Raw genomic sequence first — 57,671 nt, 5'->3', positions numbered from 1 at the left:
CGCTTTCAATATCGTTTTGTTGCCGTTGAAGGAGTCGATACGGCCTTTTGTGCCCAGAAACTGCTCATCTACCTTACTATAGGTTCCTTCGTAGTGGCGGCATTGGCTGTTGATGGTCGTGCCGTCTGCGTAGACAAAATCGACGGTGTGGTGGTCGAAAATTTCGCCGTAGTCTTTGCCCGTACGTACCTGCCGCCCGCCGGTGCCCTGTGCTGAAACGGGATAGCCGCGCTTCACCCAGTTGGCCACGTCAATATTATGAACGTGCTGCTCAGTGATGTGATCGCCGCACAACCAGTTGAAGTAGTACCAGTTACGCATCTGGTATTCCAGCTCGGTTTGGTTAGGCTGGCGGGGGTTCATCCAGACGCCGCCACTAATCCAGTATACACTACCGCCTACGATGTCGCCAATCGCGCCATCATGAATCCGCTTTATAGCTTCGCGGTAATTACTTTGGTAATGCCGCTGTAGGCCCACTACCACGTTTAGCTTCTTTTTCTTCGCCTCTTCGGCCGCCGCCAACACCCGCCGAATACCCGGCGCATCGGTAGCTACCGGTTTTTCCATGAAAATATGCTTGTTCTGCTGAACGGCTTCTTCAAAATGGCCCGGACGGAAGCCCGGTGGCGTAGCCAGAATGACTACGTCGGCCAGAGCGATAGCCTTCTTGTAAGCATCCAGACCAACAAATTGACGCTCTTTGGGCAAATCTACTTTTTGGGCGGCATCCGGCCTGCTTGTTAACGTCTTGTAGGCTATATCGGCCCGGTCCTGAAACGCATCAGCAATGGCTACAATCTTGATATTCTGCTTGGTATTGAGGGCCTGCATGGCAGCACCCCTCCCCCGGCCCCCGCAGCCAATGAGGGCTACTTTAATTGTATCATCTACGGATGAGTGCGCGCCAAAACGGGGGGCGGCTGAGAGGCTCAGCGGGAGCTGGGCAAGCAACGCACTGCCGGTGAGTAATCCCGATGTCTTCAGAAACTGACGACGATCGGCTGCTAACTGATTGGTTTCCTTGGTAGTCATACACTTGCTTATCTACGTTGTGATACAGGCAAAGAAAGAGACACTGGTATATGATTTACCCATCAGCCGTTGATAGCTGGTTTCACTTTGACACAAGCAATACGCTGGCTATAAACTGAGTCTGAATAGAAATACTCAAACTAATTTTTAATGATTTTTTACTAAGTATAAGAAACTTATTGAGAGGCCTGTTGTCTAATTTGCAGCGTGTGTAGTTAACCCATAAAAAAACATGAAAAAGTCGTACTTAGTGCTGATAAGCAGCATGTTATCAGGAAGTATTGCCCTTGCTCAGGCTCCTTCCGAACTGCCTCCCAACGCATTGCCGGGCAAGTGTTATGCAAAGTGTTTAAAACCTATACGCTTCATTACCAACAAAGAGCAGGTATTGCTGAAGGAAGCCGGTAAACGTCTCGAAGCAACTCAGGCTCAATACGAGACGGAAACGGCTCAGGTAACCGTAAAAGATGCGGGCAAGCGGCTGGAAGTGGTACCCGGCCAGTACAAGACGGTGCAGGAGCAACTGGTAAGTCGTGCGAGTGGTACGCGGGTGGAGGTTATTCCGGCTCAATACAAAACTGTGCAGGAGCAGGTGTTGCTTCGCGATGCGTCGAAACGGCAGGTAATCATTCCGGGAGAATACAAAACTGTTACTGAGCAGGTATTGGTAAAAGAAGGCAGCAAGCGGCTGGAGGTTATTCCGGCTCAGTACAAAACCGAAACCGAGCGATATGTGGCCAAAGAGGCTAGCAAGCGGTATGAAGTAGTTGACCCTACCTACAAAACGATAGCCGAGCAATACGTGGCTAAAGATGCCGGTAAGCGAATAGAAATTATTCCGGGCAGTTACAAGGCAGCCACTGAGCGCGTAATAGCCAAAGATGCCAGCAAGCGGTATGAGGTGATCCCGGCTGAATACAAGACCGTAACAGAGCGTTTTCTGGTGAAAGAAGCCATCACGCAGTACACGCCACTAGAGGGAAAATATAAAACCCTGACTGAACAGGTACTGGTGAAAGAGCCAACCAAGCGCATCGAAATCATCCCCGCCGAATACAAAACCATGACCACGCAGGTGTTGGTGAAAGAAGCCAGCAAACGCCTGATCACAGTGCCGCCCGTCTACGAAACTGTAACCGAGCGCGTGAAGGTGCGCGATGCTTACACCAAATATGAGAAAGGGAAAGCGGATCCTAACTGCCTCTCTGCTAACCCTGACGATTGCCGGATTCTTTGCCTGGTAGAGGTGCCCGCCCAATATGAAACTGTGAAGAAAGAAGTACTGAAAGTGCCTGCATCGGTACGTGAAGAGACTATTCCAGCGCAGTACACAACCATGACCAAACAGACGCTGGTGCGGCCTGCCACAGTGCGTGAATATGAGGTACCTGCTCAATACACTACCGTGACCAGGCAGGTGTTTGTTGGTGATGCCTCTGTTGATCCCACTACGGGAGTAAGCCGCATGACGCGCCCCAGCCTATCGCCGGCAGAATATGCTACGATCTCGAAGCAGGTGTTGGTTCACCCCAGCGAAGTAAAGGAAATTGCTATCCCCGCCGTTTATGAGACAATCAAGAAAGAAGTGGTAGCTCGTCAGGCAGAGGTGAAGGAGTTTGACATCCCCGCCGAATATGCCAGCGTGAAACGGCAGGTTATTGCCACACCAGGCTCCGTACGTGAGATTGAGATTCCGGCTGTTTACGCTACGCGTTCGCGCACTATGCTGGTATCGCCTGCTGAAGTGAAGGAAATTGACATTCCCGCCGTTTACGCTACCCACACACGTCAGGAGTTGGTTCGTGCGCCGTCTATCCAGGAAGAAGACATTCCGGCTGTGTATGCCACCCGCACCCGTCAGGTGGTAGCCAGCCCGGCCAGCACCCGCACGGTTGAAATTCCTGCCCAGTATGCTTCGATCAACCGGCAAATTGTGGCCGAAGCCCCTGCCACCCGCGAGATTGAGATTCCGGCTGAGTACAAAGCCGTTACGCGCACGGTGGTGAAAACGCCGGCGTCGACCAGCGAGATTGAGATCCCGGCGCAGTACGGCTCAGTAACGACCACCACGGTTGAGGCGCAGGTGGTTGGCGAGTGGGTTGAGGTAGTCTGCGACAGCAAAATGACTAAGTCGACCATCATTGCTATCCAGAACGCGCTGAAAGCCAAAGGGTACAATCCCGGCCCACTCGATGATGTCATCGGACCCAAAACGCGCGCTGCCCTGCTGAAATACCAGCATGACAACAAGCTGCCCGAAGGCAACATGAACGTGGAGACCATGCGTTCATTAGGTGTTCAATATTAAAAACCCGCGCCAGCGTAACGCACTACACACGTAGCTGGTAAAAAACGGTTGCCCAGGCAGCCGGGGTAACCAAAAAACGGGGCCGACCATGTTGGCTCCGTTTTTTGGTATATTACCAAGGCAAAACCCACTCTATTAACAAGTTAGCTATGCTTCGTTTGCTTCTTTTCGTCCTTCTGCTGGTTGCCTCATCGCCCCTGACTGCCCAGGCACAGACCAGTCCGTCAGAAGCTGATACCGTTGAAACAACCCTTATCGACAGCGTTTCGGTCAACGAATCCGTAACCTTGCCGCCAGCCGTGGTATTTCAGACCGGCACGTTTGACGAGGTTTTGAAGCAGGCCAAAAAAGAAAACAAACTGGTGCTGCTCGATTTTTGGGCTACATGGTGCGCCCCCTGCCACCGCCTCGACCGTCTGACTTTTACCGACGGCGCTCTGGGCGATTACGTAAACAACAAGTTTGTGCCCTACCGCGTCAATATCGACGATTTTTCGGGGATGGACCTGGTTGAAAAATACAAGGTTGGTGCTTACCCAACCATGCTGGTACTCAACGCCAGCGGTGCTGAAATTCGCCGGTTAACGGGCTTTTACCTTCCCGCGTATCTTCAGCGTGAGCTTGTTGCCAGCGAAAACGCCCAACCCGCCAGGAACCGCAAGAAGCGGTAGTCACCCCGTTAGGGCTTTAAAAATCGCCACCCAGCGCGCGGATAAGTGCCACCACAAACTGCACTTCCTGACTTCTGATTTGCACTACCTGCTGCTCAGCTGCCAGCACCGTTCGTTGGGCATCCAACACCTCCAGGTACGTTGCTAATCCCTTGACATACAGCTCCCGGTTGTATAATTCGGTGCGGCGGGCCAGCGCTAAAGCCCCATTTTGGGCGTCGAGCTGAAGGCGTAGATAGGTGAGGTTGTCGAGGGCCGTTTCGGCCTCGCGCTGCGCTACCTGTACCACCTGCTGATAGACTTGCTGGCTCGTGACGGTCTGCTGCCGCGAGAGGGATACCGTCTCGCGGTTCCGGCGACCTTCGTAGAGTGGCACCGATGCATTCACCCCCAGCAAATACGTGGCGCTCGTGGGCGTGAACCAGGGGCCGATCTGCCCCGACAGCAAGCCTCCCGACCCCACCACCGTGACGCGCGGCTGAATACTGGCCTGTTGTACAAGTAGTTGTGCATCCGTGATTTGAACGGCCCGTTCGGCCTGAACCAGATCGGGTCGTCGGCGAACCAGTTCGGGTGGGATCTGGGTGTAAGGCACAGCGGGCAGCGTAGTGGGCAAGGCACTGCTGTTGAGCGTAAACGTAGCTGGCTCCTGAGCTACCAGTTGTGCCAGCGCATTCACCAGTTCGGTACGGGCGCGCTGTAGACCAACCAGTTGTACGCGCAACTGCGCCAGATCCGTTTCGGCCCGGAGCACGTCGATCTGGCTCACCAAACCCACCCGGAAGCGTTCGCGGACAATACTCAGCGTAGAATCCCGCGCCGACAGGTTTCGCGCAAAGACCGCCTGTTCTGAGTCATTACCCCGAATGAGGTAGTACGTCCGGGCAATATCGGCGGCCAGCGCGAGGCGAAAGGCCTGAAGGTCAGCTTCGGAGGCCTGCGCCTGAATCTGCGCCAGCGCAATACCACCCCGGATGCGCTTGAATAGATCAAGCTCCCAGCTGGCATCGACGGGCAAAAACTGGAACGTATTAAGTTGAAAACGAGGCAGTTTATCCGTCGTAACGGGTATGGCTACGGGCCGATGTTCAGACAGGCTCTGCGTGCTGAGCAGCGCACTGCTCCGAACAGAGGGCTGCAGAAACGATTGTGCAATCCGCACCCGACCCCGCGACTCCTGGATTCGGCTAATGGCCGCTTTCAGGTTAGGGCTATTCGCTAAACCCAGCTGAATCAGTTCGTTGAGTTGCGGGTCGGCAAAACGAGCCAGCCCGTCAATAATCAAATCCGTGTTGTTGGCAAGCTGCGCCGTTGACCCGGAAGGAGAGAGGTTCACGCCCGCCTGCACCTGCCCCGTAGCCGATGGCTGCACCGTACCCGCGCCCGGTTGCAGCGTAACGGCTCCACCCGGCGGCGACACCTGTGCCAGGGCTGTGGAGGAAAGCAGCAGGAAGAAGAATTGTTTCATTTTAACGGGGTGTTACGCCAAAGCCCACTGAAGACCGACGACTGTACACAGACGACTTAAACATTATACCTGCGTAGGCTGGGTGGGTTTACGGCTGCGGAGGCGCACTTTCATGCCCTCTTTCAGTTTATCGTTAGGGTTCGTAATCACGCGCTCACTGCCCGTAAGGCCGGTGGTAACTTCAATGACGTTACCGTAGTCGCGGCCCAGCGTAATGGGTTGGAAATGCACCTTCATATCAGACGACAGTACTGCGGCTAATGGGCCTTTGGCCGTGACTTTCAGGGCGTTGGCAGGTAATAAAACGGGACCATTGCTTTTTCCGCGTGGCGAAAATGAGACTTGGGCAAACAAGCCCGATGGTATGGCCCGCCCCGGATTGGGGATAAGCACCTCTGTGAGCAACGTCCGCGACTCATTACTCAGCGACCCCGCCGTGCGGACTACGGTACCCCTGAGGGTCCGGTTTTTTAGTTCAGTAATGCGCACAACGGCAGGCATACCGATCTGGATTTGCTGGTAATACGTCTGAGGCACGTCGACGAGTACACGGAGGCGGTCAAGCTGCGCGAGGGTGTACATAGGCTGGGTGCTTGTGGGTGAAATAAGGTCGCCAACTTCCACACCCCGGCTGGTAATGATACCGCTGAAGGGAGCCCGGATTTCCTGTAAACCACGCACCGACTGCACACGTCGCAGGTTGGCTTCGGCCACCGTGACCGCCGCCTGTCGGTTGTCGATATCCTGGCGGGAGACTGCCCCCGGCAACGTTACGCTCGTGACCCGGCTGAGGTTGGTTTTGGCTAGCTGCAAATCGGCGCGGGCGCGGGCGATGTCCTGTTCAATTTCGGGTACGTCGAGGGCTACCAATAACTGCCCTTTCTGTACCGTTTGGCCAATATCACCATAGCGTTTCCGCACAAATCCCTGCGACCGGGCGCGGATGGGTGTCTCCAGAAAAGGTCGAATCTGCCCCGGCAAGGTCAAGCCCGTTGAATCGACACCCTGACTGAGGGGTATGGCGTTAACAATCAGCTCGCGGGTGCGCTCGGCGTTGGCATTGGCACGAAGCTCCTGCTGATTACGAATGCGCGGCAGCACGCCCACAAACACAAACAGGGCCACCAGGCCAAGCGGAATCAGAAAGAGTAAGAATCGTTTCATAGGCTTATCTAATGTCTTCCACCTTCACCACTGCGTCTTTATTCAGCGTGCCATAGAGGTGGGGAAAGTGTTCATTATTCGTGGCCCTTTCGTAGCGCAGGTCGTGCGTTAGCTTGTTGGGATCGATGTGCAGCAGCAACAAATCAGGTATACCCTGGTAATATCGTTCCAGTACGCCGGCTACCTGCGCTTCGGTAGAGAGGTGGATGAACCCCTCGGTTGCCAGGCTATCGGCCTCATAGTCAGCTTCGTTAGCCTGCTTTTGCCAATCGGCGCGGGTGGTGATGTGGAAGATCATAAATTAGTGCGTGATTGGGTGAATGAGTGATTGAGTGAATAAATAAATGACGGTCCAGACATTCACTCAATCACTCATTCAATCGCTCATTAGGTTTTACCAGATAACTAAACACCGTGGGCACAAACAGCAGCGTAGTGAACGTGGCGAGTAGCAGTCCGCCAATGACGGCGCGACCCAGCGGGGCGTTTTGCTCGCCACCTTCACCCAGCCCCAGCGACATGGGCAGCATGCCAATGATCATGGCAATGGCGGTCATCAAAATGGGCCGCAATCGCGTCCGTCCGGCCTCCAGGGCGGCTTCGTAGGCGTTGCCGTGTACGTCGGGCAAATGATCTTTGGCGAAACTCACGAGCAAAATGCTGTTGGCCGTGGCCACCCCCACGCTCATGATAGCCCCCATCAGCGACGGAATACTGAACGTGGTATGCGTCAGAAACAACATCCAGACCATGCCGCAAAGTGCACCGGGCAGGGCCGTGATGATGATAAACGGATACCGAAACGACTGGAAATTGACCACCATCAGCAGGTACACCAGCACCGCCGCGAAGATGATACCAATGCCCAGCCGCGTGAAGGCGCTCTCCATGCTCTCAACCTGACCCCGTATGGCAATCTTGTTGCCGGGTTTCAGTTGCGGTTCGTACTCTTTCGCCAGCTTATTCAGCTCGGCGGCCACCGATCCCAGATCGGTATGCTCTACAGCGGCATAAACGTCGTAGGTGGGCTGGGTGTTTACCCGGTTGATGATCTGTGGCGTAGTGGTGCGTTTCACCGTAGCCACGTTACTCAACAGCTGGGGCGTAGCCTGCTGATTGGCAATCAGGGGCGTGCGGAGCAGCTTATCATACGTATCCAGTTTGTAGGGCGGCGTTTGAACGGCAATCAGGTAGGGGAAGCCCGTAACCGGATCGGGCCAGAAGTTGGGCCGCACCTGCGCCGTGCCGCTCAGCGAAATGTTGAGGTTGGTAGCCACGCGCTGCTCGGTAAGGCCAAACTGCCCGGCCCGCTCCCGGTCAACATCCAGGAAGATTTCGGGGGCATCGAGTACCTGATGCAGGTGTACGTCGACTGCGCCGGGAATCTGTGCCACACGCTGCTGCATGTCGCGGGCGATTTTAAGGTTATTTCCCCGGTCGAAGCCGCTCACCTGCACGTCGATGGGTGAGGTAAGCCCAAAATTCAGAATCTGACTAACAATGTCGGCGGCCAGGAAGAAGTATGTCTCATCGGGCATCTCTTCACGCAGGCGGTTGCGCAGTTCACGCACGTATTCGTCGGTGGGGCGTTCTTTATCTTCTTTGAGCGAAATCAGTAGTTCGGCGTCTCCAGACCCCGCCGCGGCATTGTCGGTAAAAATAAAATTATATCGCTCGGCTGTTAAGCCTACGTTGGAGATGATGGACTGAATATCGCTTTCGGGAATGGTTTGGCGGATAACCGCCTCTGTTTCAGCCGCCAATCGTTCGGTTTCTTCCAGCCGCGTTCCCGCCGGACCGCGCATGTGAAGCTTAATCTGCCCCGCGTCGACGTGAGGGAAAAAGTCGCGGCCTACAAAGGGAATCAGCCCCAGCGTAAAGCCCACCACGCCCACAAACAGGGCCAGCACCGTTTTCCGGTGCCCTAACACCCAAACCAGTGCTCCCATGTAACCCGCCTGAAACCGGTCGAACCCACGGTTGAACAGCCCCCCAATCCCCAAGGCAGAAGATTCAGTATAGGCCCCCCCTTCGGGGGCGGGGGGGCTGTGCTTTTCTCCCCGTAGCATCAAATCGGCCATCATGGGTACCAGCGTCCGCGAGAGGATGTAGGAGGCGATCATGGCGAATACTACGGCCATGGCCAGCGGGCCAAACAGAAACCGCGCCGGACCCTCCAGAAACAACACCGACACGAATACAATGCAGATCGTAAGTGTGGCTACCAGCGTGGGCGTGGCAATTTGGGCGGCACCTTCCAGAATGGCCTCGCGCAGAGGCAGGCCCAGTTCTTCATTTCGATGGATGTTTTCAATCGTCACTGTGGCGTCATCCACCAGTATACCAATAGCCAGCGCTAACCCACCCAAAGTCATGATATTGAGCGTTTCGCCCAGCAGATACAACGTAGTGAGCGACGCCAGAATAGACAGCGGAATAGACGTGGCTACAATGAGCGTAGAGCGCCAGCTTCCTAAAAAAAGCAGGATCATGGCCGCCGTGAGCAGAGCCGCAATAATGCCTTCCAGCACTACGCCTTTGATAGATGCCCGCACAAAAACCGACTGGTCGAATAGGTCAACAATGCGCAAACCGGCCGGGGCAGAAGCCCGAATGGTGGGTAAAACGCGGTTTTTGATGTCGTCGACCACTCTTGTTGTCGACGCGTTGCCCGTTTTCACAATGCTCATCAGCACCCCACGGCTGCCATCCTGCTTCACCACGTTCGACTGCACGGCCGACCCGTCGTGGATGTTGGCAACGTCGCGCATGTGGACTACGCTGCCACCTACCACCTTCACGGGCAGGTCGTTGAGGGTGTTGATTAAATCGGGTTTACTATTGAGCCGGACGGGGTATTCGCGCTCATCGAGGCGCAGTACGCCGCTGGGCAGGGTGAGGTTTTGGGCCGAAACGGCGTTGGTTACGTCTTCGGGTGTGAGGCCGTGGGCAATCAACTGCTCAGGCTCCAGGTCAACCATGATTTGCCGGGTTCGTCCGCCAAACGGTTGTGAGAGGCGGCTGCCGGGCACAGTAGCAATTTGAGGCCTGATACGGGTGGCGGCGTAGTCGGTAATCTGGGGTTCGGTAAGGCTATCAGACGACAGGCCAAGCTGCAATACGGGCACGTCGGTGGCGTTGTAACGCACAATCAGCGGCGGCTGGGTACCGGGCGGCATTCGTACCAGAATGGTCTGCGATATAGCCGATACCTGCGCCAGGGCTTCTTCTATCCGCACGGTGGGCTGGAAGTACAATTTGATAACTGCCGTGCCGTTATATGTTTGTGATTCAACGCGTTGAATATCAGACACGTTGTTAATCAGCGACGTCTCCGAGAAGTTGGTAATCATCTTCTCCATCTCGTTGGTCGACAGGCCGGTATAGCCCCAGAGTACAGACACCACCGGAATGTTGATGCGCGGAAAGATGTCGGTAGGCATCTGCAAACTAGCCACTACACCCATAAGCAGGATCAACAGGGCCATCACCGCGATGGTGTATTTCTTTTCGAGCGCAAGTCTAACGATCCACATAGATGTAAAAGAAAAATTGACTGGCTACTACCGACTTTTCGGTATTTGTTATGTGGCAGGTCCCAGCCCGGTAGTCCCATTGACTACTATGGTAAAGTTGTACCATTCTAAGAAGAGCTAAGTCAAGCAAGTTGACTATTTAACCGTTAAATGCCAAAAAATAGAAGCATATGGCCTATTGTGTTGCCGTGTCCTAGCCAAACTCACTTTAAAAATTGTATTATGTGGAGAAATAATAGCGTAGATTTCGTACTGGCCATTTGGCCGTTGTCCCTATCCGAATAACATTGGCAGAGTCCGCTCATCCCATTCCTGCAACCTCTCGTTAGCACCTGACGTTTAGCCTTGTAAACCTACGCCACTGGCACTATGACTTCCATTCGTAAGCACTCGCTCATTCGGCGGGTTCAGGATATTACCCTCGGCACCACCCTCACGCTGGCGTTGATGGGTGGCACTGCCGCGCTCCAAAGTTGCGGAAGCCGCAACGACAGTGACTATGACGGTGGCCCCGCCGAAGAAGTGGTGACGTATAAAAAAGGGGTTCGGTCGGTGATTACCGAAACGGCGCCTGGTCAGTTTAAGATCACCGATGAGGTAGAAGCCGACCCCAGCCAGTCAGGGGCTATCATTCATTACAAAGATGGTCACACCGACACGCTGGGAGTAGAGGCAGCCCGCAAACTGGTGCAAAGTGACCCCTCTACCCGCGAATATTTCAACAACTGCAATCAATACGGTCAGCACCATTCCAATGGACTCGCCAACGCGCTGCTGTGGGGTGGTTTGGGCTATATGATTGGTCGTAACCGTGCGCCCAGCTACAACGAACAGCGCTATAGCTCAGGGGCTTACGCCAACACGGGTTTGTACAACCGCGCTCAGGGCGTGGGCGAATCTGTCCGGTCGTCGCGCGTGGTTACGAGCCGCCCCAGCGGTGGCCGGAGCGGCTTTTTCGGCCGTAGCCGAAGTGGTGGCGGTTTTGGCCGGGGCTTTGGCGGTTAATTCCTAGGCGAGAATGTGACGGCAATAGTCTACGCACTTTTTTACCTCGGCCACGGATGTAGACCCTTCCGGCACTTTGTATTCCAGTTCAACGGTGGCGGGGAAAGTATATTTCTGGTCGCGCATGAGCTTTAGCGCCTCTGTCAGGGGGGTATCGCCCTGACCCCAGGGCAGATTGCCCTTGCCATTGGCTGGTCCCTGCCGGTCTTTAATGTGCATACTGGCAATGCGGTCGTGCTTTTGCCGGATCAGCCCCAGCGGATCGGGTTGCCCGGCAGCAATGTAATGACCCAGATCGAGGTTCATGGCGTTGCCCGACGACTGAGCCAGGGCTGTGTCCCAGAAGGTGGGCGTTTGCTGCTCGTGACCATGATAGCCTACCCGGATGCCATGTTTTTGAGCCATTTGTCCGAGCTTGAGCGTGTGGGCATCGTTGCCAGGATGTTCAACCGTTACCTGGTTGGCTCCCAGCATCTTCGCTGCTGCCATGCCGTAATTGATCTCGGCGTCGCTGTTTTGCACACCAAAGGCATCGGGTTTGAAGCCGTAAATGGTTACGCCGGCGCTGTTGTACTGCTTCCGCAGCTGTTCAAATTTATTCATCGGGGCCGACAGCCGCCATTTAACCAGGTCGCTCCGGTAAGCTTTCGTCTGGGCGTCGGCGTCGGCCAGTTGCTTTTGTTCGTCGTCGGTCAGAGGCTGGTTTTCGCGGCGTTTGCGCATCAGCGGAAACACAACCCGCATATCGACGGGGTTTTTGGGAGCACCTGCAAAACTCTCGGCTGGCCCGCCCATCAACTCAATTGCGCTGATGCCGCTGTCGAGCACATACTGGAGCGTGGCGTCTGCGCTCTGATCGGGCATGTCGCGAAACGAGTACGTGATGGTGCCAATCTGCACGCCGTTGATGCGCGAGTTGGGCTTATCGAGGCTTCTGATAATGGCCGGGGCACCAAATAGCTTATTGGTGCTCAGCACCGCACCGCCGACGAGGGCAGTGGCAGTGCCAATAAACTGGCGGCGGTTCGAGAGGCTCATATTGGTTTGAAAAAAGGTTGTTCACTGTGTTAAGTCTAAAAATGCCTATGCTTACTCTTCGTTCCCTCCCCCAATTGCCTGACCCACAACTCCGTCATCTTGGCTGGGACTGGATGCTGGGCACCGACACCCTGCCTTACCTGACCAATGAAGTTGTGGTAGTCACCCCTACCGAAGCCGATGCCTACGCGGAGGCGGCCAACACCCTGTTTGAGATGCTGGTGGAGGCCGGACAGCACGTAATCGACAACAATCGCTTTGCCGAACTGGGCATTCCTGAAAACCTGATCGACCTGGTGCGCCATTCGTGGGACGATGACCGGAATATCCTGCTCTATGGCCGTTTTGATCTGGCCGGTGGCGTTGATAATCAGGCTATTAGATTGATCGAATTTAACGCCGACACGGCTACGTGTTTGCCCGAAACTGCGGTAGTGCAGTACGCTCACCTGAAGGCTAACGGACTGAATGACAGTCAGCAATTCAATGCCTTGTTTGAAACACTGGTGAGTCAGTTTGCCGAAATTAAACGCCAGAACGACGACCTCACGCCGGCGATCTTATTCTCGGCTATGCGCGACACCCCCGAAGATGACACCAACGTGGCCCTGCTGGGCGAAGCCGCCCGCGAGGCCGGTTTCGAAGTAGCGTTCGCTTATGTGGATGAAGTGGAGTTTTCGGCAGAGGAGGGTATCTACTGCTTTGCTGATGGTGAGTTTACCCGCTACGATTTCTGGTTCAAGCTCATACCCTGGGAATACATTGCCCACGACGAACCTGAACTAGCCACAATTCTGACAAGCCTGGTGAAGCAGCGCAAAACTGTGGTGCTCAACCCGGCCTACGCGCTGCTGTTTCAGTCGAAAGCGATCCTGCACATCCTGTGGGAACTGTACCCGCACCATCCCCTGCTACTGCGCACCGAGACAAAATCAATATTGGGTGAGCCGTCCGTCGAAAAAGTGTTGTTTGGGCGTGAGGGAGCCAACATTCGTCTGCTCGACGCTGCCGGCCAACCCACCAAAACCGTAGACGGAGACTATGGCAACTACCCGAAAATATACCAGCAGTACGTTGACTTTCCGCAGGACGCTGCCGGGAACCGTTATCAGGCAGGGGTATTCTTCGCCGGTGAGGCCTGCGCGCTGGGTTTCCGCCGCGGCGGGGTCGTACTAGACAACACAGCCCAGTTTGTGGGGCACATAGTAGCCTAAAGTAGTCCAGGGTTTAGCCCCTGGACTACTTTAGGCTACTTCTTCTGCGTTTCCAGCGTGTCATCATCCGTCACGGTAGTGTCTGACACAATCAGGCCGTCGGCTACACTATCGGCGGCGGGGTCAGGTGGGGTGTTTTGCGTGGTCTGCGGGGGAGAAGAGCAGGACAGGACCAACAAATAACTGAGCAAAAACAGGCCAGTGCGGACGTACTTTATGGGCATATAGGTGGATTGGGTCTCGGTTATTTACGCAAAATATAGCGCCTTGCCGATGGTCCCAACACTCTGGTACCATCCATGTCTAATTGCGAAATAGTATTATTACCAACAAGGTACTTATTAGGCTGATCTGTTACGCCCTGTAGCGTAATCAATGAGTCGGCCTTGTTCCAGGAAAATGTACCCCTTTTTATGATCGGCTTTTCATCACCTTTACCCAGATAGGTGGTCGTCAACTGATACGTCGAATCGCTGCGTAAATCAACCTCTAGTCTGATACCCGTGCAGCCAGCGCAAGGCAATGTTCCTCTGTAAACCCCTTGATAATCAAGCTTTTTTCTGCTCGTAATTTTTGGGGCAGTGCGCGCGCTATCAAGGTTATTGAATGACGTATCAACAGTTGATGTAGCCGTCTCTTTAGGCTTTGAATCGCAGCCTGTTAAAAGAGTAAGAATGAGTAGCAGCAACGAATAAACCTTCATATTAATTACCGTTAAAAGAGATAAACTTAATACGTCAATTTGCCAAAAGTCAATGGTGTTTCGGGGGTCTCTTTCGGGCGGCGATTTTGCAGATCGGCGAGGCGCACGTTGGGTAAATGAGGCAACACCAACCGACCAAAATAATCGGACTCCTCAATGAGTGGGTAGCCCGACAACACAAACGACCGGATGCCCATGTCCATGTAACGGTTCAGTTGCGCCAATAGTTGATCGGGCGTACCTACCAGCGCGGCCCCGCACCCCGACCGGGCGCGGCCAATGCCCGTCCAGAGAATGGGTTCTACAAAGCCTTCATCATCAGCCGTTTGGCGCAGCTCATCCTGCCGCACTACCCCCAGCGATTTACTATCCTGAGCGCGGTGCTTGAGGGCTTCGGCCTGCTGCTGATCAAACCTCGACATCATGCGTCTGGTCCAGGAGCGGGCTTGTGCTTCAGTCTCGCGAACCACCACATGTACCCGCAAGCCAAAGTCCAGCGTCCGTCCGTGGCGTTCTGCCCGCGCCGATACGTCCTGCATGGTGGCCATAAGGCTTTCTTCGGTTTCGGGCCACATCAAAAACACGTCGCAGTGTTGGGCACATACTTCTTTGGCCCCGTCGGCAATGCCCCCGAAGTAGAGCAGCGGACCGCCATTTTGCTGGTAGGGAGCCACCGGCGCGGCGGGCAGATCGAACTTGCCATACACCGGACCGTCGTGCACGACGCGGTCGCCCCCGGCCCAACTTTGTTTCAGAATTTGGATCGTCTCGGTGCAACGCCCATACCGCAGACCCGCATCTTCTTTGTAGCCGGGCAGGTCGGAGTTGATGATGTTGATCGTCAGCCGACCTTTCAGCAGGTGGTCGAGGGTGCTGAGGGCGCGGGCCAGCATGGGCGGGTGCACCTCGCCAGTACGAATCGCCACCAGCAAACTAATGTCGGAGGTAAGGCTGGCAACGGCGGCGGCGAAGGCCACCGGATCCTGCCCCACAATGAAGGACGTAGGCAACAATATATTTTTAAAGCCCTGACGTTCAGCATTTAGCAGGATGTTACGGCAGTGCTGAAAATTACTGCGGCGGGCGGGGTCAAGTTGACCAAGAAACTCGGTGTCGCCGCCGCAGAGGTCGCAAAACCAGGCAATTTCGGCCACGCGGTCTTCGGTGCGAATACGAACGGGAGTGATGGTATTGAGCATGTAAAAGAGAAATTACGGGCGGTATGAAGTGCGCTTTATGCTGCGTGAGAATGACGAGCGGCTTGGTGGATTGACAAAGCAACTCGTAATTCGTGAACAACAAGGTTAACGAATGAAACAACTATTCACTGGTCTGCTGATTTTCACAATACTACAGGTTTCGGCCCATGTAACGCAGGGACAGACACGTTTGGGTGTGGTGCGGTGCAATTATGTGGCCCTTTCTGTAAAAGATCTCACTGCTAGCTTACCCTTCTATAGTAACGTTTTGGGCCTGAACGTAGTGGCTGTACCGGCTGCTTTGGCCGCCAGTCAGGCGTGGTTCGATGTGGGCGGCGGGCAACAAATCCGGCTGGTTGAGGGTCGTTCCGAAACCAATAGCGCCAAGTCTGAAAATACCTCTATTTCGTTAATGGTTAGTTCGTTACGGCTAGCCGAACAGCAACTCCGGCAGCGCAATGTTTCTGTCTCCCGGCAAAATGGCCCGTCGGGGAAGCCCATCCTGCTGGTCAATGACCCCGACGGTTATCAGATCGAGCTTAGCGAAGGCAAGATCAAAACGGAAAGTCCCGGTTTTCTTCAATCGGCCGCCAAAACGCTCTGGAAATCCATTACGACCGTGGAGTGAGTGATGGAACGCGGATTTTTATGATTCGTATGATTTAAAATGAAGATCATGAAAATTCATGTTCTGTTTTGATCACCCTTGCCTCCCACGCCTGCAATGGTCCACTGGCAGAGTCCCCGTAGTTACCCAGCACCGTTGTGCCTGAAATCGCTTCGGGGAAAGCGATGACTTCGGCAGATAAATTAGCCACCGTAACGTATACGGCTCCATTCCACGCGCGCGAAAAAACCCAAAGATCAGGGTGGTTAGGAAGCAGGTCGCGGTAGGTGCCGTGGTGCAGGGCGGGCGTTTGCTTTCGGAGGTGAATCAGCCGTTTGTAATAGGCCAAAACGGATTGATTGCCGGCTTGTTGATCCGCTACGTTAACATAAGACGCGTTGGGGTTGATCTTCAGCCAGGGCTTGCCGGTGGTGAAACCCGCGCCGGGTGCATTGCTCCACTGCATGGGCGTGCGGGCATGGTCGCGGGCAATGCGGTTGGCCGTAGTCAGGAACGTGTTGGCCAGATCGGGGTTGGGCACCACGAGCACCTGCCAGGCATTGCGCACCTGAATATCGTCAAACTCATCGATGCTCGTAAACGGGCAGTTGGTCATCCCGATTTCGTCGCCCTGATAGATGCCCGGCGTACCGCGCAGCGTGAGCAGGACCGTAGCCAATGCCGTAGCCGATTGGTAGTGAAAGTGGTCGGGATCACCGAACCGGCTTAGCACACGGGGATTGTCGTGGTTGCCAAAATACACGTTCTGCCAACCCGTACCTGTTTGGTTATCTCCTTCAGCTTCAGGCGTTTCCAGTGCTGCGTTCCAGTTGCTGAAAATAGCTTTCAATTGTGGCAGCGTGAACTCTGGTGCAGGGTGGATGAGGCGGTGTTCTTCGCGCGGCACGGCATGATCAAAGTGGTAAATCATGCCCAGTTCGTGCCGGTTTTCGCCCACATACAAATTTGCCTGAGAGGCCGACACGCCAAACCCTTCCCCAATGGTAATCAGGGCGGTCCGGCGATCCGGCGGTCCGGCGATCCGGTTGCCGTCATGTGTGGTGTAATGAGTCAGCACTTCCCGGTGCATTTCCTGCAAGAATTCGTGGATGCGCGGCCCATTGGCGTGGATGGTCAGATCGCCGAAACGGCCTTCGGGGTAATCTGGAAAATCGGGATCTTTCGACAAAAACGGGATCACGTCCATCCGAAACCCATCAACGCCTTTGTCGAGCCAGAAACGCATCATCTGGTAGATTTCCTGGCGGAGCCGAGGGTTTTCCCAATTCAGATCGGGCTGTTTTTCGGCAAACAGATGCAGGTAGTATTCGCCCGTTTGCTCGTCCAGTTTCCAGGCCGGACCAGAGAAAAAAGACTGCCAGTTGTTGATCTCTTTCCGCCAGATATAATAATCCCGGTATGGATTGTCTTTGCTTTTCCGGCTTTCCACAAACCAGCGGTGCTCGTCGGAACTGTGATTGACAACCAGATCCAGAATCAGATTCAGGCCCCGTTCATGAGCACCCGCCAGCAGTTCGTCAAAGTCAGCCATCGTACCGAACTGGGGCATAATGGCTTCATAATCAGAAATATCGTAGCCATTATCGGCGTTAGGCGATTCAAAAATGGGGCTTAGCCAAAGCACGTCAACCCCCAGATCGGCGAGGTAATCGAGCTTGCTGATGATACCTCGCAGATCACCCACACCGTCGCCGTCTGAGTCAGCAAACGAGCGGGGGTAAATCTGGTAAATAACAGATTCTTTGTAGTTAGGCATAGGCTACCAGATCACATTGACCAGACCGGGATACCAGGAAAATTTATGATCTGACGACATTACTGGCCAACCCTCATGAAGTGCTGTAGCCAGAATAAGGCGGTCGAACGGATCGCGGTGATCGGCAATAAGCGGTAGCTGGTCGTAAGCCGAAATGTGGTTATTATTTAGCGGAAGTATCCGAAAACCATCTGCTTCCGTCTGAGCTATAATGGAGCTAACGTTGACGGAAAAACCTGGAAGTTTTCCTATTTTCAACTTAATGGCTACTTCGATTAGCGAAATCTGGCTGACCCAGACTGTATTGGCCATATCTTCAAGCAACGCCTTGTTCTCCGGTGCTAATTTCGAGCTGTCTTCCTGAAACCATAACAGAATTTCAGTATCTATAAGTAATGTCATCAGCAATTACATGTAGTCTCTCAAATCGTTTAATGGCTCATTAAAATCATCGGGCACATGAATTTGGCCTTTTAGTGAACCTGCCTGTCGTTTGACTTTTTCTTCTTTTTCTTCTTCGAAAAACGTCACGAAAACTTTCGTTTTCTTATGCAAGGGCGGCTGTTCTGCCAGCGTTATGTGCCCATTTTCGTATGTCCCCTCAATAGCGATCAGCATGGCTACGTTCGTTAATACTCAAAGATAACCAAAAGGGGATGGGTTCAGGCCCTTCCCCTTTTGCCTATTTACCGAAACAACTCATCGAACGTCAGGCTCAGGTAATACAGACCGCCAATGCGGGCAAGGCCGTAGCCCTGGGCATAATATTGGTTCAGCAGATTGGTGGCACCGAGCTTAGCCTGTGTTTTCAGCGCGGGCAGTTTATAGCTGATCTGCGCATCGACGGTGCTCCAGCTGGGCAGCAGGATATCGCCCGCCGTGGTGCCCTGCTCTACCCACATCTGATCTGTCCAGCGGTAGGTAATGTTGGCACCGAGGCGGTTGGTGAGGCGCGGGTTGGCGAGGCTAACATTATACCGATTTTCGGGCGAAATAAAGAAGTTACGCCCACGGAACGCCACATCAAGGTCACTCATCCTCCGCTCAACGATGGGATTGCCGAAAGCGTCGTTCTGGATCACGCCGAAGTTGTCGCGGCGGGTGATCAGGCCCACCTGCCGGGCGTAGTTACCGCTGACGGTAAAGCCCCGACCCAGGCCATATTCGAGACCAAGCCCCCAGCCATTCACGAAAATCTCGTTGGTGTTGTTAAAGTTGACCTGATAGCTCGTGGTCGTGCTGGCGTTTTTCAAGTCAGCCACATTTCCCGACGTGGGTTGCAGGTAGTTTTGGGCGGCAATGAAATCGGTGTAGATGCTGCGGTACAAAAACGCGTCTACATACAACCGGTTCTTAATCAACGTTTTATAGCCAACCTCCCACGTCTTGATCTTTTCGGTCGTGAACGCTGCTGGGTCGGGTGTGTACTTCACGAGGTCAGTGGCGTTGCCCGATTTCTGGTACGCTGCCACAGAAGCAGGCGTGTAGGCGGGGTTGGCAATCAGGTTGGCAGCTTCCAGTGCTGCCTGTGAGCCGCCCACTTCGCCGGTTTTGCCATCCGACAGGAGCTGGTTGGGCGATGGGTTCCGAAACGCTGACTGCCATGATGCCCGGAAGTTGTGCGGCCCCACACTCAGTACGCCTGATACGCGCGGCGTGAAGCCACCTTTAAAGAACTCGTTTTTGTCGTAACGTACTGCCGCCGTAGGTTTCAACGTGGCGTTGAGGCCGAGTTTTAGGTTCAATGATCCCTGCAGATACCAGCCGTATTCATTGAAGGCAAACTCACTACCGTCTTTTTTCGTCGGGAAAATGGTACCCTGTGTGAGCATGCTATAGTGTCGGAAACTGGCCCCGGTTATTAGCTCAACAGCTTTTGGCAGCAGTTTCCGGAAATTGTACATCCCCTCGGCATGGTACATCGACGAATTGTCGAGCAGCCGCACCCCGTTTAGGCCCTTGGCGTTGGCCACCGTGGCCGCGCTGGGAATAGCCACATTGTTGGGCGTGTTGATTAATTCATCGCGGTAGCGGGTATAGTCGGCGCTGCCGGGCAGGAAAATGCCCGCGTCTGCAGCCTGTTTGGCGGCGAGGATATCGCCGGTATAGGCCTTGGCAAAATCACTCGCCCAGGTGGCGGTGGGCTTACCGATCTGCAATAGGCGGCGGGCCAGATTACCCAAGTTGTAGCCCTCGGCGGTTTGGCTGGTGGAATACGCCCGCACAAAAAAGTCCTCTCCCTTGACCTCAGCCCGGAACTGATTACGCTGATAATCAGGAAAATATTCGCGGAAACCAGCCGTGCGGATGAAGTTGCCCCCGCCGTAATACCAGCCTACCGATGCTTCGATTTTGTCCGTCAGTTTATAATGCAGCGACACGTTGGCGCGGTTGCTGAATATCTTACCCTGGTTAGCCAGCAAATCCAGTTCGGTATAGCCGGTGCGGGTCACGCGTTTCCCCACGAGGGCGGCGTTGGTGGTGTTGGTAGCGGTGTAGTCAAACGCGCCGCCGTTGTTGAAGTCGTCGCCGTAAATGTTCACTCCGTCATATTGCAGGTTGGTCGCCGGATTGTTGTTCGGTACGTAGCCGAGGCTCACCGTGCGGTTGGGCTGATCGACCAGGAAGGCCGCACGGTCACGATGCGACCGGTCGTCGTAATTGTCGGCAATGAAATCGGTGCCACTCAGCCGCTGGAAATTGACTTTAAACGCAAACCTGCCGAACGTTTTGGCGTAACGAATAGCCAGGTCGCTGTAGCCTTTCGGGCCGAAATTGGTCTTGCCCACGTTGTTCATGCCCACTTTTACCTGTGCGCTAAGTCCTTGATACACAAACGGGTTTTTGCTGGTGGTGAGCATCAGGCCCTGCAACGCATCCGGTCCGTACAGAGCCGAGGCCGCGCCGGGAATAAGCTCGATGCTTTCGATGTCGAGGTCAGAAACGCCCGCCACGCTACCAAAACCAAAGCCCAGGCCCGGTGACCGGTTGTCCATGCCGTCGGTAAGCTGCACGAAGCGGTTGTTATTGTTGGCGCCAAATCCGCGCACGTTCACCGATTTAAAGGTCAGGCTCTGCGTGAGCAAATCCACGCCTTTCAGGTTTTGGAGGGCGTCGAACGGGTTGGCGGCGGGCGAGTTGGCAAACTGCCGGGCACCCAGTTTTTCCACCGTCACCGCTGCCTTCCTGATGTCTTCCGGCACCCGACTGGCCGATACGACCACGTCTTCCGTCAGCGTCACGGCATCTTCCGCCAACGCAATGGTCAGTGGCTGAGTTGGGTCCGTAACGGTGATTTCCTGCCGGGCAAACCCCACAAATGAAGCCACAAGCACAAGGGGTGGTTGTCGATCTGTTTTCAACGAGAACGTGCCATCAGCACCTGTAGAAGCACCCAAATTGGTGCCACGGAGCAAAATAGTTACGCCCGCAAGGGGTTCGTTCGTTTTCTGGTCCGTTGCCCGACCTGTAATTGTCACGGTCTGGGCTTGCGCTGCTGTGGTTACGAGAAACAGTAGCAGAGTGAGGTAGCGTAATAATTTCATAAATAAGCGATGGGTGCTAAAATTTCCCGTAAAGATGCAACAAAGGTTAAAGAGTGAAAACAGGTGAATAGTGAAGGAGTAGCTTCGCGCTACGTGCCCCTCGACAAGCTCAGGGTGACAACAACTTTGAATCAACTCAAGATGATTGTTCTAGTATCCTGTCACCCTGAGCTTGTCGAGGGGCACGTAGCGCGAAGCTACTCCTTCACTATTCACGCCTTCAAAACCGCGTTACGTCCCACGTCAGCGCCAGGTAATATAGCCCACCGATGGTTGGGCCGGCGGCGTACTGGATGTAGCGGTTGTTGAAGACGTTGGCCGCGCCGGTCTTGATGGTCAGCGCGGGGCGGGGAACACGAATGGTAATTTGCGCATCTACGGTCTGGTAGGCGGGCACAACGCCGTCGGCGAGGGGGCTTTGCCAGAGGAAACTGTCCTGCCAGCGCCATACTACGTTAAACCCTGCCGTAGCGCCATTGGCTTTTTTCAGCAATTCACGGTTGCCGAAGCTAAGGTTAGTCACAAATTTGGGTGTGTTAAAGCCTGTCACGAATACATCTGGCGACGGGTTTCGGCTGATATTGTTGTAATTGGCATTGCCCGACGCCACGAATTTTCCGACGATGTTGTAGGTCAGGCCCAAGGCAGCGCCGTAGCTGGTATAGACGTTTTTGGCGTTGGTATACACCCGGTACCGCGTTTGCTTAGCCCGCGTGAGCATATCGAGTACGGCGGCATCGGTACCAACCGCACCGCTGGTAGGCACGGCCACGTCTACCTGCCCCAAAAACTTGTCGTAGCGGTTCAGGTACGCCTCACCATCCACCACCAGCCGGTTGTTGGCCAGTACGCTTTTGTAGCCTACCTCAAAGGAGTTAATGTGTTCAGGTTCAATAGCATTTAAGTTGGCAACGTTCAGAATAGCCCGGTTTTTCAGGGCCGCCGCATTGCGCGAAGTACCCCCCGCTACATCGGTGTTGACGGCAGCGGTGAAGAGATCGAGGGAGGCCAGGGTGTATGAGTTTTCGAGGAAACCGAGGCCCTCGTTCACCCGCGCCAGTCCACCCACGCGCCGCACCCCGGCGTTGTTCACGTACGACAGTGCTTCGAACAGGGCCGGAAACCGGTAGCCGTTCTGGTACGTAAACCGGATGTTATGCTTCTCGGCGGCGGTATACACCAGAGCAACACGGGGGTTCACTTTGGGCGAAAACTCCGGGTTGTTATCCACCCGCACCGACGCCGACACCTTCAGTTTCTCATCCAGCAGCAGCTTCGTGGCCGACACAAATGCGCCGTATTTGGTGTACAACTGACTGGCGCCCCCCGGTGTAGACCGTTGGTCAATCGGTTTGGAGAAATCGACGAAGTTGTTGCCGTCGGGTATGATGGCATACTCCCGAAAGTCAGCTCCCACGAGCACGTCAGCAAATTTGACCTGCCGCCAATTGTATTGTATGTCAGCGTGGTAGGTGTGGCTTTGCTGCCAAAGTGCCGCCCCGCCCGTGGCTGGTGCGCCCGGCACAACAGAACCAATATCCCAGTTGTTGGTGCCGATAATGGTATTTTTCAGCGAATTAAAGGCGGCAGTACCCGGCTCCACCCGCCCGGCATCGGCTACGGCCCGCGCCCAGTTCATGGCTGTGGCAAGGTCGACGCCGTTGTTCACCTGCGCCTGTAGCGCAGCCTGAAATTTACCCGCCCAAACTGCGTTGGTGCCGTTGTTGAGGTCCAGGTTATAGGCCAGCGGATTCAGGTTGTACGAATTGCCCGTGTTCTCGCTCAGCATGTATGCGCGGGCCAGCAACGTGGGGCTGCGGAGTTCAAGCTTGTGGTTTTGCACCGTCACGCCGTTGAGTTGAATCTTGTTGCCCCGCTGAAAAATGCCGTCCATTAATCCATACCGATAGCCGTAGGTCAGTTCCATTTTCTCCGTAAGCCGATAATGCACGCTCCCGTCGACCTTCAGGTTGCGCACGTGGGGGTTCACCAGGTCCTTTTCCAGGTAGCCCGTCCGGCTTACGTTGAACGTCTCGGTTTTACCCCCATACTGAATCGCAATGGCCGACCGTGAACTGCGGTCATCGCCGTAGCGGTTCCACAAATCGGCGGCGGGGTTGTTGGCCCCTGACAGCTCCGGAAAGCGCGGATTGGCCGACGCCAGCGGCTGCGGGTTCTGATCGGTTTGGGTGTTGGCCAGCCAGTCGGTGCCTTGTAAATAGCTGAAATTGAGCTTAAACGCCCACTTATTGTTAAACGCTCTGGCAATCCGTACCGCCGATTCGGTTAGGATAGACGGGTTCCGGTCTATCCCGTCGACATGGTTGACACCCGTTTTCTGGTACAAACTCACGCCCTGATACTGAAACGGCGACTTGGTTTGCAGGTTGGCCAAACCGTTGATGGCGTTCATGCCGTAGAGTGCCGAGGCCGCTCCCGGTGTGATTTCCACGCTTTCAATGTCAAGCTCGGTGGGGCCAATGGCGTTGCCCAGCGGCACCCCCAGCGTGGCCGCCTGCATATCAACCCCGTCTACGAGTTGCATGAACCGGAAGTTGTTGGGGATGTTGAACCCGCGGGTGTTGGGCACCTTAAACGTGAGGCTGGAAGTGGTCATCTGCACGCCTTTCACGTTCTCCAGCGCATCGTAGAAACTGGGCGCGGGGCTTTCTTTTAGCACCCGTAGGTTCAGTTTCTCCACCGCCACCGGCGACTTTAGTATGTCTTCTTCCATCCGTGAGGCCGTCACGACCACTTCTTTGCCTAAAATGGCCTCGGTACTCAGCGACACCGCAATGGGTTGACCCGCTCCCGCCACGCCGGGCCGTTCCAGCACAATCTCTTTGGCGGCATAGCCCACAATCTGGAAGGTGAGCGTAATGGGAAATTTAACCCGCGTTTTCAGCGTGAATTCGCCCGCATCATTGGTGGTTGTACCCGCCACGGTGCCTTTAATGAACACCCCTGCGCCGGGTAGTGGTAGCTTGGTTTCACTGTCATCTACCCGGCCCGATAATAGAATCAGATCGTCCTGCGCAAAGACGCTGACCGACGAAAAAACGCCTCCCAACAGAAGCAAAAGTGTGATAATGAGTACGTTGTTTTTCATTCGCTGCTGAGCAATCCACCCGTCATTTGATTAGTCCCTATTCTAGATAGACTATTAGTACTTATAATCTATTGATTTAGTAGGGTTTACAAATAAAGGATACGTTTGCTCAGCCTTCCAAACGGCCTGCTTAGTTGGGATCAAAAAAGCCGTAAAATCTTTCGGAGGTGAAACAGAATCCCGGAATTGGCCAATTCCGGGCTATAAAAAAAACAGGCAATGTCAACTTACTGAGTTGGCATTGCCTGTTTTGGAAATGTCTAGCGGAGCGTTGCTCCGCTGTATGGATAGTTTCGCGTGAAATCATTTACAAAGCGGAGCGTTGCTCCGCTAGACATCGACCGCGTCATAGATTACGACCTTTTCCCATAAATACGCGTAGTCATTCCGGAAGTCGTCGTGAATAGGGTGCTTTTGGTATAGCTCCTCATCGGCGGCGGTATCAAAAAAGCAGAGCCAGGAATAGGTGTAGTCGCGGTCAATAACAGCGCGATTGGTGGCGGCGGGCGTACCAATGTGCGACTGCTTGATGGATGGTACCCCGGCCAGCATGGTTAGCCCTTCCAGCAGCTTGGCTTTGTCGGCTTCGTTGCCTGCATCATTTAGGTAAAATAGTACGTGGTGAATAAACATAGGGGTGTGATTGATTGTGCTATTGGACGTTGGGTAAACGCATGTAGTGTCTGCTATCTAATGTCCGGCATCCATTAGGGCACCAAAAAGGCATCGAGGGCTTTGGTTGGGCGACCATCGGGACCCCAGGCGCTGAGGTTATATTGGCTCCAGCTGCGGGCACCTTCGGGTTCCCAGTAGAACACCCCCAGGCCTTTGCCGTTGGGTACAGCCTTTGTGCGTTGCAACACAGCCACGAGCATATCATAGGTGTTTTGAACCTTGGTGTCTTCACCGCCCACTTCCACCACCATCACCTCTTTGCCGTAGCGGGCAGCCAGGTCATTCATGTTTTTGCCCAAGTCGTCAATTGACAGAGTATAGTCGGGGCTACCCGTGAGCCAGTAGGGGTAATAGGATAACCCGATCACGTCGTAGCGGGCCTTATGCACCTGTGCACTGTCGAACCAGGCCCGGAATCGGGGAATATTGTTGCCCTGGTCAACATGCAGGATCACTTTTGAGGTTGGACTAACGGCTTTAATGGCGTCATATCCCTTGTTGATGAGTTGAGCCAACCCAGTCCAATTGGCCGTGCTGCCTTCGGGATAGATCATACCGCTGGCTGTTTCGTTGCCCACCTGTACCCACTTCGGTGTAATACCCCCTTTTTTCAGTGCCGTCATCACCTCAAACGTGTACGCATACACATCGGTCAGCAACTGCGGAAAAGGATGGCCTTCCCAGGCAGCGGGTTTTTGCTGCTTGCCGGGGTCAGCCCAGGTATCGCTATAATGAAAATCGATCATGACGTCCATACCCCATTTTTTGGCGCGTTGGGCCATGACCACGGTTTCGTCTTTGCTGCAATGGCCGCTGGCGTTGTCCTGCGAGGGATTCACCCAGGTTCTGAGGCGGATAGCGTTGATGCCGTGGTCTTTCAGAATCTGGAAACAATCCTGTTGTTTACCCTGGCTGTTGTAAAATTTGTAGCCGCTGGCTTCCATTTGGGGCAGCCAGCTGATGTCGGCCCCTTTGGCAAAAGGCTGCGTTTGCCCTACACTGGGCACGTAGCTGGCGGTACAGCAGACCACCATGAAAAATAGACCACAGATAGCCACACCGTTCAGGCGTATACGAGAAAAATAAATCATCAAAAAAATGGTCAGTAGCAGTTTGTTGCTGTTCGCTGTCAAAGAAACAGCGGTTACGGGCATTGTTTACCCGATTTGGCAGAAATAGTTGGTTTATTAATCGCTCGGGCTAGTACCCTATGATAAGTAAAGAGTGGCTGTTGCTGCATACCGGCGTTTATCGTGTTGATGAATACCAAAATTATCACCCGCGCTATCTGGCTGCTCTCGTTGGTGAGTCTGTTTGCCGATCTGGCTAGTGAGATGCTGTACCCGATTATGCCGGTTTACCTGCAACACATTGGGTTCTCGGTGGCGTTGATCGGCCTGCTTGAAGGCGTAGCCGAAGCTACGGCCGGGCTGAGCAAAGGCTATTTTGGTCGGTTGTCTGACCAATGGGGTCGCCGGTTGCCGTTTGTGCGGCTTGGCTATATGCTCAGTGCCTTATCGAAACCGATGATGGCCCTGTTTCCGCTGCCAGGCCTGGTATTTTCGGCCCGCACCCTCGACCGGCTCGGTAAAGGATTACGTACCGGTGCCCGCGATGCCCTGCTGGCCGACCAGTCTGACCGCCAGACCCGGGGGCAGGTCTTTGGTTTTCACCGGTCTATGGATACGCTGGGCGGAGTACTCGGCCCGGTGGCAGCATTAATCTATCTCTACTTCTTTCCCGGACAGTATACGGCCCTTTTCCTACTGGCCTTCGGGCCGGGGCTGGTGTCGGTGGGGCTTACGCTTTTGCTCAACGAGCCAAACAGGAAGCAGGTGGCTGAGCAGGTTATGACCAGCCAATCGGTTGTTGATCAGGTAAATGCGAAACAAAAGCCAGCTTCCATTTTCTCGTTTTTGCATTATTGGAAAGAAAGCCCGCCCGAATACCGCCGCGTGGTGGGTGGATTGCTGGCGTTTGCGCTGTTTAATTCGTCGGACGTATTTCTGTTGCTGAAAATAAAGGAGTCTGGCCTGACCGACAGCGCCGTTATCGGCCTGTACGTTTTCTACAACCTGGTTTATGCCGTGATGGCCTATCCAGTGGGGCGCATGGCCGACCGGCTGGGTTTAAAGCCAACGCTGCTGGTCGGCCTGGGTTTGTTTGCGCTCGTATACGAGGGCATGGTAGTGGCCAACCAATTCTACCTGTTCATTGGCCTGCTGGGCTTGTATGGCATCTATGCGGCGGCAACGGAAGGTATTGCCAAAGCCTGGATTAGTACCATCAGCGCCCCAAAAGACACTGCAACGGCCATTGGCACCTACGCCGGGCTGGGCAGTCTGTGTGCCCTGGGGGCTAATGCCCTGGCGGGGTGGCTGTGGTACACGTTTGGGGCACCCGTAACGTTTGCCGTCACAGGTGCGGCAACTCTGGCTGTTATCATCTACCTGGTAGCGCTTGAAGGCAAACGCGATAACGTTGCCTTACAGCAACAACTGCGCGACGTGACGGACCCGGATGTAATAGAACTGGAGAACGAACTGACCAGCCACGCCCCGTCGACGCAAAAGCCAACCGTAACCATGACCCGGTCGGCGTTCATCGCGGTTGTCCTGCTGCTGTTTTGCCTCGGTACCTGGACGGTCTACATGTCGTATCGGGCCGTTAGTGCCACCCGTGTGTCTGCATCAGCAGCTAGTAACGCCACTGACCGTACAATGACTGAAAAGGAAACCCCTTTACCAAAGTCGAACGGGTATTTTGGGCCCAAAAAGCCCGCTACGCCGGGGCCACGCGCCGTGCCAATACCAACCGGGCGTTTGAACAGCCCATCTGTTGCAAAGGGCCCTGTGCCTGTCAAACCACTGTCGGTCAGTGGTTTGTCGGCAGGTTTATCGGCAGGTGAAAAACTGCCCAAAAGAGCACCCCTGTTGCCGGCGAGTAACCCGGCGGTACGGTCTGCCAAACCCCGCCGAAGTCCGGTACGGCTCTACACGCTGTCGTCGATCTATACCCATCTATACCAACGGCCCGATAAACGCAGCGACCGGCAAGCCCTCGTTAACCTCTGGAAACGCGTTGTGCTGACGCCGCTAGCCGAGCGAAATGGATTTGTCTTCGTGGTTTACACCAACAAAAAAGGACAGCGGATCAGGGGGTGGCTACCCAAAAGAGCCCTTCGGCCGCTGAGGCTGGATACGCCATTGTATTCTTCCTGATAAAATAACGACCCGGCTGGTTTACTGGGTAGGTGCCTGCTCGTAGATCGTCCAGAGCTGATCGGGCGAGTCGTGCTTTTTTGCCAGCACAATGCTTTCGTTCACCGCGCCCGACGTATTGGACGGGGTCAGAAACAGATCGGTGCCTTTGAGGCGAATACGGTATTTACCAACTCCGGCGGGCAGAAAATCGTACTCCTGTGTTAGTTGCGAGGGCACCAGCGGCTGCTGTTCAAGCCTGGCACCTTCTGTTGTGACCCCGCCAACGGGCTGCAGGGTTTTGCCCGTGAAAAGGTTCTTTAGCTGATACGTTTCGCCCCCCACATGCTGAAAATCCCAGGTCATGCATTTCCAGTTGACGGGCGAATAGCCTACAATGGCTGTGCCATTGGCTTTGCGGGCTTCTTCGGGCCGAAGCAACAGACCAGTCTTTACATTCTTGATGGCATAAGTGCCTTTAATTACCTGTGCAAATAAGCCATTACCCATCAGGCAAAAGGCCATTGATACAACGAAGAGCCACTTTTTCATCACGGTATACAGTTTAGTGTTGTAAGTCTATTGACATTGATACATACTGTTTTGCGTTGTCACCACAAACAAAAAGGGATGTCTTTGCTGTGGGCAAAGACATCCCTTTCAATACGCTAACCGCCAGACTAGGCCGCCCGAGAACTAACAGGCTTGCGAAGCGAACCAGGCCGCACAGTACGGGGCTGTGCTGCTTCTTCAACGGCTTCGGCCGATACCGCGCCCATGTGTTGCGCCCGCTTCAGCACATAGTCGAAGGGGAGGTTGAAATAAGTTGACACTTCGCTGCGGAACGAGTCGGGGAAACGTGATAGTTTGATACCGAAAAATTTCTTCATCTCACCCTCAGGCAGGAGAGAGGCAAGTGCCACGCGCTCGGCTTCGTCGAGCAACTCACGGCGGTTGGCATATAGGTGCTCCAGCCCGATGGAGGCCGCCAGGATGTTTAGAAACAGGTTTTTGTACATGCCTGATAATTCGGCGGGGAGGATGATCCAGCCCTGCTCCCGGAATTTGGCCGAAAAACCCGTCAGGCCGGGGGTGCCGCGTAGTTCACCGGCAATCAGTTCGGCAGGAAAACGCAGCCGGCTTTGTCCCTGCGACAACTCATCTTTCTGAAGACGGTATACAACAGCCTCCACAGGGCTTTTCTGGAAGAGTATGTCGGCGGGTAACACGCGGGTGCTTTCCCACTGCTCCGTCATACGCACGAAGAGGGCCTCGTTGTGAGGCAGGTTCTCGGCATTGCCGAGACTAACGAGCATCTGACGGAAATTGGCCAGAAAATCAATCTGAAGTTGACCAGGAAGATATTTGGTACGAGCCATAAGCGCAGAAAAAGCCGGTAAGATTCCCCAAGGAGACCGGCGTTCATTAGTGTTGTTAGTATACTGATGTAACAGAGTAAAGTTAAGCTTCGTCAGCGACTTTTGCAAGCCATTCCTATCTATCAAAATAGACTGGTAGTCAGAAATATAAGATAGCTTTTCTGGGCTTCTCAGGGGCGCCTGCAGGTTCGCCAAACGCCGGGTTGGCTTACTGCCGGATTGTTTAATCCTTCCCCGGAAAAGCTGAACAAATGAGGCAAACACATCGTTGACCAATTGGTGGCAGTCAATGCCGCAAATGGCCCGGAAAACGGGGTTTTTATCCTTGTTTGCGTAGCCATTGGCCTGTACTTTTGCGGGGTCGTGGCAACGCTGAACGTCAGCGTTTAACCAGGCTTAATTGGTGTTTTTCAACTGTATATCTGCTTAATATCCTATGTCTTGGGTAACCCAAACGTTAGCCAGTTCGCTTGGTCGAAAAGTGATCATGTCGCTGACGGGCCTGTTTTTGTGTACATTCCTGATCGTACACGTGGCAGGTAATCTGCAATTGTTCAAAGCCGACGGTGGCCGGGCGTTTAATGAATACAGCTACTTCATGACCCACAACCCGGTGATCATGACGGTGTCGTATCTGCTCTATACGTCTATTGTTGTTCACGCGCTGATGGCTCTGATCCTTACGCGTCACAACCAGGCATCGCGCCCGGTTAAGTATGCTTACCAACGGCCCGAAGCCAACAGCCCCTGGTCGTCGCGGAACATGGGTATTTTGGGTACGGTGCTCCTTATCTTCATCGTCATCCACATGCGCACGTTCTGGTACACGATGCACTTCGGCCCCATCCCTATGGCTGAGTATGATGGTAAAGAGTACAAAGACCTGTATAAGATCGTGCTGGAGGCGTTCTCAAACTGGTGGTATGTGCTGTTCTATGTCATTGCCATGGGCGCCCTCGGTTATCATATGGTACATGGCTTCAAGAGTGGCTTCCAGACGTTGGGTCTGCGCCATAAGAAGTACACCCCTTTGATCGAATTTTTGGGAGTATATGTTTTTTCTATGCTGATTCCGGCCCTTTTCGCTGCCATGCCGGTTTATTTTTTCCTTAAACACGTAGGTGTCATCGGATAAGTAGCTTTCCTAACAACGAGCGTCTATGAACTTAGAGTCAAAAATTCCGGAAGGGCCGTTAGCCGAGAAATGGGCACGGCACAAGTTCGGCTTGAAGCTGGTAAATCCGGCTAACAAGCGGAAGTATGAAGTAATTGTGGTTGGTACGGGTCTGGCGGGCGCATCGGCCGCTGCCTCACTAGCCGAATTGGGCTACACTGTGAAGGCTTTTTGCTTTCAGGACAGCCCGCGTCGGGCGCACAGTATTGCCGCCCAGGGTGGTATCAACGCCGCCAAAAACTACCAGAACGACGGCGACTCTGTCTTCCGGCTGTTCTATGACACCATCAAAGGTGGCGACTACCGCGCCCGCGAAGGCAACGTATATCGCCTGGCCGAAGTAAGTGTTAACATCATCGACCAGTGCGTGGCGCAGGGCGTTCCATTTGCCCGTGAGTATGGCGGTCTGCTGGCCAACCGGTCTTTCGGGGGCGCACAGGTAAGCCGCACGTTCTACGCACGGGGCCAAACCGGTCAGCAGTTGTTGCTGGGGGCTTATTCGGCTTTGAGCCGGCAGATTGCCAACGGTAAGGTGAAGATGTTTCCCCGCACCGAAATGCTCGATCTGGTGGTGGAAGGCGGCAAAGCCCGCGGCATCATCACGCGTAACCTGGTAACGGGTAAGATCGAGTCGCATTCAGCGCATGCGGTGCTGCTTTGTACGGGCGGTTACGGCAACGTGTTCTATTTGAGCACCAACGCCATGGGATCAAACGTGACGGCGGCGTGGCGGGCGCACAAAAAAGGGGCCCTTATGGCTAACCCTTGCTTCACGCAGATTCACCCCACGTGTATTCCCGTGAAAGGTAAGTACCAGTCGAAGCTGACGCTGATGTCGGAATCACTGCGGAACGACGGGCGCGTTTGGGCACCCAAAACCAAAGAAGATGCCGAGAAGATCCGGAAGGGAGAGTTGAAGCCAACCGACCTGAAAGAAGAAGACCGCGACTACTTCCTGGAGCGTCGCTACCCGGCTTTTGGTAATTTGGTGCCCCGCGACGTGGCCTCACGGAATGCCAAATACGTTTGCGACGAAGGGCGCGGCGTGGCAGCCACCGGTCTGGCTGTATACCTCGATTTTGCCGATGCTATCAAGCGCGACGGTCGTACTACGATTGAAGCGAAGTATGGCAACCTGTTTGAGATGTACGAAAAGATTGTCGACGACAACCCGTACGAGACGCCAATGATGATCTACCCCGCTGTGCATTACACGATGGGCGGTCTCTGGGTTGATTATAACTTAATGACCACTATCCCAGGGCTTTATGCTTTGGGCGAGGCTAATTTCTCTGACCACGGTGCCAACCGTTTGGGTGCTTCGGCGCTGATGCAGGGTCTGGCCGACGGCTATTTTGTTGTGCCGTATACACTGGGCGACTACCTGGCTACCATTGGTCATGCCGACAAACTGCCTGTTGAAGCGCCCGCATTCAAGGCCGCTGAAGCAGAAGTAAAGCACATGGTCGACCGGTTGCTGAGCGCGAAGGGCGAACGCACTCCGGAAGAGATTCACCGCGAACTGGGCCACATCATGTGGGACTACTGCGGCATGTCGCGTTCGGCGGAAGGGTTGAAAAAAGCGAAGGGCATGATTCAGGATCTGAAAAAAGAATTCTGGACCAACATGCGCGTGGTAGGTGACGCCGAAGAGATGAATCAGGCCCTGGAGCAAGCTGGTCGGGTGGCCGACTTCATCGAACTGGGTGAACTGATGGTCGACGATGCACTGGCGCGTGAGGAGTCATGTGGCGGGCACTTCCGCGAAGAGTACCAAACCGAAGACGGTGAGGCCCTGCGCGACGATGCCAACTTTGCCTACGTGGCAGCCTGGGAATACAAAGGTGATAACCAGCCCGAAGTGTTACACAAAGAAGAACTCGTGTTCGAAAACGTGAAACTGACACAACGGAGCTATAAATAAACTAGATGTTGACTACTGGATATTGGATGTTGGATTCGTTCAATAGTCCAACGTCCAGTATATAACGTCCAGCATCCATTTCGAAAATGAAGATTAATCTCAAAGTCTGGAGACAAAAGAACGGGAATGCGGCCGGCAAACTCGTTGATTATAAGCTGGATAATATCTCGCCCGACATGTCGTTTCTGGAAATGTTCGATGTGTTGAACGACGAGTTGATGCACAAAGGTGAAGAGCCGGTAGCATTCGACCATGACTGTCGCGAGGGTATCTGCGGCATGTGTTCAATGTACATCAACGGGCGGGCGCACGGACCACAAACGGGGGCTACCACCTGCCAACTGCACATGCGGAGCTTTGCCGACGGTGACACCATCATTGTGGAACCCTGGCGGGCACGGGCCTTTCCGGTCATCAAAGATTTGATGGTCGACCGGTCGGCGTTTGATCGGGTGGTGCAATCGGGTGGCTATGTGTCGGTGAATACCGGCTCGGCCCGCGACGCCAACGAGACGCTGATTCCCCGCACCATTGCCGATGAGGCCATGGACGCGGCACAGTGCATCGGCTGTGGTGCCTGCGTGGCGGCCTGCAAAAACGCGTCGGCTATGTTGTTTGTGGCGGCCAAGGTATCGCACCTCGCTGTGTTGCCACAGGGACAGGCTGAAGCCAGCATTCGGGCCGAGCGGATGGTAGCGCAAATGGACGCTGAAGGATTCGGGGCCTGTTCGTTTACGGGTGCCTGTTCGGTAGAATGCCCCAAGTCGATTTCACTCGATCACATTGCCCGCCTCAACCGCGAATACCTGGGTGCCAAAATCACCTCAGAGGCTGTTTGATTTGGGTTTCAGTTTTTATTAAAAAGGCCTCCCGCGTTAGCGCGGGAGGCCTTTTTTGTGGGTTTTCACCTCAGGCCTGAACGCCAATACAGGTTAATTACAAACCCCGGTATGGTAGGATAGGGGTAGAGATAGGCGACGGAGGTAGGCGGCTTATAGCGTCAAGTTTCTTTACTTAGCCAAATGAAACTTGCCCCGGTAATAGTACTCATCTTATTTGGTTTTGTCGCGTCGGCACAATCCGACATGCGCATCGACAGCTTGCCTCAGAAAGGTGTTCTGCTCGAAAAAGGCTGGCGCTGGCATGCAGGTGATAATCTGGCATGGGCATCACCTTCGCTGGACGACAGCCGCTGGGATACCGTAGCGAATTACCCTACAACAGATCAACTTCCTGATTTCAGAAAAACGAACATTGGTTGGCTAAGACTACCTGTTTTGCTTGATTCGGCAGTGGCCGCGCAGTCGATATCCTTTCGGATTGCGCAACTAGGTGCTTCGGTGGTGTACATAGACGGAAAACCGTTGCGGGCCTACGGACAAATGGACGCGTCGGGCAAGGTGATTGAAGCCATGACCGCACCGCAGGGCGACTTTGAACTGCTGCCTCCACTAAGCCCCGGCCTGCATATAGTGGCAGTTCGGCTGGCGCACCGGCCCGTGCGCTGGTACGAACCTAGCCGACTCGATAAAGTCAATGGTGCCTTTGGTATACGGTTTGTGCCAACGAAAGGCAGCAACCGGCGCGTCGTACTCCGTACCTTCTGGGACGTGGCGGGCGCGTACTGGCTCGCTGGTTTTTTCCTGTCGCTGGCGGTGGTCCATGCTTTTTATTTTGTGTATCGGCGGAAACGGATCAGCCTGGTATTTGGTCTTACCATGGTGTTTGGCGCGATCTATTTCATTGCCCAAAACGCCCTTAAATACACCGCTGGGATCGTGCCAATTAGCTGGCTGGGGTTATTGAGTCTGCTGGCATTTGTACTCTATCTCAGTTGCCTGCTCCTTACGTACTACTTCTACCTGCAACGTCGACCAGGCCTGGTGTTCTGGCTGACGGCGGCGTTGATGCTCATCAACGTAGTTCTGAGCAACTACAGTGCCTTCGAATACAACGCCTACGTTTTCTCTTTTGGCATCACGCTGTTACTGACGCAGGGCATGTTTTTGAGCGTAAGTGCCATCAAAGCCAAATCGGCCGACGGCTACATTGTAATGGGAAGCCTGATCAGTCTGATCGTGATGCTGACCAGCCAACTGGTGGTCAACTACCTGTTTCAGAGCGTGTTTGCTGCTCACCTCGACACGATCAACGAAACACTCATGGCCCTGTTTTTCCTGACCGTTCCCCTCACACTGGCACTGCTGCTGGCGCGCGAAAACGCTCATACCAACCTACAACTGGCCCATAATCTGGCCGAGGTGAAACAGCTTTCTGCCGAAAAAGAGGCCATTCTGAACCAACAAAAAGCTTTTTTGGAAGAACAGGTTGCCGCCCGTACTGCTGAGTTGAATCAATCGCTAAACGATTTGAGGGCCACCCAGCAACAACTGGTACAACGCGAAAAAATGGCCTCGCTAGGTGAACTGACGGCGGGTATTGCCCACGAAATCCAGAACCCACTCAACTTCGTCAACAACTTCACCGAGGTGAGTACCGAACTGGTGGAGGAAATGCAGGAAGAAAAAACAAAGCCGCTGACTGACCGCGATGACAGGCTGGAAACTGAACTCCTGACTGACCTCACCCAGAATCTGAGCAAAATCAGTTTCCACGGAAAACGGGCATCGAATATTGTTCGCGGCATGCTCGAACACTCCCGCAGTAGTGCCGGGCAGCGTGAACCAACCGACCTCAATGCCCTGGCCGACGAATACCTACGGCTGAGCTATCATGGTCTGCGAGGTAAAGATAAAGCCTTTAATGTCAGACTGATAACTGATTTTGATACCGCGCTTCCACTTATTTCGGTGGTGAGTCAGGACATGGGCCGGGTGCTGCTAAACCTGTTCAACAACGCATTTTACGCCGTTTCGGAACGTGCCAAACGACAACCCACAAATTACGAACCAACCGTCACCGTCACCACCCGCACCTTTACCGAACCGTCGAACCGCCCTGAAGGGGCCACATCAACAGCCCAGTCCACCGGACTGGGATCATCGGAACCGGAATCGTCGGAACCGGGATCATCGGAACACATCGAAATCAGGGTAACAGACAACGGCACGGGCATTCCGGCGGGGGTATTGAACAAGATTTTCCAGCCGTTTTTCACCACCAAACCCAGCGGGCAGGGGACTGGACTGGGCCTTAGCCTTAGCTACGATATCGTCACCAAAGGCCACGGCGGTACCATGTGTGTGGAATCGGTTGAGGGCGAGGGAAGTACGTTTGTCGTGGTGCTGAAACGATAGCCATCCCAGAGGCCATAAGTCTTTCTTGATCTCAGTGAGAAATGTCTTCTGCTGACCTCACCAATCCCCTGCTGTCACGCGCGGTCTGATCGCTCAGTTTTTCTTCCGTATCGCGAATCGCCTCTTCCACTGAGTGTGACTTAAGCAGGTCACTGGCTTGTTTGGTCAACTCGGCCATGGCGCTGTAGTGTTCACAAAGCACCTGTAGCTCCTGCTCCGAGAGGTTTTCGACCGAAACGAGTCGGTTGCTGGCTCCTTTTGTGGCCGAAATAAGCTCGTTGAGTTTTAGTTGTACCGCCAGCGACTCTTTGTTCTGCGCTTTCTGAATGACGAATACCATCAGGAACGTGATGATGGTGGTACCGGTGTTGATGACCAGTTGCCAGGTTTCAGAATAATGAAAGATGGGTCCGGTAGCCGCCCAAACGAGCACAATACCCATAGCTAGTATAAAGGCTGTTGAGCTACCCGTGACGCGGGTGATGTAGAGCGCAAAACGGTCGAAACGGTCTGACCATCTCTGCTTTGGTGCCTGCTCGTTCTCAGGGGTTGTGTTTTCCATTGTTATGCTGAGCGAATGATTGTCAACGAATAACAGGAAAAGCCTGTCAGATTGGTTATTTTTCTTATTGTAGATGTGGAAGTTAGCCGTTGGATGCTGGATTTAGCCACCGGAATCCATTAGTCCAGCGTTCATTATCCAGCATCCAATGCTCTTCTATACTGCTTGTGCTGCTTTTCGTTTCACCTGCTCGTTGCGACTACGGCGGGTGTAGATGAGGCCATAGATAACGGGCAAGATCAGCAGCGACAGAATGGTGCTGGTAATGAACCCGCCAATCATCACCGTGGCCAGGGGCTTCTGCGTTTCTGAGCCAATGCCCGTCGACAGGGCCGCGGGCAACAAACCCAGCGATGCCATCAGGGCGGTCATCACAATGGGCCGTACCAGGGCGATAGACCCCTCGCGGATGGATTCGAGAATACCCATTTTCAGCTTTTGGTTCTCTTTGTAACGGTTGATCAGGATAACCCCATTCAGTACCGATACACCGAAGAGACAGATAAAACCAACCCCCGCCGAGATACTAAAGTTGATACCAGTGAGCCACAGGGCCATAAAACCACCGATAAGCGCAAACGGCACGTTCAGAATGATCAGGGTGGCATCCAGCGCGCTGCCGAATGTGAACAGCAGGATCAGGAAGATAACGGTAATGGAGATGGGCACCACCACCAGCAGCGTTTTCTGAGCGCGGGTCTGATTCTCAAATTCACCCGCCCACCGCATCCGGTAGCCTTCGGGCAGCTTAATTTTCTCGCCTACCGTCTTTTGGGCTTCGGCAATGGTGCCGCCCAGATCGCGACCCCGCACCGAAAATTTGATGGCAATGAATCGGGCACTGTTTTCCCGATAAACAAACGCTGGACCCGACTGCGTGGTGATGTTTGAGATTTCTTTCAGCGGAATCTTGGCCCCCGTGCGGGTAGGCACCAGCAGGTTTTCAATCATTTCGGGCGAGTAGCGAAACCGCTCGTCGTAGCGCACTTTGATGTCGTACTTGCGTTCGCCTTCAAAATACTGCGTCACGGTTTTGCCGCCAATGGCCGTTTCAATCACCGACTGCGCCACGTCTGTCGGCACGTTGTACAGCGCCAGCTTCTGCGGGTCGAGGGTGATGCGGAATTCGGGCTGACCCAGGTTACGGAATACGCCAAGGTCTTCTACGCCCCGGATGTGCCTCATCACGTTTAGCACCCGCGTAGCTTCTTTGTCCAGCACGTTCAGGTCGGTACCAATGATTTTTATGGCCATAGACCCCTTCACACCCGACACGGCTTCTTCTACGTTGTCGGAGATGGGCTGCGAGAAACCGAACGAAACCCCTTTGAACCGGGCTAACTTCTGCTGCATCTGCCCAATGATTTCTTCCTTTGTCAGGCCCCGTTTCCAATCTTCCTTCGGGTAGAGGTCCACGAAGAACTCATTGTTGAAGAAACCTGTGGGGTCGGTACCGTCGTTGGGGCGGCCCGTTTGCGAAATCACGCCCCGCACCTCCGGGAACTCCTTGAAAATGGCCCGAAACTTCCGCGTATACGCGTAGCTCTCGTCCAGCGAGACCGAGTAGGGGAGAGAGGCCCGCACGTAAATGGATCCTTCGTTCAGACCTGGCAGAAACTCGGAACCCACATGGGCGGCGAAGATATAGCCCGAAATAGCCAGGCCCACCAGTGCAATACCGATGATGGATTTTGGCTTCCGGATGGCCCAGTCGAGCGCGGGCGTATAGCCGTTGATGATGAACTGCACTAGCGGATTATGCCGTTCACGAACGTTCTTGCGCAATAGGATTGAGCATAGCAGCGGAATGAGCGTAAGGCTCACGATGAGGGCACCCAACAGGGCAAAACCAATGGTCCAGGCCAGCGGGCTAAACAGTTTACCTTCTACTTTCTGGAAGGCAAAAATGGGTAGTAGCGCCGTGATAATGATCACTTTAGCTGTAAAAATCGACTTGCCCACCTCGGTTGCTGCCGAGGCAATCCAGCTTAGTTTAGCCCGCTTATTGAACTGCATCATCCCCAGCGTTTCGGCTTTGTGGGCCAGCACCACAAACAGGCCTTCCACCATGATCACCGCCCCGTCAATGATGATACCGAAGTCCAGCGCGCCCACACTCAGCAGGTTGAGCGTCATACCCCTGATCTTGAGGCAGATAAAGGCGAACAGCAGGGCCAGTGGAATCACAATGGCCACCGTCAGCGTGGTGCGCCAGTCGGCCAGGAACAGCAGCAGAATGACCGTTACCAGGAAAATGCCCAGAAACACGTTCTCGCCCACCGTGTGTATGGTGTAGTTGTTGAGCGTAGTACGGTCATAGAACGTGTTGATTTTGACGTCTTTGGGCAAAATCGAATTGTTCAGCTCGTCGATCTTGGCTTTCAGCGCGGGAATTACCTGATCGGGGTTTTCGCCCTTGCGCATCACCACAATGCACTCTACTTTATCGTCTTGGTTGTCGCGGCCTACAATACCCAGCCGGGGCTGAAATGATTCCTTTACAGTAGCCACGTCACGAACGCGGATAGGTGCGCCGTTCACGTTGTCGATGATGATACCGGCCACATCGTCGGGCTTGGTGAGCAGGCCAATGCCCCGCACCACCAGCGACTGATTCCCCTGCTTGATCACGTCGCCCCCTACGTTGACGTTACTCTCGTGAATCGCCTGATCTACATCAACGGCTGTAAAGCCATAGTCGGCCAGTAGTATTGGGTTCAGGCTCACCTCAATGGTTTTCACCTTTCCGCCAAAGCTCACCACATCGGCAATGCCCGGTACTGATTTGATCTGCCGCTCAATCACCCAGTCCTGAATTGACTTCAGTTCAGTGATGTCTTTGGTCTTGCTTTCCAGTGTAAACCGGTAAATCTCACCCGTAGGGCCGTAGGGGGGCTGAATTTCAGCCTGCACACCTTCGGGCAGATCAACGTTGGCGATGCGGTTGGCCACGTTAGTCTGCGCCGTGAAGTTGTCAACCCCATCGTCGAAGATCATGGTAACCACCGAAAGCCCAAAGAGTGACACCGACCGAAGCGTACTTTTCTTGGGTACTGAGTTCAGTTCGGTCTCCAGCGGAATGGTCACGTAGCGCTCTACCTCCTCTGCCGACCGCCCCGGCCACTGCGTAATAATAATTGCGTTGGTATTGGTTACGTCGGGAAAAGTCTCGACGGGCGTATCCATAAAACTAACCACCCCGCCCACAATGATGAGCAGTATGCCAAAGAATACCGCAAAGCGGTTCGTCAAGGCAAAGGTGACAATGCTGCGAATGAATTTGTTCATCAGTAATGATTAGCGAATGAGCGAATGAGTGACGGTCCGGCGTAAGCCTATTCGCTCACCGGAACGCCGGACCGTCGCTCATTCGCTCATTAAACTAGTCCGTTAAGTCGTTGTATAACAGCAAACTACCTTCTGTAATAACGGTGTCGCCGGGTTTCAGTCCACCGCCTTCCACGAAGGCATACCGGGTGGTGTTTTTCTCTACTTTCACCTCCCGCACTTCGTACTTATCCTTGCCTTTCAGCAGCACCACATAATAGTGGTCACGGTCGAAGACAACGGCTTTCTGAGGCACCGCCAGCGCATTACCCTGCGTACCGCCACCGTTGTTACCTACGTGTACATGAATCGTGGCAAACATATCGGGCTTGAGCAGACCCTCTTTATTATCAAGCACAATCCGCACTTTCAGCACCCGCGCCTGTTGATCAAGCACACTGCTCACGTTGTCTATATGACCGCGGAAAGTACGATCAGGGTAGGCAAGTATCTGAACGTCAACAGATTCACCCTGTTTGATCTGCGGAATGTCCTGCTCGTACACATTGGCCATTACCCAGATACGCTGCAAACTGGAGATGGTGTAAAGCGGGCTTTGGTTATCCGCCCGCAGATCCTGCCCGGTGTTCACGTTCTTCTCCACGATGTAGCCGCCAATGGGTGCTTTCACCGTGAAGTAGGGCTGCCCATTGGCGGCGTTGGCCCCGCCATATACCCGCAGTACGTTGGCCGATTTGCCCAACTCTTCCTGCGCCTTTTTCAAGTTGTTTTTTGCCGTCAGCATGTCTGTCTGTGAAGCGAAGCCGGCCTTAAACTGCGCCTCGGTATTTTTTAATCCCTGCTGCGCCACTTCCAGATCGGCCTTGTCGGATTGATAATCATTGACATAGTTTGAGATGTCGCCCGACCGGATCACGGCGAGGTCCTGCCCTTTTTTTACAAACGTGCCCAGCGTGACGGTAGCCTTTTCGACGTTACCACTCACCAGCGGAAACACCCGCACCACATTGTCCTGGTCGAAGGTGACAGTACCGTTAAGCGTCAGTTCGTTTTCCGGATTCATGCGCCGTACCGAATCGGTGAGATAGCTGGCCGTAGAATCAGCCGCCGAGGTAGGCGCCTCCGCCGCTTTTTCGTCTTTCTTGCCGCAAGCTGCCAATAGCAACAGGGCGGGTATGATTAGATGGATTGTTTTCATCTTTGTGAATGAGCGAATGAGCGAATGAGTGGTTGAGCGAGTGTTTGGAATCGCTATGCGATACGTTTTATATAAATGCGCCGCGTAGCGATTCCAAACACTCGCTCAATCACTCATTCACTAATTAGAAAAATTTCGTATTCGTCACATAGTCAAGCTGTTGCTGACTCTGGAAGATGTTATTGAGCAGGTTGATGTGGTTGAGCCGGGCCTGTTGATAGGTACGGATTTTATCGAGGTAATCGAGCAGACCGATCACCCGGGCGTTGTAGGCTTTGGTAGCCTCCACCGAAATATTCTGAATCCGGTCGAGGTAGCCGGCTGGTCGGGTATTTACCTGGTTGTAGTAGGCGTTGAGTTTATCGTAGGCGTTGAGCACGTCACTTTGCACAATCGTCTGCTGATTTTCTACGCCTGCCTGCACGCTTTTGGCCGTCAGCTCGGCCGCCCGAATGGCGCCCTGATTCCGGTTCCGCACGGGCAGGTCCATGGCTACCTGAAAGCCCGTGAAGTTGTTGTAAGCGTTGCTGTACTTCTCGAAATACAAACCCGTGGTCAGGTCTGGGGTACGGCGTGCTTTCTCCAGCGCCAAACTCCGCGACGCGTTAGTAATCTGCTCCTGCGAGAGCGCCAGGTCGGGCCGGTTGGTCAGTGCCGAATCAATGGCAGTAGCTACCGCTGGCAGGGCCGGGGTACCCACGGGCAGGTCGGTAGGCATCAGAAACGTGTTGGCTGGTTGTCGCAATAACACCCGCAACGTAGCCTGGCTATCGGCTATTTGCGCCAGATAGTTGGCAATGTTGGCCTGTAGATCGCGGTTTGCCACGTCGAGGCGGGTCACTTCATAGGGAGCCACGCCACCGGTCTGCTGTGCAATCCGATACGACTCCACCAGCCGTTGCTGCCGGGCGAGTTCGGCCTGCAAGAGACTCAGCGCCTGCATGTCGAAATACAGGTTGGCGTAGGTCGAATAAAGCTGGAAACGTAAGGTTCGTAATACGTCGCGGAAAGCAATCTGAGCCAGGGTGCGGTTGCTTTCCGCCAGGGCTACCAGTTTGCTACGCTTTCCCGCCAGCAGAATAACCTGCTGAAGCTGGATGGCATAAGCCCCACTGTTGAACTGCCCCGACTGCATGTCGGCCTGTGTGGGTGAGCCAAACGGCAATACGCGCTTGGTTTGAGGGTTGTACAAAGGGCCCTGAAACCACAGGTTAGGATTGGGCCGCAGCCCCGACTGAATTACGCTGGCCCCGGCAATGTCGATCTGGTAGCGTTGAGCCAGCAACTGATAATTGCGGGCCAGCACCTGTTGCTCCAGGTCAGGCAGGCTAATGCGGAGCGTATCACTGGTGGGGGGCGTAGTAGGGGCTTCGGGTGCTTTGGGCTGACCCTGAACACCAGAGCTGACAGACAAAAGCAGCAAGACAAGAGGTATTCCTGCTGTCAGCCACCTGTTGGTTAACTGGCAATACTTAATTAAAAAAGACATAACGGTCGGTGTATCTGATGCCTGAAACAAGAAAACCCACAGGGTATATCTTCTTTCGCAGGGCAATTACTTGCAACCCCGTTAAACACCTATTAAACACCTGTTAAGCGAACCTTAAAGTTTTAATGTCGGCTTTCAACCCCGTTTTAACGTGTACTTAAAGTCACACTGGCTTAAATAGTAGACCTTTACTTTTTTCCATTGAACGGCTTACTATGACCTGTCTTCGTCCCCGCATCAACAGGGTATTTTTGCTTACACTACTTGGCCTTATTGGGCTGATTATTCCCTCATTTGCCCAAAAAGATAACAACAATAACTACCTCGATTCGTCGAAAAACTGGAGTCTGCACTACCAGTTTACCACCATCGTGCAGGGGCATACGGGCTTCAAGGGCGCAGGGTATTCGGGGCGCAATACCCTTAGCGATTTGCCCGACACTACACTGTCGGTAACAACAACGCTGTTTATTGGCCGGAAGCTCTGGAAGGGGGGCAGCCTGTTTCTCAACCCCGAAATTGCCGGTGGACGCGGCGTTGGCCGACGTGACCCCACAAACCCGTACGACGAGACGCTGTACAACCCGGCGGTAGGTATCGCAGGCTTCCCTAACGGCGAAACATTTCGTATAGGTAGCTCAAAACCAGGTCTTTACGTGGCGCGATTCTACGTTGAGCAGGTATTTGCCCTGCCGGGCGCCAAGCCCGAAAACATTGATTCTGAGGCGAATAAAGTAAAGCAGCAACGCCCCGACTCGCGGGTAGTGATCACGGCGGGCAAGTTTTCAATAGCCGACATATTCGACAATAACGCCTACTCGCATGACCCAAGGACGCAGTTCATGAACTGGTCGCTGATGAGTTACGGTGCCTGGGATTACCCCGCCAACACACGCGGCTATACCTGGGGGCTGGCTGTGGAATACGTACGCCCTGCCTACGAACTTCGGGTGGCCTATAACCTTATGCCCAAGACGGCCAACGGTAATGTTCTTGATTGGAACATTGCGCAGTCGGGCGGGCTTACAATGGAGTTAGAAAGCCGGTATCACCTGCTGAAAAAACCTGGCACGGTGCGCTTTCTGGCCTTCCGTAACGTAACCAAAGCCCCTACCTATACCGATGCTATTCAGAAACTAATGGATGGCAGTAACGATCCACAAAGGCCCTACATTTCCAATGGCGAACGCTATGGTGGGGTTAAATACGGATTTGGTTTAAGCCTTGAACAGCCCATTGCGCAAAACAGCGGTTTGTTTGCCCGTGCCAGCTGGAACGATGGCAAAACCGCCACCTGGGCCTTCACCGAGATTGACCAGAGCGTGTCGGCGGGTGCGTTTATTGCCGGCAGCCGGTGGGGGCGTCCCGAAGATGCCATTGGGGTGGCCGGGGTTATGAACGGTCTTTCGTCAGGCCACGCAGCCTTCCTGAATGCGGGCGGCACAGGCTTTATGCTCGGCGACGGCAAATTGCCCAACTACCGTCCGGAACAGATTTTGGAGGTGTTTTACAAGACCCGTCTTACCCATACGCTTTTTATTACGGCTGATTACCAACTTGTTGGCAACCCTGGTTACAACGGTGACCGTGGTCCGGTGAACCTATTCGGCGTTCGTACCCACGTAGAATTTTGATCTGCTACGGGCGAGTTAGTTGCAATTTAGCCGTTGACCCAAGGACCACCTGACCACCCAGGACCTCCTTCATCGTATACGCTACGCCTGTTTCGGCCGTTGGGATTTGCACCATGTGCTTCACCACAACAGGATTGGCGGCTGTGGGTATGCAATTGCATGACCACGTTGCAACGTCCAGCCAGCTACCAGCTTTAACCGACTGGATAATGCCGTTTTCGGCAATGAACGTGGCCTTTACTTCGTCGTCGGTCAGGTCGCGGTTGTAGAACCGAAAATCGTCGAGGTCACCGTTGAAAAAGTACGGCCAGCAGGCCATGCCGCCAATGTATAAGTCGCGTTGGTTCGTTGCTGTGAAGGTATTGGGACTAACCGAGGCTGCAATAGGCAACCCATTAATGTACAGCTTCATGTAAGTGCCGTCGTACGACATGGCGATGTGCGTCCAGGTGTCGCCAGTGGCATTAAGGAAGTAAGACAGAGACCCTTTCCAGGTACCACCGGCCAGGTAGCCACGCGGTGCTGACTGAATAACCAGCAAGAGGTTGAGCCAGTCGCGGTCGCAGTCTTTTGAGAACAGTACGTGTGTACCATTGGGCGACGGCGCACCCGAATTGCCATCTCGTCCGGCAAACGACCGCAGGTTCATCCAGCCGCTAAACGTGAAGCTGTTGGTCAGTTGCAGCGATGAACTGTTGGGAACAATAATTTTTGCCCCATCCGAGAAACGATAGGCGCTGTTTGCGTTGCCGAGCCGGTCAGTGGTGAGGGTGGCCGTTTGCACAACGCCGTTGTTACCATTGCCGCTGGCATCGTTGGCATTGCCGTTGAACGGGTAGTAGGCGATGAGGCCATTGGTGGGTGCCTGGCCAAAAAGCGGGGTGGCAAAAAAGAGCAGCAGGTAGACCAGTTGCTTCATAAAACAGCTAAGTAGATTTGGTAGGTAGTCGGCAATATAGACCCCAGGTAACTACTTACCAAAACAGCTGTTACTCCTCCGCGAGCACCCGCGAAATATTCATGCGGTATACCCCAAGCGCAGGTAATGCCGCTGCCAACAGGCCAATGACCACGGCCACGATGAGCAAATACCATTCGTCGGGCAGGATAGCGAGGCTGCTGAAACTGTAATGGTAATTGCCTTCCACAAACTGCGACAGTAACCACAGACCTAAACGGCTCAAAGCCAAACCTGCCACGAAGCCGATCAGAGCCAGTACAAGCCCTTCCAACAGCAACATACCAAACAACTGCGCCCGTGTGGCACCCATAGACAGCATCAGGGCCATTTCGTAGCGGCGCTCTTTCAGCGAATTATAAAGCGACACAAACACGCTGATACCCGCTACCAGAATAATGGCCAGGGCCAGTCCGCGCAGGGTTTCAATACCCACACCCAGCAAATCGAACAGGCGATTTACTTCAATAGCGGGCAGAGCGGCTTGTAGTTTGGGGCTGTTGTCGATGCCGCGTTTGAGCATCATACCCATCGGATTCCGAAACTTGACAAGCATCGCCGTTATCTGCGGGCCAGCGTCTGGGCCGGCGTTGGCATCGGGGCCTTCTTCCGGAGCTTCGTTGTTGCCTTCGTCGTCATCGTGCAGTTCGGCTTTGTGTGCTCTGCCCGCCATACGCCCGGCCATGGCCCCCACCATTGGCATTCCAACAGGACCAGTGGTGGTTTCGTCGTGATGATCGTCGTGGCTTTCATGGATAGCCCAGATACTGGATACGTTGGTGAGAATAAGTTGGTCGCAAACGCTGTTGCTGGGTGCCAGCAATCCCACCACCCTATATTTTTTATTACCGTGTTCTTCGCCATTAGTATCGAACCCATGCTGACTGGCAAATGAATCACCTACTTTCAGACCGGTCACTTCGGCCACGCGCGGGCCAATAACTACCTCTAAATCAGCTGAAAATGGTTTGCCCTGAGCCATAGTTGCCCCAAACTGATCGAGGTACTTCTGGTTGGTTCCCACAATACGAAACGACCGGTAACTGTCGCCCATCGCCATCGGAATCGCCGATTTGATCAGGGGGTTGCGCGTAAGCCGCTGTGCTTCGGCCAGCGGAATATTGCCCACCGGCGAGTCGATCTGGTATATGCTCGACAGAATCAACTGCAGTGGGCTACCCTTGGCGCCAATCACCATATCGACACCCCGGATATTGCGGCTAAACTGGTCCTGCAACTGCTTGTTAAGCAGCAACAACAGCGAGATAATGGCAATGCCGAGGGTCATAAGCAGTCCGCTCAGGAAACTGCTCAACGGCTTGTCTTTCAGGTTGCTCCAGGAGATTTTGGCGAGAGTCATGAAGTGAATGAGTGATTGAGTGAATGAGTGATTGAGCGAACTATTCACTCAATTACTCATTCGCTCAATCACTAAATAGTTTGTGAAAAATGATGGCTGCTGATACGGAAGCCCTTGTTAAGGTACAGGCGGTGGGCATCGTTGCGTTCGGGGCCATGGCCGGAATCGAGCGAGAGCGTGACGCAACCGGCCTGTTTGGCCTGCTCTTTGACAAAGTCAATCAAAGCACCGGCATAACCGTTGCCGCGGGCTTCGGGCTGGGTGCTGAGGTCGTCGATGTAGCAGGTTTTGCCGCTAAACAGCATCGTCATGATTCGGTAGGTAATCGCGGCGGGGGCATCGGCACTGTTGCCCAAATCAACGAACGCTACGCTAAACTGGTCGTTGGCCAGTTGTTCCTGTAGCCTGACCAGGGCCGTTTCGGCCGTCAGTGAGGGGCGCAACGTCAGCAGCGCCGGCAGGCAGCGGCGCAGATCGGCTTCGGTTTTGGCGATGTGGATAGTCATGGAATACAGGCAAACAACGTTATAGTACGGCCCGGATCGCTTGTAAAATTACGTCGCCACCGCGGGCCAGAATCGCTTCGGCGAGTTCATTGCCGAGGTGTTCAGCCTGGGCGGGCGGACCCGAAAACGTTTCGCGGAGTAGGTCGTTACCATCCAGATTGATAAGTCCACCGGTAAGTGTAATTGCATCGTCAGTGCCAGTTGCCAGGGCAAAAACCGGAATGCTGCAACCGCCTTCCAGCCGCCGCAAAAAAGCCCGCTCTGCTTTCAGGCAGGCTTCAGTGGGTTGGTGGTTGGTCAGCTTACGGACGGTTTCAAGCTTATCCAGAGATAGCGTATCAGCTACCTCAATGGCTACGCTACCCTGCCCTACGGCGGGGGTAAAGTCCTCAACAGGCAAAAACTCGGCAATCAGGTCGTCGTACTGCATCCGGTGAACGCCTGCATAAGCCAACAGTAGCGCATCGCAATGGCCCTCGTCAAGCTTACGGAGGCGCGTTTGCAGGTTACCACGCATATCGACCACCTTAATGTGCGGGCAATAATGTTTCAGCATCGCCACCCGCCGCGTAGACGAGGTGCCAATCACAAAGGGATGCCCGCTTGTGAGCGAGAGCGATTTATCGCGGCTGACAAGTACGTCATTGACCTGTTCGCGTTCGGTGAAAGCAATGATGCCGAGGTCGGGTGGCAAGCTCGACTGTAAGTCTTTGGCCGAGTGCACGGCGATATCAATCTGCCCCGACCGGAGTTGATCTTCCAGTTCCTGCGTGAAAATGCCTTTGCTGCCAATTTTCGACAGTGAGCGGTCCAGAATCTGATCACCTTTGGTCTCGATCAGCACCAGTTCCGACGTTACTCCACCCCCTTCCAGCAACTGCTGTATGTACTCGGCTTGCCAGAGTGCCAGCCGACTGCTACGGGTGCCAATTCGAATATGCATACTACAAAGATACTGTTCCCATCCTTCCCCGACTGCGTATTTTACGCCACAGACAAAGCGGCCGGTATTTAGGTTACATACCGCCAAAAGGGCCGATTCTGATTCGTGAGGCCACTTTTTACTGTCAGCATGGCACCCTTACCGTGCTCTTTTTAGCTCGGCACGGCATTTGACTAACAGGTAGTAGAACAGTAAACAATCACTACTATGAGAGCTGTGGATCATGTGTTTAAGGGAACCGGTGGACAGATTGATTTGCTCAACACGCTATACGGTGGGTCGAGCATGACCGATATGAAAGTCACACAGGAAGAAGATCGTCTGGTCATCAAACTGTCGGCACCGGGCGTAAGCGCCAACGCGTTTAACGTACTGGTCGAGGGTAATAAATTAGTGCTTTATACATTGCTGGTACAGGATAGCAACACCGAAGGCCAACGGCTGGCTGTGCCCATGTTTTTAAAAGTGATGGATATCCCCGGCTTCGTAGACGCCGACCAGATTGAAGCCGTGCATGACCATGGTCAAGTATTGGTGAACCTGCCCATTAAGGACGAGGAACACCTGCACCGCAAAATCGACATCAAGAATCTTTTCTAACGAGTTGCCTTCCGGGGCCATTGTTACGGCCTCGTAACCAATAGATGCGTGCCGCCCAACCTTACGAGGTTGGGCTTTTTTGTTTGGCCGGTGTTCTCAGTCTCCTTAGCCCGTCACCTATCGTATCCCATTCAATGGCGATGACGCAGCCCACAAACAGCCCGAATAGGGCCAGATGGAAGGGTACGGCCACCCAGAGGTTGCTGATATGGATAAATGAATTAAGGTAGATCAACAGCCCGCCGCCTGCCACGTAGCCCACGGCCGAGGGTATGTTATAAGGTACGGGGTAATACCGCTCCCCAAGGATGTAGCACAGCGCCATCATCACAAAACTAGACGCCAAAAAGGCCCAGGCGCAGCCCATATAGCCTATTTGGGGAATCAATAGCCAGTTCAGCCCAAACGTGACTGCCAGCCCAACCACCGTAATCAGCGTGCCAAACTTGGTCTTGTCTGATAGTTTGAACCAGAACGAGATGTTGTAGTAAATGCCCAGCAGCAGATTACCCAGCATCAGCAGCGGCACCACGCCCAGCCCCGTCCGGTATTTTTTCGACAGCAGCAACCCTGCCAGGTCCATATTCAGGCTCACGGCTACCCAAAGCAACACGCAGACGATGATAAACCACTTCGTCACACGGGCTAATAGATCAGGCGCGTTTTTGTCGCCCGCCTGCCCGAAGAAAAAGGGTTCGGCAGCAAACTTAAACGATTGGATGGCCAGGCTAATGAACACTGACAGCTTGAAACACTGCCCGTAAATCCCCAGCGCATCTTCCGACGAGAAGCCCGCGTAAAAGCCGTCGGGCAAAAATTCGCGCAGAAAGAGCCGGTCGGTGAGTGTGTTGAGCACGCCGGCCAGCCCCGTGAGCATAATGGGGAAAGCGTAGACTACCAGCGCTTTTGCTTCGGGCCACTCAAAGGCGAGTTTAAAGCCTCTAAACGCCCCGCGAAGGATAAAGAAGTAAAGCGCATTGGCAATCAGGTTAGCCAGCAAAATGTAGCCTGCTCCAATCTCCGGCCGGTAGAGGAACTGAGCCACTGGCAGTAGCTGAGGCAAAAACTGACCCTCTACAATGCCTTTGCAAACGATCAGAAAGAACACATTCAACCCCACGTTGAGCAGGATATTGGTAATTTTGGCCGCCACAAACTGTTTCGCCTTGTTCTCTACCCGGAGCCTGGCAAACGGAATGGCCATGATCGCGTCAATGCCCACCAGCAGAGCCGTCCAGCTAATAAACCGCTCCTGACCGGGATAGCCCAGCGCAATAGTGATGGGTGTGGCAAAGAGCAGAATCAGCAGCGTAGCAACCACACTCACCGCACTCACGATAGTCAGCGTACGATTAAACACACGTACCCGCTCAAATTCATTTTCGGCTCCCTTATTTCGGGCAGCAAACCGAAAAAAGGCCGTTTCCAGTCCCAGCGTATAGACGGTGAGCAAGACCCCGATCCAGGCATAGAGCGTCACGTTCGACGACAGCGAGGCGGGTTGTTTGAAGGCATACGTCTGAATGGGTGCCAGCAAAAAATTCACCGACCGCGCCACAATGGTGCTGATGCCGTACAGGGCCGTGTCGCCCGCTAATTTTTTAAATGCGCTCAATGAATATCGGAATAGCGACGTTGATACTCGACTGTAATCTCCTCCGCAAAGATAGGGTGATTGATGGGCGGGACATCGCTAATGGCCAGCATTACGGGCCAATGGGGTTTGCGTATCTTTGAGCAATGAACCTGCCCCAACCACCGTGGAACGCTATATCAACCCATTTACTGATTTTGGTTTTAAAAAGCTCTTCGGCGAAGAAGCCAACAAAGACCTGCTGATTGATTTTCTGAATCAACTGCTCGGAGCCGAAACAGGTATTATCACCGACCTGACGTATCTACGCAATGAACATATAGGAGCTGCCCAGGAAGACCGGAAGGCAATTTTCGATCTGTATTGCCAGAATCAAAAGGGCGAACGGTTTATCGTTGAATTGCAAAAGGCTCGGCAGAAGTATTTCAAAGACCGCAGCCTGTACTATTCCACTTTCGCCATACAGGAGCAAGCCCAGACTGGTGAGTGGAGCTTCAAATTGCAGCGCGTTTACACCGTGGCGATCATGGACTTTGTCTTCGATGATGCACCAGGTAATCCCACCAAATTCATACACGACATTGGCCTATTCGATGCCCAGACGCACGAACGGTTCACAGACAAGATCCGCTACATCTACCTGGAGATGCCTAAGTTCAATAAAGGGGAAGATGAGCTTGATTCTCAGTTTGATAAATGGTTGTTTGTGCTCAAAAACCTGGCCGCCTTGCAGGATGTTCCAGTCCGGTTGCAGGAACGCATTTTTAGGAAGGTGTTTGAAGTAGCAGAGTTAGCCCGCTATAACCCAAATGATCGTCAATCGTATCACGAGAGCTTGAAATACTACCGCGATATCAAGAACGTGATTGATACAGCTTGGGAAGAGGGTTTGGAAAAAGGTATGGAAGAGGGGTTGGCGAAAGGCATGGAAAAAGGTATGGAAGAGGGGCTGGCGAAAGGCATGGAAAAGGGCATGGAAAAGGGCATGGAAAAAGGTATTGAAAAAGGAAGTGAAGCAGCCAGCCTTGCCATTGCTCAGCGCATGAAAGCGTCAGGTATGCCCACCGTTGACATTGCCCGGTTAACGGGGCTTACTCCCAACCAAATCGACGCGCTATAACCATGTTTGCCCGTCCGTGGGGGTCGGATTATCTTTGCGGGCTATTGATGAGGCATGTATGGTCAACACTGCCCGTGTCTCAGTGTCATACCACTCTTACTTTCTTCTGAATGAAAATTTCTGCTGCGTTACTATCTGTCTATTACAAAGACGGCCTCGAACCCATTGTCCGGCTGTTGTATGAGCAGGGCGTTACGCTCTATTCAACGGGTGGTACGCAAACGTTTATCGAACAGTTGGGCGTCCCCGTGACCCCGGTCGAGTCGCTGACAGGGTATCCATCCATTTTTGGGGGACGGGTGAAAACGCTACACCCAGCCGTTTTTGGTGGCATCCTCTACCGCCGCGACAACGAGGGCGACATAGACCAGGCACAGCAGCACAACATCCCGGCTATCGACATGACGGTAGTGGACCTGTATCCATTTGAAGAAACCGTGGCCTCCGGGGCATCTGCCGACGAGATCATCGAAAAAATCGACATCGGTGGTATTTCGCTAATCCGGGCAGGAGCCAAGAATTTTCAGGATTCGCTCATCGTCTCCTCGCGCAACCAGTACGCCGACGTGCTGCGCATCCTCACCGAGACGAACGGTCAGCCTGACCTCGACACCCGCCGTCGTTATGCCATGGAGGCCTTTGCCACCACCTCACATTACGACACAGCCATTCACGCTTATTTCACGGGCACGTCTGCCACGCCAAAAGCAAACGCTCTTCGTTACGGCGAAAACCCCCATCAGCAGGCCACGTTCTACGGTGACCTCGATGCGATGTTCGATAAGCTGCACGGCAAAGAGCTGTCGTTCAACAATCTAGTCGATGTCGATGCCTGCGTGGGATTAATAGACGAGTTCGCCTCTGGCGTACCTACCTACGCCATCATTAAGCACACCAACGCCTGCGGAATTGCCTCAGCCCCTACGGCAAAAGAAGCCTATGATAAAGCCTTAGCCTGTGACCCAGTATCGGCGTTTGGTGGGGTGGTTATCACTAATGTACCCGTTGATCTGGCTGTAGCCGAGGAACTGAATAAGCTCTTTATGGAAATCCTGATCGCGCCCGCCTACGCGCCGGAGGCCCTGGAGCTACTGAAGTCGAAAAAGAACCGTATTCTGCTTCTGCGCAAACCTGTTGAGTTGCCCACTAAACTGGTGAAGACAATTTTGAACGGAACCCTGGAGCAGGACAAAGACAACGTGACCGAAACTGCCGATCAATTCACGGCCGTTACCGATAAAGCACCTACAACCAGTGAGTTACGGGCGTTGGAGTTTGCCCTGAAGGTGTGTAAACATACAAAGTCGAACACCATTATTCTGGCTAGGGAAGACGTACTGCTGGCAAGTGGCGTGGGCCAAACCAGCCGGGTGGATGCCCTGCGGCAGGCCATTGACAAAGCCCACGCCTTTGGGTTCGATCTTCAGGGCTCAGTAATGGCCTCCGATGCGTTCTTCCCCTTCCCAGACTGCGTTGAAATTGCAGGTCAGGCGGGTATTACGGCGGTGGTACAGCCCGGTGGCTCCATCCGCGACAAAGACAGCATTGAGTACTGCAATCAACATGGTATGGCTATGGTTACCACGGGCGTACGTCATTTTAAACACTGACCAAAAGTTTCACGTAACTTTCTCTACCATAAACGGCTCGTCGAATCGTGTTAAAATCTTGGTTAATAGCATTGTATACGGTTTGGTGTGTGCTGGTATTTGCGCTGCTGCTGTTACCACTACTGCCCGTTATTCTGCTGGGTAGCTGGCTCTATGCACGAAAGATACAGTTTGGCTTGTACCTCGCTCATGGCGCGGTTCGGCTTTGGGGTATACTGGCGTTTATATTGATGGCCATGCCAATTCGGGCCGAATGGCGATTTCGGCCCGAAAAAGATAAAGCTTACGTGTACTGCGCTAACCACTTTTCGTATTTCGATATTGCCGTGCTGGGCACCATTGTGCCGGGACTATACGCGTTTATTGGTAAAATAGGGGTGCGAAAACTGCCTCTTTTTGGCTACATGTATGCCAAACTCCACGTCATGGTCGACCGGTCGAGTCCGCAGAGCCGGGCCTATTCGCTAGCTAAGTGTATGCGCACCCTGGGCGAAGGACGAAGTATCATTATTTTCCCCGAAGGGGGCATAAAAGCGCAACATCCGCCTCAGATGGTGTATCCTTTTAAAGATGGTGCTTTCACCATGGCTATTCAGAAACAGGTGCCCATTGTGCCCATTACGCTCGTCAACAACTACCGAATTCTGCCCGATGGAAAGCCATTCAGCGTGCATTGGCAACCCGTAGAAGTGGTTTTTCACGAACCTATCCCCACCGTTGGCCTTACGCAGGCAGATGCTGACCGGCTTCGCGAACAGGCCTATCAGGTGATTGATAAAGAATTAAAAAAGACAGTTAACAAGTTAGAGTTTAAGGTATAAAGCGTAAAGTCGTTCTGTGTGGGTGAGTCCGGGCGCGAAGCAACTTTAGACGGCGTCGCTTAAATGTTGGCCATTAGACCTTGAACGTAAGCAAACTACTCTCATGAAAGTCGATACCGAAACACTATACAAGATCGCGCATCTGGCCCGGCTGAAGGTGCCACCTGAGGAAGAAGGGCAACTACTGAACAGCCTCAATAGTGTACTCGACTGGATGGAACAGCTCAACGAAGTAGACACTACGGGCATTGAACCTCTCACGCACATGTCGGCCCTCGATGAAGTTGATATTCTTCGCGACGACGTGGTAAAAAACCAACTTCCTCGCACTCAGGCGCTAGTTAATGCGCCCGTCCACGATGAGCAGTTTATCAAAGTGACGAAGGTGCTTTAACCGAAATTTTTTCGCCTTGGCTTGATTTTAGGGGTTCGGGAATGTTATCTTTGCACTCGCAATTGCAAAATAGCTCGATAGTATAAGGGTAGTACGACAGATTTTGGTTCTGTTTGTCTAGGTTCGAATCCTGGTCGAGCTACTACAAAAAGCCGATTCCTCACCGAGTCGGCTTTTTTCGTTTCAATCCTATGAACTACCTCTCAGCCGAGAATCTCTCGAAATCATACGGCGACCGAACGCTGTTTCGGAACATTAACTTTGGCCTTAACCGCGGCGACAAAATAGCCATTGTGGGGGCTAACGGGTCGGGTAAAACCAGCCTGCTGGAGATTCTGGCCGGGGCTGCTCCACCCGACGACGGCCTGGTAAGCGTGCGAAAAGATATTACCGTAGGTTACCTCAATCAGCAACCCGACCTCAACGAAGCCCTCACGATTTTGGAAGAAGTGCTGGCCGGCGAAAGTGCTCAACTCGACGCCGTGCGTGCCTATGAAAAGGCGCTCACCAGCGACGACCACGATGCCCTGGAAAAGGCTATGAACCAGATGGAAAAGCTGGAGGCGTGGGACTACGAGGCCCAAATTCGGCAGATTCTGGGTGAACTGGGTATTCAGGACGTGGAGCAGCGCGTAAGCACGCTATCAGGTGGGCAACGCAAGCGGGTGGCCCTGGCGCGGGTGCTGATTCAAAACCCCGACCTTCTGATTCTCGATGAGCCCACCAACCACCTGGATCTGGAGGCTATTGAATACCTCGAAAGTTTTCTGAACACCAACAACGGTACGCTGCTGATGGTATCGCACGACCGGTATTTCCTGGACCGCGTCTGCAACCAGATAGTGGAAATGGACGGCGGGCAGCTTTACAGCTACAAAGGTAACTACGCTTATTTCCTGGAAAAGAAAGCCGAGCGCCTTGCCGCCGATGCTTCAGAGTTTGAGAAGAACAAAAACACTTACCGCCGTGAACTGGACTGGATGCGGCGGCAACCCAAAGCGCGGGGCACCAAAGCTAAATACCGCGAAGATGCGTTTGAGGACCTGGAAGGCAAGGTGAAAGGCCGCCGCACCGACGGTGAACTGGACCTGAACCTGCGTGTGTCGCGGTTGGGCAGCAAGATTCTGGAGGTGGAAAACCTCAGCAAACGCTTTGGTGATAAAGTATTGCTCGACCATTTCACTTATACCTTCAAGCGGCTGGACCGCGTGGGGCTGATTGGTAAGAATGGTATGGGTAAGACTACGCTGCTGAATATGCTCACCGGCGAAACCCGCCCCGATTCGGGTAAGATCAGCGCAGGTGGCACGGTGCAGTTTGGCTATTACACCCAAACTGAGCTGAACATGGCCGATAATCAGCGGGTGATCGACGTGGTGCAGGAGGTAGCTGAGGTGATGAAACTCGCTGATGGACAAACCATTACGGCCAGTCAACTCTTGCATCATTTTCTGTTCGACCGGCAGAAGCAGTACGACTTTGTGGCGAAGCTGAGCGGTGGCGAAAAACGGCGATTGCAACTGCTGCTGGTGCTGGTGCAAAACCCCAACTTCCTGATCCTCGACGAACCGACCAATGACCTGGACATTACGACGCTGAACGTGCTGGAAGAGTTTTTGCTCAATTTCCCCGGCTGCGTTATCATCGTCACCCACGACCGCTACTTCATGGACCGGCTCGTAGACCACGTATTTGTGCTGGAGGGACAAGGCAAGGTTCGCGATTACCCCGGCAACTACACCGACTACCGCGAGTGGCGCGATGCCCAGCCGAAAAAGAACGCGAACGTGAAAGAAGCGGCTTCGGCAAGCCACAAACTGGCTCCAGTCAATTTGTCGGCCTCCGCACCAGCCGTTTCGACTGAAAAGAAAAAGCTAAGTTTTAAGGAACAACGTGAATATGAAACGCTGGAAACCGAAATTGAGGCTCTCGAAAGCCGCAAAACAACCTTGACTGAGCAACTCAATGCTGGTGGGCACCACGAAGAGTTAACAGCCTGGGCACTTGAAATAGAACAGCTTGACACCCAAATTGCCCAAAAAACCGACCGTTGGCTCGCGCTGGCGGAAATTAATGAGTGAATGAGCGATTGAGTGAATTAGTGAATAGGTTGGAGCGCTTCGCGCACAGTAAAGCACCTATGCGAAGCGCTCCAACCTATTCACTAATTCACTCAATCGCTCATTCACTCATTATACGCTCACTCAAAAATGGACGCCATCCTTGACTTTTTCCGTTACATACTAAACTCCGAGGAGATTATCCGCACGGGGGGACTGGTGGTGATCACATTGATCGTGTTCATCGAAAATGGAGTCATTTTTGGGTTTTTCCTCCCCGGCGACTACCTGCTGTTTCTGGCAGGCGTCTTTGCTGGTACTAAGGTACTGGTGGTATCGCTGACGGTGTTACTGAGTTGTATTTTCGGGGCGGCCGTGTTGGGCGCTTTGTTAGGCTATGGTACAGGCTATTTTTTTGGAGTAAAGCTTCAAAACAGACCCGATTCGCTGTTTTTCAAGCAGAAGTACATCGAAAATACCCGAAAAACATTCGAAAAATATGGCAGTCAGGCATTAATAATAGCGCGTTTCCTGCCCGTAGTGCGCACGTTCGCGCCTTTGCTGGCGGGTATTATTCACATGAATCTGGCCCGGTTTATGGCCTACAACCTCATCGGTGGAGCACTCTGGACAGCGGTGCTGGTAGGTGGCGGCTATTATTTCGGCGTTCAATTTCCCTGGATCATTAACTACGTACATTGGATTATTCTGTTCTTCCTCGGCATTACCACGTTTACGGTTGTTCGGGGCTATTTAAACGCCAGAAAAGAGGTTGATTCATAGCGTAATGGGGAGATTAAACTAAAACGTTGGCTCGTTGATGAACAAATCATCGTTTGTTATAGTCATTATACTTGGAATCAGGTACGTTGGATAACGATGAACAGACCGATAGATAACTCGTATGAAGATTTGCTTTTCTGTTCCGAACAACCTCCCTTTATTTGTCCAATCATAAACGCAAAAACGAGACTGTCCACAATGAAAAAATTCTTCGCAGTAATTGCTTTGTTCAGCCTAACCCTGCTGACCACGTCGAGCTTCGCTCAAATGTCAATCGACAAGGGTACAAAATTTGTCAACCTTGGTATTGGCCTTGGCGGCGGATATTATTACAGCGCAGGCATAGGCTTTAATGCTGCTGCTGACTTTGGCGTCACCAAGAATATTACCGTAGGTGGTGCCGTTGGTTATAGAAGTTTCGGCGACGGCTTCGGTGGTTATGATCTCGGTGCCCGCGGTTCTTATCACTTCAATGAGTTGCTGAATACTCCCGAAAACCTTGATCTGTACGCTGGTCTGGGCCTGACTTACTTTGCCTACACAGGCGCAGCTAGTTCTTTTTACAATCCGTCATTCATTGCGGTACCCATTCACTTAGGTGGCCGCTATATGTTTGCTGAGAAAACAGGCGTTTTTGCTGAGTTGGGTTCGTCGATCTCTGTTCTCAAACTCGGTGTTACCTTCAAATTAGGTCAGTAGTCTCTACTGATTGCAAGCATAAAAGAAGCCCCGGCCAAATTGGCCGGGGCTTCTTTTATGTGGC

The 57,671-nt window shown here is 53.6% G+C and carries 46 protein-coding genes and 1 tRNA gene (1 of these 47 only partly in view); 20 read left to right on the top strand and 27 right to left on the bottom strand.

Going from position 1 to position 57,671, the window contains the following annotated elements; translation table 11 throughout:
* Positions 1-1,035: the 5' portion of a Gfo/Idh/MocA family protein gene (locus J2I47_RS16390; RefSeq protein ID WP_207365665.1), read on the bottom strand. The gene continues 327 nt to the left of window position 1, outside the view; 1,035 of the gene's 1,362 nt are visible here — the first part of the coding sequence; its start codon is at positions 1,033-1,035; the stop codon falls past the left edge of the window.
* Positions 1,036-1,267: 232 nt separating this feature from the next.
* On the opposite strand from J2I47_RS16390, the gene J2I47_RS16385 reads away from it, so the two are divergent.
* A complete protein-coding gene (locus J2I47_RS16385; RefSeq protein ID WP_207365664.1) occupies positions 1,268-3,343 on the top strand; it encodes a peptidoglycan-binding domain-containing protein in 2,076 nt (691 codons plus the stop codon).
* Positions 3,344-3,492: 149 nt separating this feature from the next.
* Positions 3,493-4,014, top strand: a complete 522-nt coding sequence (locus J2I47_RS16380) for a thioredoxin family protein (protein WP_207365663.1) — start codon at positions 3,493-3,495, stop codon at positions 4,012-4,014.
* A gap of 16 nt (positions 4,015-4,030) precedes the next feature.
* Here J2I47_RS16380 and J2I47_RS16375 read toward each other — a convergent pair whose 3' ends face one another.
* The 4 genes from J2I47_RS16375 to J2I47_RS16360 all read right to left on the bottom strand — a co-directional run bounded on the left by J2I47_RS16375 (position 4,031) and on the right by J2I47_RS16360 (position 10,182).
* Positions 4,031-5,482, bottom strand: coding sequence for an efflux transporter outer membrane subunit (locus J2I47_RS16375; protein ID WP_207365662.1), 1,452 nt, complete (start codon positions 5,480-5,482; stop codon positions 4,031-4,033).
* A gap of 63 nt (positions 5,483-5,545) precedes the next feature.
* Positions 5,546-6,646 carry an efflux RND transporter periplasmic adaptor subunit gene (locus tag J2I47_RS16370; protein ID WP_207365661.1) on the bottom strand — a complete coding sequence of 367 codons (1,101 nt, stop codon included), beginning with the start codon at positions 6,644-6,646 and terminating at the stop codon, positions 5,546-5,548.
* A 4-nt stretch (positions 6,647-6,650) separates the two neighbouring features.
* Positions 6,651-6,944: a DUF952 domain-containing protein gene (locus tag J2I47_RS16365; protein WP_207365660.1), complete on the bottom strand. Its 294-nt coding sequence runs from the start codon at positions 6,942-6,944 to the stop codon at positions 6,651-6,653.
* A 70-nt stretch (positions 6,945-7,014) separates the two neighbouring features.
* Complete coding sequence (locus J2I47_RS16360) at positions 7,015-10,182, bottom strand: efflux RND transporter permease subunit (protein WP_207365659.1); 3,168 nt, start codon at positions 10,180-10,182, stop codon at positions 7,015-7,017.
* A gap of 369 nt (positions 10,183-10,551) precedes the next feature.
* Here J2I47_RS16360 and J2I47_RS16355 point away from each other — a divergent pair, with 369 nt between their 5' ends.
* Complete coding sequence (locus J2I47_RS16355) at positions 10,552-11,187, top strand: Cj0371 family chemotaxis-regulating polar lipoprotein (RefSeq protein WP_207365658.1); 636 nt, start codon at positions 10,552-10,554, stop codon at positions 11,185-11,187.
* Between the two features lie 3 nt (positions 11,188-11,190).
* Here J2I47_RS16355 and J2I47_RS16350 read toward each other — a convergent pair whose 3' ends face one another.
* Entirely contained in the window at positions 11,191-12,225 is a 1,035-nt protein-coding gene (locus tag J2I47_RS16350; protein ID WP_207365657.1) for a sugar phosphate isomerase/epimerase family protein, read from the bottom strand.
* A 47-nt stretch (positions 12,226-12,272) separates the two neighbouring features.
* On the opposite strand from J2I47_RS16350, the gene J2I47_RS16345 reads away from it, so the two are divergent.
* Positions 12,273-13,439, top strand: coding sequence for a glutathionylspermidine synthase family protein (locus J2I47_RS16345; RefSeq protein ID WP_207365656.1), 1,167 nt, complete (start codon positions 12,273-12,275; stop codon positions 13,437-13,439).
* A 35-nt stretch (positions 13,440-13,474) separates the two neighbouring features.
* Here J2I47_RS16345 and J2I47_RS16340 read toward each other — a convergent pair whose 3' ends face one another.
* Genes J2I47_RS16340 through J2I47_RS16330 form a run of 3 tightly spaced genes read right to left on the bottom strand, consistent with a single transcriptional unit; the run spans position 13,475 to position 15,341 of the window.
* Positions 13,475-13,663 (bottom strand): hypothetical protein, encoded by a 189-nt coding sequence (locus tag J2I47_RS16340; protein ID WP_207365655.1) that lies wholly within the window; start codon positions 13,661-13,663, stop codon positions 13,475-13,477.
* 20 nt (positions 13,664-13,683) lie between these two features.
* Positions 13,684-14,142: a copper resistance protein NlpE gene (locus tag J2I47_RS16335; protein WP_207365654.1), complete on the bottom strand. Its 459-nt coding sequence runs from the start codon at positions 14,140-14,142 to the stop codon at positions 13,684-13,686.
* 26 nt (positions 14,143-14,168) lie between these two features.
* Complete coding sequence (locus tag J2I47_RS16330; protein WP_207365653.1) at positions 14,169-15,341, bottom strand: LLM class flavin-dependent oxidoreductase; 1,173 nt, start codon at positions 15,339-15,341, stop codon at positions 14,169-14,171.
* Between the two features lie 112 nt (positions 15,342-15,453).
* On the opposite strand from J2I47_RS16330, the gene J2I47_RS16325 reads away from it, so the two are divergent.
* Positions 15,454-15,969 carry a VOC family protein gene (locus J2I47_RS16325; protein WP_207365652.1) on the top strand — a complete coding sequence of 172 codons (516 nt, stop codon included), beginning with the start codon at positions 15,454-15,456 and terminating at the stop codon, positions 15,967-15,969.
* A 46-nt stretch (positions 15,970-16,015) separates the two neighbouring features.
* Here the strand turns inward: J2I47_RS16325 and J2I47_RS16320 are convergent, their stop codons facing one another.
* The 7 genes from J2I47_RS16320 to J2I47_RS16290 form a co-directional block, all read right to left on the bottom strand.
* Positions 16,016-17,725, bottom strand: a complete 1,710-nt coding sequence (locus tag J2I47_RS16320) for an alpha-glucosidase (protein WP_207365651.1) — start codon at positions 17,723-17,725, stop codon at positions 16,016-16,018.
* A gap of 3 nt (positions 17,726-17,728) precedes the next feature.
* Positions 17,729-18,127: a type II toxin-antitoxin system VapC family toxin gene (locus tag J2I47_RS16315; protein WP_207365650.1), complete on the bottom strand. Its 399-nt coding sequence runs from the start codon at positions 18,125-18,127 to the stop codon at positions 17,729-17,731.
* Positions 18,128-18,133: 6 nt separating this feature from the next.
* Positions 18,134-18,343 carry a DUF2281 domain-containing protein gene (locus J2I47_RS16310; protein ID WP_207365649.1) on the bottom strand — a complete coding sequence of 70 codons (210 nt, stop codon included), beginning with the start codon at positions 18,341-18,343 and terminating at the stop codon, positions 18,134-18,136.
* A 68-nt stretch (positions 18,344-18,411) separates the two neighbouring features.
* Positions 18,412-21,270: a TonB-dependent receptor gene (locus J2I47_RS16305; RefSeq protein WP_207365648.1), complete on the bottom strand. Its 2,859-nt coding sequence runs from the start codon at positions 21,268-21,270 to the stop codon at positions 18,412-18,414.
* A gap of 220 nt (positions 21,271-21,490) precedes the next feature.
* On the bottom strand, positions 21,491-24,379 hold the full coding sequence (locus tag J2I47_RS16300) for a TonB-dependent receptor (protein WP_207365647.1): 2,889 nt from the start codon (positions 24,377-24,379) through the stop codon (positions 21,491-21,493).
* Positions 24,380-24,709: 330 nt separating this feature from the next.
* A complete protein-coding gene (locus tag J2I47_RS16295) occupies positions 24,710-25,012 on the bottom strand; it encodes a Dabb family protein (RefSeq protein WP_207365646.1) in 303 nt (100 codons plus the stop codon).
* Positions 25,013-25,086: 74 nt separating this feature from the next.
* Positions 25,087-26,145, bottom strand: coding sequence for a glycoside hydrolase family 53 protein (locus tag J2I47_RS16290; RefSeq protein ID WP_229374697.1), 1,059 nt, complete (start codon positions 26,143-26,145; stop codon positions 25,087-25,089).
* Between the two features lie 168 nt (positions 26,146-26,313).
* Between J2I47_RS16290 and J2I47_RS16285 the strand changes: the two genes are divergently transcribed.
* The gene (locus J2I47_RS16285) at positions 26,314-28,275 is read left to right on the top strand and encodes an MFS transporter (RefSeq protein ID WP_207365645.1); all 1,962 of its coding nucleotides are present in this window, start codon (positions 26,314-26,316) and stop codon (positions 28,273-28,275) included.
* A gap of 21 nt (positions 28,276-28,296) precedes the next feature.
* Here J2I47_RS16285 and J2I47_RS16280 read toward each other — a convergent pair whose 3' ends face one another.
* Together J2I47_RS16280 and J2I47_RS16275 are read right to left on the bottom strand one after the other, a co-directional pair.
* Positions 28,297-28,806: an RICIN domain-containing protein gene (locus tag J2I47_RS16280; RefSeq protein WP_207365644.1), complete on the bottom strand. Its 510-nt coding sequence runs from the start codon at positions 28,804-28,806 to the stop codon at positions 28,297-28,299.
* Positions 28,807-28,934: 128 nt separating this feature from the next.
* Entirely contained in the window at positions 28,935-29,633 is a 699-nt protein-coding gene (locus J2I47_RS16275) for a hypothetical protein (RefSeq protein ID WP_207365643.1), read from the bottom strand.
* A 436-nt stretch (positions 29,634-30,069) separates the two neighbouring features.
* On the opposite strand from J2I47_RS16275, the gene J2I47_RS16270 reads away from it, so the two are divergent.
* The 4 genes from J2I47_RS16270 to J2I47_RS26615 all read left to right on the top strand — a co-directional run bounded on the left by J2I47_RS16270 (position 30,070) and on the right by J2I47_RS26615 (position 35,988).
* A complete protein-coding gene (locus J2I47_RS16270) occupies positions 30,070-30,768 on the top strand; it encodes a succinate dehydrogenase cytochrome b subunit (protein ID WP_207365642.1) in 699 nt (232 codons plus the stop codon).
* A gap of 25 nt (positions 30,769-30,793) precedes the next feature.
* A complete protein-coding gene (locus tag J2I47_RS16265) occupies positions 30,794-32,731 on the top strand; it encodes a fumarate reductase/succinate dehydrogenase flavoprotein subunit (protein WP_207365641.1) in 1,938 nt (645 codons plus the stop codon).
* 86 nt (positions 32,732-32,817) lie between these two features.
* Complete coding sequence (locus J2I47_RS16260) at positions 32,818-33,570, top strand: succinate dehydrogenase/fumarate reductase iron-sulfur subunit (protein WP_207365640.1); 753 nt, start codon at positions 32,818-32,820, stop codon at positions 33,568-33,570.
* 183 nt (positions 33,571-33,753) lie between these two features.
* Positions 33,754-35,988 (top strand): ATP-binding protein, encoded by a 2,235-nt coding sequence (locus tag J2I47_RS26615; protein ID WP_229374696.1) that lies wholly within the window; start codon positions 33,754-33,756, stop codon positions 35,986-35,988.
* A 31-nt stretch (positions 35,989-36,019) separates the two neighbouring features.
* On the opposite strand, the gene J2I47_RS16250 is transcribed toward J2I47_RS26615, so the two are convergent.
* The 4 genes from J2I47_RS16250 to J2I47_RS16235 form a co-directional block, all read right to left on the bottom strand.
* Entirely contained in the window at positions 36,020-36,550 is a 531-nt protein-coding gene (locus J2I47_RS16250) for a low affinity iron permease family protein (protein WP_207365639.1), read from the bottom strand.
* A 156-nt stretch (positions 36,551-36,706) separates the two neighbouring features.
* Entirely contained in the window at positions 36,707-39,838 is a 3,132-nt protein-coding gene (locus tag J2I47_RS16245; RefSeq protein ID WP_207365638.1) for an efflux RND transporter permease subunit, read from the bottom strand.
* Positions 39,839-39,932: 94 nt separating this feature from the next.
* A complete protein-coding gene (locus J2I47_RS16240) occupies positions 39,933-41,036 on the bottom strand; it encodes an efflux RND transporter periplasmic adaptor subunit (RefSeq protein WP_229374695.1) in 1,104 nt (367 codons plus the stop codon).
* 124 nt (positions 41,037-41,160) lie between these two features.
* On the bottom strand, positions 41,161-42,450 hold the full coding sequence (locus J2I47_RS16235; RefSeq protein WP_229374693.1) for a TolC family protein: 1,290 nt from the start codon (positions 42,448-42,450) through the stop codon (positions 41,161-41,163).
* A gap of 290 nt (positions 42,451-42,740) precedes the next feature.
* On the opposite strand from J2I47_RS16235, the gene J2I47_RS16230 reads away from it, so the two are divergent.
* On the top strand, positions 42,741-44,159 hold the full coding sequence (locus J2I47_RS16230) for a carbohydrate porin (protein WP_207365636.1): 1,419 nt from the start codon (positions 42,741-42,743) through the stop codon (positions 44,157-44,159).
* Positions 44,160-44,163: 4 nt separating this feature from the next.
* Here the strand turns inward: J2I47_RS16230 and J2I47_RS16225 are convergent, their stop codons facing one another.
* From J2I47_RS16225 to hemC, 4 genes are all read right to left on the bottom strand, one after another.
* Positions 44,164-45,078 carry a LamG domain-containing protein gene (locus J2I47_RS16225; protein WP_207365635.1) on the bottom strand — a complete coding sequence of 305 codons (915 nt, stop codon included), beginning with the start codon at positions 45,076-45,078 and terminating at the stop codon, positions 44,164-44,166.
* Between the two features lie 70 nt (positions 45,079-45,148).
* On the bottom strand, positions 45,149-46,477 hold the full coding sequence (locus J2I47_RS16220) for an ABC transporter permease (protein WP_207365634.1): 1,329 nt from the start codon (positions 46,475-46,477) through the stop codon (positions 45,149-45,151).
* Positions 46,478-46,548: 71 nt separating this feature from the next.
* Complete coding sequence (locus J2I47_RS16215; protein WP_207365633.1) at positions 46,549-46,983, bottom strand: GNAT family N-acetyltransferase; 435 nt, start codon at positions 46,981-46,983, stop codon at positions 46,549-46,551.
* Positions 46,984-47,002: 19 nt separating this feature from the next.
* Positions 47,003-47,926 (bottom strand): hydroxymethylbilane synthase, encoded by a 924-nt coding sequence (hemC, locus tag J2I47_RS16210; protein ID WP_207365632.1) that lies wholly within the window; start codon positions 47,924-47,926, stop codon positions 47,003-47,005.
* Positions 47,927-48,133: 207 nt separating this feature from the next.
* On the opposite strand from hemC, the gene J2I47_RS16205 reads away from it, so the two are divergent.
* The gene (locus J2I47_RS16205) at positions 48,134-48,526 is read left to right on the top strand and encodes an Hsp20/alpha crystallin family protein (RefSeq protein WP_207365631.1); all 393 of its coding nucleotides are present in this window, start codon (positions 48,134-48,136) and stop codon (positions 48,524-48,526) included.
* A 61-nt stretch (positions 48,527-48,587) separates the two neighbouring features.
* Here the strand turns inward: J2I47_RS16205 and J2I47_RS16200 are convergent, their stop codons facing one another.
* Complete coding sequence (locus J2I47_RS16200) at positions 48,588-50,141, bottom strand: polysaccharide biosynthesis C-terminal domain-containing protein (RefSeq protein WP_207365630.1); 1,554 nt, start codon at positions 50,139-50,141, stop codon at positions 48,588-48,590.
* Positions 50,142-50,286: 145 nt separating this feature from the next.
* Here J2I47_RS16200 and J2I47_RS16195 point away from each other — a divergent pair, with 145 nt between their 5' ends.
* From J2I47_RS16195 to J2I47_RS16160, 8 genes are all read left to right on the top strand, one after another.
* The gene (locus J2I47_RS16195; protein ID WP_207365629.1) at positions 50,287-51,240 is read left to right on the top strand and encodes an Rpn family recombination-promoting nuclease/putative transposase; all 954 of its coding nucleotides are present in this window, start codon (positions 50,287-50,289) and stop codon (positions 51,238-51,240) included.
* 110 nt (positions 51,241-51,350) lie between these two features.
* Positions 51,351-52,850, top strand: coding sequence for a bifunctional phosphoribosylaminoimidazolecarboxamide formyltransferase/IMP cyclohydrolase (purH, locus tag J2I47_RS16190; protein ID WP_207365628.1), 1,500 nt, complete (start codon positions 51,351-51,353; stop codon positions 52,848-52,850).
* A gap of 89 nt (positions 52,851-52,939) precedes the next feature.
* Positions 52,940-53,671, top strand: coding sequence for a lysophospholipid acyltransferase family protein (locus J2I47_RS16185; RefSeq protein WP_310587679.1), 732 nt, complete (start codon positions 52,940-52,942; stop codon positions 53,669-53,671).
* 103 nt (positions 53,672-53,774) lie between these two features.
* Positions 53,775-54,065, top strand: coding sequence for an Asp-tRNA(Asn)/Glu-tRNA(Gln) amidotransferase subunit GatC (gatC, locus tag J2I47_RS16180; protein ID WP_207365627.1), 291 nt, complete (start codon positions 53,775-53,777; stop codon positions 54,063-54,065).
* Between the two features lie 71 nt (positions 54,066-54,136).
* Positions 54,137-54,207 (top strand) — tRNA-Gln (locus J2I47_RS16175).
* Between the two features lie 49 nt (positions 54,208-54,256).
* Positions 54,257-56,146 (top strand): ABC-F family ATP-binding cassette domain-containing protein, encoded by a 1,890-nt coding sequence (locus J2I47_RS16170; protein ID WP_207365626.1) that lies wholly within the window; start codon positions 54,257-54,259, stop codon positions 56,144-56,146.
* 129 nt (positions 56,147-56,275) lie between these two features.
* A complete protein-coding gene (locus J2I47_RS16165) occupies positions 56,276-56,908 on the top strand; it encodes a DedA family protein (protein WP_207365625.1) in 633 nt (210 codons plus the stop codon).
* 198 nt (positions 56,909-57,106) lie between these two features.
* A complete protein-coding gene (locus J2I47_RS16160; RefSeq protein ID WP_207365624.1) occupies positions 57,107-57,607 on the top strand; it encodes a hypothetical protein in 501 nt (166 codons plus the stop codon).
* Positions 57,608-57,671: the final 64 nt, after the last annotated feature.

Origin of the sequence: Fibrella rubiginis (assembly GCF_017353185.1) — a bacterium.
Taxonomy (GTDB): Bacteria; Bacteroidota; Bacteroidia; order Cytophagales; family Spirosomataceae; genus Fibrella; species Fibrella rubiginis.
This window is presented reverse-complemented; position numbering and strand designations above follow the sequence as displayed.

Excerpts from the sequence above, each read along its gene's own strand:
- J2I47_RS16275 (WP_207365643.1), bottom strand. The coding sequence starts at position 29,633 with ATGGCTCGTACCAAATATCTTCCTGGTCAACTTCAGATTGATTTTCTG.
- J2I47_RS16385 (WP_207365664.1), top strand. The coding sequence starts at position 1,268 with ATGAAAAAGTCGTACTTAGTGCTGATAAGCAGCATGTTATCAGGAAGT.
- J2I47_RS16325 (WP_207365652.1), top strand. The coding sequence starts at position 15,454 with ATGAAACAACTATTCACTGGTCTGCTGATTTTCACAATACTACAGGTT.
- J2I47_RS16165 (WP_207365625.1), top strand. The coding sequence starts at position 56,276 with ATGGACGCCATCCTTGACTTTTTCCGTTACATACTAAACTCCGAGGAG.
- J2I47_RS16220 (WP_207365634.1), bottom strand. The coding sequence starts at position 46,477 with ATGACTCTCGCCAAAATCTCCTGGAGCAACCTGAAAGACAAGCCGTTG.
- J2I47_RS16230 (WP_207365636.1), top strand. The coding sequence starts at position 42,741 with ATGACCTGTCTTCGTCCCCGCATCAACAGGGTATTTTTGCTTACACTA.
- J2I47_RS16160 (WP_207365624.1), top strand. The coding sequence starts at position 57,107 with ATGAAAAAATTCTTCGCAGTAATTGCTTTGTTCAGCCTAACCCTGCTG.
- J2I47_RS16225 (WP_207365635.1), bottom strand. The coding sequence starts at position 45,078 with ATGAAGCAACTGGTCTACCTGCTGCTCTTTTTTGCCACCCCGCTTTTT.
- J2I47_RS16300 (WP_207365647.1), bottom strand. The coding sequence starts at position 24,379 with ATGAAAAACAACGTACTCATTATCACACTTTTGCTTCTGTTGGGAGGC.
- J2I47_RS16345 (WP_207365656.1), top strand. The coding sequence starts at position 12,273 with ATGCTTACTCTTCGTTCCCTCCCCCAATTGCCTGACCCACAACTCCGT.
- J2I47_RS16375 (WP_207365662.1), bottom strand. The coding sequence starts at position 5,482 with ATGAAACAATTCTTCTTCCTGCTGCTTTCCTCCACAGCCCTGGCACAG.
- J2I47_RS16170 (WP_207365626.1), top strand. The coding sequence starts at position 54,257 with ATGAACTACCTCTCAGCCGAGAATCTCTCGAAATCATACGGCGACCGA.
- J2I47_RS16315 (WP_207365650.1), bottom strand. The coding sequence starts at position 18,127 with ATGACATTACTTATAGATACTGAAATTCTGTTATGGTTTCAGGAAGAC.
- J2I47_RS16335 (WP_207365654.1), bottom strand. The coding sequence starts at position 14,142 with ATGAAGGTTTATTCGTTGCTGCTACTCATTCTTACTCTTTTAACAGGC.
- purH (WP_207365628.1), top strand. The coding sequence starts at position 51,351 with ATGAAAATTTCTGCTGCGTTACTATCTGTCTATTACAAAGACGGCCTC.
- J2I47_RS16290 (WP_229374697.1), bottom strand. The coding sequence starts at position 26,145 with ATGATTTATTTTTCTCGTATACGCCTGAACGGTGTGGCTATCTGTGGT.
- J2I47_RS16295 (WP_207365646.1), bottom strand. The coding sequence starts at position 25,012 with ATGTTTATTCACCACGTACTATTTTACCTAAATGATGCAGGCAACGAA.
- J2I47_RS16305 (WP_207365648.1), bottom strand. The coding sequence starts at position 21,270 with ATGAAATTATTACGCTACCTCACTCTGCTACTGTTTCTCGTAACCACA.
- J2I47_RS16380 (WP_207365663.1), top strand. The coding sequence starts at position 3,493 with ATGCTTCGTTTGCTTCTTTTCGTCCTTCTGCTGGTTGCCTCATCGCCC.
- J2I47_RS16285 (WP_207365645.1), top strand. The coding sequence starts at position 26,314 with ATGAATACCAAAATTATCACCCGCGCTATCTGGCTGCTCTCGTTGGTG.
- J2I47_RS16340 (WP_207365655.1), bottom strand. The coding sequence starts at position 13,663 with ATGCCCATAAAGTACGTCCGCACTGGCCTGTTTTTGCTCAGTTATTTG.
- J2I47_RS16270 (WP_207365642.1), top strand. The coding sequence starts at position 30,070 with ATGTCTTGGGTAACCCAAACGTTAGCCAGTTCGCTTGGTCGAAAAGTG.
- J2I47_RS16320 (WP_207365651.1), bottom strand. The coding sequence starts at position 17,725 with ATGCCTAACTACAAAGAATCTGTTATTTACCAGATTTACCCCCGCTCG.
- J2I47_RS16280 (WP_207365644.1), bottom strand. The coding sequence starts at position 28,806 with ATGAAAAAGTGGCTCTTCGTTGTATCAATGGCCTTTTGCCTGATGGGT.
- J2I47_RS16370 (WP_207365661.1), bottom strand. The coding sequence starts at position 6,646 with ATGAAACGATTCTTACTCTTTCTGATTCCGCTTGGCCTGGTGGCCCTG.
- J2I47_RS16245 (WP_207365638.1), bottom strand. The coding sequence starts at position 39,838 with ATGAACAAATTCATTCGCAGCATTGTCACCTTTGCCTTGACGAACCGC.
- J2I47_RS16365 (WP_207365660.1), bottom strand. The coding sequence starts at position 6,944 with ATGATCTTCCACATCACCACCCGCGCCGATTGGCAAAAGCAGGCTAAC.
- J2I47_RS26615 (WP_229374696.1), top strand. The coding sequence starts at position 33,754 with ATGAAACTTGCCCCGGTAATAGTACTCATCTTATTTGGTTTTGTCGCG.
- J2I47_RS16250 (WP_207365639.1), bottom strand. The coding sequence starts at position 36,550 with ATGGAAAACACAACCCCTGAGAACGAGCAGGCACCAAAGCAGAGATGG.
- J2I47_RS16205 (WP_207365631.1), top strand. The coding sequence starts at position 48,134 with ATGAGAGCTGTGGATCATGTGTTTAAGGGAACCGGTGGACAGATTGAT.
- J2I47_RS16330 (WP_207365653.1), bottom strand. The coding sequence starts at position 15,341 with ATGCTCAATACCATCACTCCCGTTCGTATTCGCACCGAAGACCGCGTG.
- J2I47_RS16215 (WP_207365633.1), bottom strand. The coding sequence starts at position 46,983 with ATGACTATCCACATCGCCAAAACCGAAGCCGATCTGCGCCGCTGCCTG.
- J2I47_RS16310 (WP_207365649.1), bottom strand. The coding sequence starts at position 18,343 with ATGCTGATCGCTATTGAGGGGACATACGAAAATGGGCACATAACGCTG.
- J2I47_RS16265 (WP_207365641.1), top strand. The coding sequence starts at position 30,794 with ATGAACTTAGAGTCAAAAATTCCGGAAGGGCCGTTAGCCGAGAAATGG.
- gatC (WP_207365627.1), top strand. The coding sequence starts at position 53,775 with ATGAAAGTCGATACCGAAACACTATACAAGATCGCGCATCTGGCCCGG.
- hemC (WP_207365632.1), bottom strand. The coding sequence starts at position 47,926 with ATGCATATTCGAATTGGCACCCGTAGCAGTCGGCTGGCACTCTGGCAA.
- J2I47_RS16260 (WP_207365640.1), top strand. The coding sequence starts at position 32,818 with ATGAAGATTAATCTCAAAGTCTGGAGACAAAAGAACGGGAATGCGGCC.
- J2I47_RS16355 (WP_207365658.1), top strand. The coding sequence starts at position 10,552 with ATGACTTCCATTCGTAAGCACTCGCTCATTCGGCGGGTTCAGGATATT.
- J2I47_RS16360 (WP_207365659.1), bottom strand. The coding sequence starts at position 10,182 with ATGTGGATCGTTAGACTTGCGCTCGAAAAGAAATACACCATCGCGGTG.
- J2I47_RS16240 (WP_229374695.1), bottom strand. The coding sequence starts at position 41,036 with ATGAAAACAATCCATCTAATCATACCCGCCCTGTTGCTATTGGCAGCT.
- J2I47_RS16350 (WP_207365657.1), bottom strand. The coding sequence starts at position 12,225 with ATGAGCCTCTCGAACCGCCGCCAGTTTATTGGCACTGCCACTGCCCTC.